Below are 57,671 nucleotides of genomic sequence, written 5' to 3' on the forward strand. Positions count from 1 at the left end.
GATTGTAAATATCCTGTCACTTTTCGTTTCTTTAATCGAAAAATTCATCATTAAATTTCACCACTTTCTCTTTTTCTTTACCATAGGTTTTCTTGTCCAACTTTTTTCGCTATTTTATTTACTGTAATAATCATAATAAACCCGATTACTGCTTTGAATAATCCGATTGCAGCCGCGTACGAGTAATTTGGTACCGCTGATACGAGACCCACTTTATATACATAAGTATCTATAACTTCAGATGCTCGTAAGTTTAAAGGATTTTGCAACAATAACACTTTCTCAAACCCTACATTCAAAATACTTCCCATGTCTAATATGAATAAAATAATCATAATTGGTAAAATTCCTGGAATATCAATATGCCAAATTCTTTGGAGTTTCGTTGCACCATCTACAACTGCAGCTTCATGAAGGCTTTGATTAACACCAGATAATGCTGCCAAATAAATAATGCAGCCAAATCCAATGTTTTGCCAAATTCCTGACCATACATAGATGGATTTAAAATTATCTGGATTTCCCATGAAGTTAATAGATTCAAATCCTAGAAGATTTAATAAACTATTAATTGGACCTCTCGGTTCTAAAAACACTAGAAGAATACCTACCATTACTACGACTGAAATAAAATGCGGAGCATAAGAAACCATTTGAACCGTCTTTTTGAAATGCTTTTTATTAACGTAATTAATGGCTAATGCCAAAATAATTGGAAATGGAAAGCCTGCAAGTAATTGATAAAAACTCAAGACTAATGTATTTAGTAATACCCGCTTAAACTCATATGATTGAAAAAAACGAACAAAATGATCAAAACCAATCCATGGGCTTCCTAAGATGCCTTGTACGGGATTAAAATTTTTAAAAGCAATCGTGACACCGTACATAGGTATGTAATGGAATACGATAATGTATACGAGTGGTAAAAAGAAAATCACATACAATTGCCAGCTGTTTTTTATTTGTTTTAGTATCGCATTTTTTGTCTTAGGCCCCTCCTTAACTAAAACTTCAGTTTTTTTATTTAAAACCTTAATACTTTCCATCATTAAATCCCTCCTTAATTGTTTAAATGGCGCGTCTTTTGTTTTAAACGCTTACAATAAAAATGAAATTCTAACCGTTGACATATTTTATGATACCGATAACATTAAAATAACATCAATGAAATATACTGTCAATTCAAATTTTTATAATAGTTTTTAATTGAGAATGGAAGATCTAATGTGACCATTTAAGGGATTGTCAGGTTGGCACAAATAAAATAGAAAAGCGTAAGTGGCAGCCACTTACGCTTTATCCTTTAATATTAAATAGGGAGGATGCTCTTATATGGAGTTCTGCAGGTAAAACAATCTTTCTCGGTTTCTCTGGAACTGATTCTTCAATTCGTTCAATGAGCATTTGAGTTCCCATATAGCCAAAATTATAGGATGGCTGTTCGGCAGCTGTCAGAAATAGTTCATTCTCAGTATAATTGGGTACTCCATCATAACAAACAACAGCAATATCTTCAGGAATTCTTATATTGAATTTTTTAAGTGCTTTTACTGTATTTAACCCTAAAAAGTTACTTGTGGCAAAAATTGCTGTCGGCCGCTCATTGATAGGCAAATCTATGAGCATTTTAATCTTACCTGAAACATCACTATCCTGAAGGAATGGACTTTGATGAATCCACTTATGATTAATCGGCAGCCCATGTAAGTTAAGAGTATCACAATACGCTTGATGACGTTCCCTTGAAGTGGCAACATCTAGTGGACCATTGATGATAGCAATTCTTTCATGTCCTTGCTGAATTAGATGTTCGATTAACTTTCGAGTGGTTGTTTCATTATCACTCAGAACTTGATCACAGCTTAGATCATTGATAAATCGATCGATTAATACAAAGGGAATATTTTGTTTTGCCAGCTGTCGGATGTTTTTTTTCGAAGAGTCACTTGCAGGAGCAATCAGAACACCGTCGGACCCTGTTGAAATAAGCATGTCTATATATTTAGATTCTTTTTCGATATTTTCATCGCTATTGCAAAGTAACAGTTGATAACCCATTTGCAGGGCTTTGTCTTCTGCACCACGAGCGACACTTGTAAAAAACGGGTTAGAAATATCTGTAATCATTAACGTTAGAATTTTCGTCTTTTTGGAAACTAAGCTTCTCGCTGAACTGTTGGGTATATAATTCAATTCTTTAATAACTGCCTCAACTTTTTTCCTTGTTTCTTCGCTGATTTTATCTGAATTATTAATTACTCTTGAGACGGTCATCGCAGAGACATTGGCTTTTTTTGCTATATCATAAATTGTTACCAATCGTAATCCCCCTAGTAAATGGTGCCTTCTTTTTTATTGTAATAACCTGTATAAATTTTAGTAAGATTTTAATGTTAACGATAACATTGGTTTGATAATTATAAACTATTTGACAATTGATTTCAATGTTGTTATGTTAATGTTATCGATAACATAAGGTTGTTTGCAACTTATTTTGCTGAGAGCAGAAAACTTACAAAGAGGTGTATAAATTGGAAAAGGTTAAACTTGCATTTCCTACAGAAAACCAAATAGCTTGGCAGAATTTAGACTAGGGTGTTTTTTGCCACTTTGGCCTCTGGAGTATATCAAAACGATAGCAATGATTGAGTCTGTACGAAGACTGAAGGTGAATAGCAATCAATCGTCGTTCGACTCGATATGAGGGGAATTTCTTTGAAGTGATTTATTTATGAATTCATTTTGACTACTAATTTTAATTACATATATATTGAGAGGAGCAGTAGATTTGGCTAATAATAATCGTTTAGAGGAGCGTCTCGATGTCTCATTTGGCGGTCTATTTTCTACTGAATTTGGCTATACGAATCCGACTGGTGAAGTGATGGATGGTGATCTCACGCGCCAGACGGGCAAAGAAACAATTATGCAAGGATTATTAGTTTTAACAGGCGGCGAGGATGCGGTCACATTTAACCCGCGTACGTTTTTAAAAGCGTCAAATACAATCAAGGATTCAGTCATTATTGAAACACAATTTAGACCAATAGAAACACCTGAAGCTTACGATACGATTCTGTCTGTTGGTGGAAATCTCTATGTCCGCTATAAAACAAAACGTACAATCGAATATGGCTTTGATCTCAATCAAAATGGCCAGTTGGCCTCGGTAACAGAAACGATTGAAGTACCTGAGCAAATACTTGACTACAAACTTGCGATTGTCTATCAGCCAACTGAAACTGGAGCAAAGATGCGCACTTTTATCAATGGGGTGGAGTACACAACGATTGAATCGACGAATGGACGGGTCGTATGGGGAGCGACGGCTCATGAAATCGGCTTCGGCAATGACGTGCATCCCGACCGATCAGACCGTGGCTTAAAAGGGGCGTTTTCAAGAGCGGTCGTCACGACATTTGATGGGGAATTTGATCCGACACTCTTAAAAACGATGAAACTCTCACGAACGACCAAGGAACTCTTTGCCTTAGGACAAGGACAGCTGGAAGGGACGCTTTACCAGCCGACAGATGACGAACAGATCGATGGGAAACTGCACATTCATGGCGGTGCGATCAGTGATTTCGGTCAAATCGACTTGACGGGTGACGGCTCCTATATTGCCTATACACCAACCGAAACAACGCCTGATCAAACGGGAAATTATTTTGCCGAATTGATCATTGATCCTTCAGCGCTCAAGCCTGGGACGACCTTGTTTGATTTCGCTGGATCCATCATTTTACAAGGTTCAAAAGAGTTAAAAGCAGTCGACCTCATCATCAAAGAAGCTGACCCAATCACGATCGATCTTTCCGAACTTGAGATTGAAGATGACGCGCTTCATCTCGCGCTGATCTATCACGAGAACGAGCTAACACTTCAGTCCTGCCAAACGGAACTCGCAACGATCACTCTAGATGAAAAAGGTCATGCCCCACAAGGTCAAGTATTTTATGCTGGGAGCCCACATGCAAGTGGCGTGAGTTTAGCGGGTAAAGTTTATGGTGTCGGATTCACCCGTTATCAAGGGGGATTTACTAATGAGTTGCTCAGTTTATTAGGCGGTCCGATCATCATCAGAACGGATTTGGAACCAGGCTATCAGATTCCAATTAAACCCAACGAATATCCAGCTTCACTGGCTGCCAAAGCATCACTCGTTCGTCCACGCCCAAATCAAGTCCAGTGGCAACAGTATGAACAAACAGCCTTTATTCATTATGGCATCAATACGTATTATGAGGTTGAGTGGGGCGATCTTTGGAAGCACGATGATCCAAAAATGTTTCATCCGACGGATTTAAATACGGATCAATGGGCACGCTCATTAAAGGCTAGTGGCTTCAAAATGGCGGTCTTAACGGTCAAACACCATGATGGATTTGCGCTCTATCCTTCGAGATACACTGATTTTAGCGTCGCAAGCAGTGATTGGCGCGATGGCCAAGGTGATGTTTTACGAGAATTTGTAGATTCGATGAGAAAATACGGGCTAAAAGTAGGGATTTACTTATCCCCAGCCGACCACGGTGCATTCCGGGAGAAAATTTTTGCGAATGAAAGTGAACGAAAAATGCGGAAGATTCCGACCTTGGTCGAAGGGGATGATCGTGAGGGGAATGAGGATCTGCCAACGTTTAATTTACTTGGAACGGATTATGGTGAGATGTTCATGAATCAGCTTTATGAAGTTCTGACGGAGTACGGCAAGGTGGATGAAGTTTGGTTTGATGGTGCGCAGGGGCATATTCCAGGTGATAGGGCAGAGAAATATGATTGGGATAGCATTTACACGTTGATCAATCAGCTGCAACCCGAGGCAGTCATTGCGATAACTGGATCCGATGTGCGCTGGGTCGGGAATGAATCTGGCTGGGCACGTGAGAATGAGTGGAGTGTAATCGCTGCCGAAACGTTACCTGATGGGAAACAAGGATACTATCCTGAATTCAGTGCACCTGACTTAGGGAGCAGGCCCGTCTTAGCTGTGGCCGCTGCGAATGGCATGGACTATTTAACCTGGTGGCCAGCAGAGGTCGATGTCAGCATCCGGCAAGGGTGGTTTTACCATGATCATCAACAACCGAAGAGCCTTGATGAACTAAGGGAGATTTACTATCAATCGGTTGCTCGAAATTCTGTTTTATTATTAAATATTCCACCGAATAAAGCGGGTCGATTCGCGGAGGCCGATGTCAAAAGGCTGATTGAATGGCATGAAAGCATCAAGCGAGATTTTGCCGTGAACTACACCGTCGAAGCAACCGTTGTAGCTGAAAACGGAAAAGAAGGTTCAGATCCGCATCACGTGATTGATGGAATCTATGAGACAGCTTGGGAAGCAGATTCGAGTGAACCAAGCCATTTAACCTTTTCGTTTGATGCGCCAGTTGAAGTTGAGCGAATCATCTTACAAGAAAATATTCACCACGGCCAGCAAGTTGAATCCTTCACAATCGACGCTTGTGATGAAAATGGCGAGTGGGAAGAGATTTACGCAAATGAATCGATCGGCTATAAGCGCATTATCGTCTTACCAGAGCCCGTAAAAGGCACTGAATTCAGGTTGAATATTTTACAGTCACGCGGACCTGTTTATTTATCTGAAGTCGGATTTTACAAAAGACAATAAACGAATTTGAATAACCGGGCAATTCTCATGCCCGGTTATTCTTTTGTCCACGATGGCGTGCAAAATCCGAACAAAGCAGTTAGGAAAATTCATTTATTGACATACTTATATTAGTTTGTTAGATTCGTGTTATCGATAACGCGAATCTTTTATTTTGTAATATATTAAGTAGACTTATACCCTGTTATTTTTGACGGAATGCAGGGCCCACAACATGGTAACTATGCCATGTGTATGAATCTTATGTTAAAATTTAATCAAGATGTGACAGAATACTAAAAAATAATGATTTAGGATTGAATGTAAACGCCCTCAAAGCATGGTCCTGTCAGGGATTCCAATTAAACAGGCGAGGCATCGGCATGTTTCCGATTAATTTTTGCAGGAGGAAAGTGGTTATCATGTTTGATAGACTTGAAAAAATAAAGATTTTTAGAAAGTTTTTATTATCCTATCTAATGATTCTAATCATTCCGCTAGTAGCTAGTTTGGTTATTTATCAAGTCAGTGTTCATAAATTAAAGGACTATGCAAGTGAAAACAGTAAAAACTTGCTCAATCAAACGAAAGACATTATCGATCAAAAAAACGATGAGATTGAGAATTTTGTGTACCAGATGTCCTTGAATCCAGAAATTAATCAATTGATGTATCGAACGTCCAATGCAGATATAAATATCGCTTATGATATCTATAAAGTTCAAAATAGTATTAATCCGTATTGGAATACGAATAAGTTATTTACTAATTTTTATATTTATTATAATCAAATCGACACGATCGTATCTCCTGAATCATCGTACGTACGTACAAAGGACTTTTATGATAACCATACCTATGAAGGTTTAAGTTATCAGGATTGGAAAAAAAACATCAATCAAACGTATCTTTCCCGTTATTATTTACCCTCAGCGGATGTAAAGATGGGGAAAAAGACAGAATCGATTATTACTTATGTACAATCACTCCCGTTTAATAGTAAAACTCCGAAAGCAAATATCGTGGTAATGATTGACGAAAAGGAAATCACATCCTTATTGAATAGAGTTTCCTCACAATACGACGGTTCAACCTTTATTCTAGATGACAAAGGAAATTTAATTGCAGGCGATAACATAGATAAAAACATGATTTCATTAGACAAGTCAACAGGTAAATTTTCCATTAAGGATCAAGAACAGAAATATATGTATATTGAAACGAAGTCTAATAATAATAAGTGGACGTATGTTGCACTCATTTCGAAAGAGAAATTATCTGAGGATGTTAGTTTTATTCAAACGATTAGTTCGGTCCTTGCATTTTTGACCATTCTTATTGGACTATTTACTGCCTTTCTTTTTTCATATAAAAATAGTATTCCTCTAAATCGGCTCCTTGGCGTTATGAAAATTAGTGAAATTGGAAAAGCGGCCAATCCATATGATTTCATCCACAGCAATGTGGAAGATATCATTTTGAATAATGATCGACTAAAGGATAAAATCCAAAATCAATTACCTATTTTGCAAGATTCGGTGATTCGAAAATTAGTTGCCGGGGAGTTTACTTCTTCAAAAGAGGCACAACTGCTACTGAAACAAGCGAACCTGCCGTTAAAAGGTTCTTTTGGTTTTGTTGGTATCGTACAAATTATTCATATGTTGAATGAACTAGATAAAGAGATGCTGGATGAAATGAATGTCGCACAACTATTTATTCAAAATGAATTAACGGATCATTTTAAAGGAGAGGCTCTGCACTGCAATATCAATAAAGATCAAGTCCTTTTCCTATTATCCTATGATAAAAAACTCTCCACTCAAGAAACGAAAAAGTTGGAAGAGTCTCTTCATTTGTTTATTAAACAAGTGGAAAAGAAATTTAGTTTGAATGTGAATATTGGTTTGGGCAGCCAATTTGAACAGTTAACAGATATTCATCAATCCTTTGAGGAGGCAAAGTCGAGCTTACCATTTATTCAATCCATTCAAGGAAAAGGCTCACTTTATAAACATGAACATTCTTATTTAGAGGACACGATTGATTATTATTATCCTATTGAGGTAGAACTTCGCCTCATAAATGCCGTAAAAAACGGAGAAGTAAATGAGGTAAATGAGCTGATTGATAAAATACTTCTTGAAAATGTGGAAAGAAGAGTGTTAACGAACAAAAAAGGAACCCAATTATTGGCCACTTTGAATGGGACCATGATAAGAATTCTTTCAAAAAATACGCAATTGAACAGTGTAAAGGCAGATGAAATACGGGAACGATTAGAAGAACTGTTGTCAAAAAAGATCAGTTTTCATAAAACTATTGAGCAGATAAAAGAAATGATGATGGAAATTGCTCAGAGTATTTATGAAAATAAGACAGCAGGCAGGCAGCAAGTGATTCATAGGATGAAGGAATGGATTAAACACCATTTTAGTGATCCTGATTTAACCTTGTATCAAATTTCTGAAGCTGTTGGTCTTCCTGAAAAAATGGTTCCATCGGTATTTAAAGAACATGTTGGAGTAAACATTTCAGATTATATTGAAGATGTACGGATTAACTTTGCAAAATCAAAATTGGTTCAATCCGATCAGGCGATTGAAGATATTGCTGTTCTTTCCGGTTATAACAGCGCACATTCCTTTCGGCGTGCCTTCAAACGCAATACTGGATCTTCGCCATCAGAATATCGAAAAATGTTGAAAGGTACGGAATAAAGAAGAAATATTCTGTTTTCAAAAAACTGTACCCTATAAATTAAATGTACGGTTCCATATCCAATTCCTGAAAAAACCCTTTATTATCAAGGGTTTTTTTATTGTACGTTATGAAATGAATCGTATCTTTCCCGTTTTTCAAATTTCAATTATGATAGCGGTAACATTTGAAAGATTAAGATTATTTTTGCACAAAGTAAGCGGATTAAAAATGGGGGGGGTAATATGAAAGTAGAAGTATTGGACCAAAAACAAATGAAAAATGTTGGAATTGAAAAAGAGATTGTCTCGAAACATTCGCGGTGGAAAAAAATAAGGAAACACTGGCAATTATATTTCCTAGTTGCGATCCCACTAATTTTTTTGATCACCTTTAAGTATGTTCCGATGGCAGGTATTGTCATTGCGTTTAAAGACTATAGTGTGGTAAAAGGAGTTTTTGGCAGTGAATGGGCGGGAATGAAGTATTTTCAATCGTTTTTTCAGAGTCCTAACTTTTCTCTCTTATTAAAAAACACACTTGGGTTAAGCGTTTACGGTTTAATAGTCGGGTTTATTTGTCCGATAATATTAGCATTGGCTTTAAATGAAGTTCAAAATGCCCGTTTTAAGAAATTGGTGCAAACGATTACCTATGCACCTTACTTTATCTCTACTGTTATCATGGTGTCGATTATTATCTTATTTCTGTCACCAAATGCAGGATTTGTTAATAATATTTTAGGTTTATTCGGAATCGAGCCAATCAACTTTTTAGGGAATCCAACTTATTTTAAATCCATCTATGTTTGGTCCGATGTGTGGCAAAACACCGGATATGCAACAATTATTTACTTAGCTGCTCTTGCAGGAGTAGATACACAATTGTATGAAGCGGCGAAGGTCGACGGAGCGAATCGCTTCCAAAAAATCATGAATGTCGACCTGCCAGGAATATTCCCGATTATTATTGTCTTATTAATTCTTAATGTTGGGAGTATTATGTCGCTGGGATTTGAAAAAATCTATCTATTACAAAATCCAATGAATACCAATTCATCTGAAGTCATTTCTACTTATGTGTATAAAGTTGGATTGCTTGGGGCGAACTTTAGCTTTGCATCAGCGGTAGGTTTATTTAATTCCATTGTTAACTTCATATTAATTTTTACTGCTAACAGTATCTCTAAGCGATTCTCGTCATCAAGCTTATGGTAGGAGGGAAGGATATGAAGAAAACAGAAAGTATAAGGATAAAAGAATCAAAAGTCGATCGCATTTTTATGGGTGCTGTTTATGTATTTCTAGCTCTCGTATTAATTGCTGTATTATATCCGCTTATCTATATTGTGAGTGCTTCATTCAGCAGTGCAGCTGCGGTAACATCAGGGCGTGTATGGCTGTTTCCTGTAGATCCAACTCTATTAGGGTACACAACGGTTTTTAAGAATCCTCAAATTCTACAGGGATTCTCGAATTCGTTGTTCTACACGGTTGTAGGAACCTTTATTAGTGTAAGTATCACGATTATGCTTGCTTATCCTCTTTCAAGAAAATCGTTTTATGGCCGTAAACTTATTATGATCTTACTTGTTTTTACGATGATTTTTGATGGTGGATTAATACCGCTGTATATTGTCGTAAAAAATTTGAATTTAATCGATACAGTCTGGGCTCTTTTACTTCCATCGGCTCTTGCCGTGTTCCAAGTCATCATTGCACGGACATTCTTCCAATCTACGATTCCTGATGAATTAGTAGAAGCGAGTGAAATGGATGGCTGCAGTGATATAGGCTTTATCTTTAAAGTGGTATTGCCGCTTGCGAAGCCGATTATTGCTGTCCTTGTCCTCATGTATGCCGTAATGAAGTGGAATATGTACTTTGATGCATTAATTTATTTAAAATCAGAAGAGCTTTATCCTTTACAGCTCATTTTAAGAAGTCTTCTCATTTTAAATACCGATCCATCAGCTAATATAGAAGATATTTTGAAGATGCAAGGGTTAAAGGAATTAATGAAGTATTCATTAATCGTTATTTCAAGTTTACCAGTTTTAATTCTGTATCCATTTGTTCAAAAGCATTTTGTGAAAGGAATGTTAATTGGATCAGTAAAGGGTTAAAAGCAATTAGAAGTTATTAATTTATTAAATAATGTTATTAAAACAAGGGAGATGTTTAAATGAAAAGACTTTCTGCTATTTTTCTGCTTTTAGTTTCAATGGTTTTACTTGTTGCTGGTTGTGTTCCTAGCAAGAACAGCTCATCAGACAATTCAAGTAAAGGTTCAGATCCAAATGGACCAATCGAAGTATCGATCTTCACACCAACCATTTCATACGATCCAGTATTTGATCGTGAGAAAAACGAATTTACGAAAATGGTTGAAGAAAAGTTTAATATCAAAATTAACTGGCAAGACGCGAATCAAGATGCTGCAAAAGAAAAACGTCAATTGTCGCTGGCTAGTGGTGACTATCCAGATGCTTATTTGCTCGTTGCTTGGTTAGATAATATTTCTAAAGTTGAAGCGCAAAAATATGGGAAAGAAGGCGTTTTCCTACCGTTAAATGATTTAATTAATGAACACGCACCAAATCTTCAAAAATTGATGACAGAGGTTCCTTATTTAGAAAAAGGAATGACTGCACCGGATGGTAATATTTATGCACTGCCTCCAGTAAATGAATGTTTCCATTGCTCTAAGTATGGAAAAATGTGGATTAATACAGATTGGCTAGACAAGCTTAATTTAGAAATGCCAACCACAACTGAAGAATTTAAAACAGTTATGGAAGCATTTAAGAACAATGATCCAAATGGAAATGGTAAAAAAGATGAAATCCCGTTAAGTGGCGAAAGTACAATGCTTGGCGATGACCCAACTATCTTTCTAATGAATGCATTTATACCGAATAATGGTAAAGATTATATTAATGTAAATGATGGAAAATTATTATTAGCTCCAACACAGCCAGAGTGGAAGGAAGGATTGAAATATATTCATTCCTTATATAAAGCAGGATTAATTGATCAAGGTGCATTTACTCAGAATCCAGAGGCTTATAAACAATTGGGTACGCCACAAGGTGATGTTATCCTAGGTGGTGGTGCAGCAAGTCATTTGGCGGTTATCTCAGATATCGCTTTGGAACCTTCAAAAGCATATGATGTTGTTCCACCGTTAAAAGGTCCAGGTGGTGCTCAATTTACACCTTCCGATTATGGTAATGTCAATAATTTCACTTTTGCGATTACCAATAAAGCAAAAGGGAAAAAAGCAGAAGCCTTAATAAAATTAGCTGATTTCTTATATTCTGAAGAAGGCAGCATGATGACTGCAAGAGGTAAAGAAGGTGTTCATTGGAAAAAGGGTGGCCCAGAGGACATTGATTTAAATGGAAAACAAGCAAAATATGCAATTATTCAGGCGGACCCTAACGTGAAAGAAGAAGATAAAGTACATTTTGGTTGGGGAGAAAGAGGTCCTCTAGCGCTGACTAGAACACTGAGAGATTCAATCGCAGCTGAACAAGATGAGTTCTCTGTAAAAGGATATGAGAGAAGATTGTATAACGCAACGCTGAAATACGATGGATTTGAGCCGAAAGAACAATTTAATTTTGAAGCGGCATGGGTTGATCCAAAAGAAGCAGATGAAGTGAATCTATTAAAAATCAATATGAATAAGTACATTGAAGAAAACATGGTTCAATTTGTGACTGGTTCGAAAGATATCGAAAAAGATTGGGATAAGTATATTGACGGCTTTGAAAATTTACAAGTCGACCGCTATTTAGAAATCTATCAAAAAGCATATGATGTAGGAAAATAAAAACGGACATTATAAAAAAGAATACACGAAGTTTTTTACTGACGTGTATTCTTTTTTTATTAAGGTGGGAAAATGAGATGAAAACAAGGGTCATAAATGTAAGGGACTTCGGAGGAGAAACAAACTCAATTATTGATTATTCCCCCATCGTACATAAAATTTTACAAGATATAAAAGAGATAAAAGAAGACATCATTCTATCTTTTCCGAAAGGAATCTATCATTTTTATCCTGATCACGCACCGAAACGAAATTTTCATACATCCAATACGGATACGAGAAGACATCCGATTAAGACGGTTTGCTTTCTAATCGAGGAGCAGGAGAATCTAACGATTGAAGGAAATGGTTCATTCTTTTATTTCCATGGCGATGTCATGGGATTGGGGATTTTTCACTCGAAAAATATCCGTCTACAAAACTTCTCTTGGGATTATGAAGTATCAACCCTATCAGAATTAGTCGTCGAGAGCACTGTTGCCGAAGAGGGACGTTATTATGCTGACTACAAACTAGAGGACCATGTTCCCTATGAAGTTAGTGAAAATCAACCATATTTTTACTGGTTAAGTGAAAAGAGCCCCTATTCCAATGACTATTATTGGAAAGAGGAAGGCTCTAAAAATGATATGGTCATCGTTGGCTTTGATGGTTCGAACGGAGTGAAAAGAAGATTTGGAGTGAATGAAGGGCCATTTGCGGAAAATAAACAGAAAATAGAAGAATTAGAGAAAGGCAAAATTCGTATCCACTATAACGACTCATTGCCAAAGGCAGTGGTTGAACATCGTGTGTTTGAATTTTGTAAAGTAATCGATCGAAATACGGCTGGTGCGATGATTTGGGAAAGTGAACAAATATGTTTGTCTAACATAACCATTCATTACTTGCATGGTTTTGGCTTCCTAGTACAAATGAGTGGTGATATTACGTTCCAGTCAACTGATTTCATCCCAAATAGCACGATGGGTAAGCATGGGTCAAGCTTTGCTGATTCCATTCATGTTTCAGGTGCTAAAGGTGTGATTACGGTAGACGGGTGTACGTTCATGCACCCACATGATGATCCCATTAATATCCATGGAACGTTTACCAGAGTCCAAAAAATAATCAATGAAAATACGGTAGAAGTTATTTATGCACATCGGCAGCAAAGCGGGTTCCCGCAATATCATCTCGGTGACACAGCAGCCTTTTTCAATCGAGCAACAATGGCTGGCGAATTCGTAGAAGAATATGAGGTAACGAAGGTTATTCATCCTGGACAAGATGGAAATGATCTTCAAACGATGCAAGTATCCTTTAACAAAGAGCTGCCTTTTGATACCGTGCAAAATGAGCAGGGTGAATTTTTATACGTCATGGAAAATGTGACTTATACACCAGAAGTAGTGATTAAGAATAATAGATTTGCCCATGTTCCGACAAGAGGAATCCTCTGTACAACACGGAGAAAAGTGGTGATTGAAGGCAATCACTTTCAAAATATCACCATGAGTACAATCTTTATCTCCAATGATTCGAACGATTGGTATGAATCTGGTCCTGTCAGAGATATGACGATTCGAGGGAACATCTTTCATATAAATCCGGTTGAAGATTGGGATTATCGTAAACCTGCTATTTATATTCATCCGATCCCATTAGGTGAGACTCCATCGCCAGTACCGATTCACAAAAATATTACAGTGGAAAATAACACTTTTTATATGCAGCATGAATCTGTGGTTTCTGCAGAAAACGTTGAAAATTTAACGATAAAGGAAAATAAGATTGTAAAGGTAAATCCAAGCAGTGATTACGATGGCATTCACGATGTGTTATTTGAATTTGACAATTGTAAAAATGTGTTACTAGAAGGAAATACCTATGAAGGAGATTTCGCACCATTTGCAAAGGTGAAACAAATGAAAAAAAGTGAATTGAACATTCACAATGAACAGACATGTATGTTTGAAGCGAATAGTCCATTAGAAACGAAGTGAGGGGGAAGTAACGATGTTAAAAGCAAAAGAAAAGTATATCTATACACCACCGAAGAACGGTTATCCGGAATGGAATAACAATCCTGAAATTTTTCAGCTTAATCGTTTGCCTGCACATGCAACAAGTATGCCGTTTTTATCGGTTGAGGATGCTATGAACATGGACAGAATGGAGTCCCCAAACTGTAAATTGTTGAATGGGGAATGGAAGTTTTCCTTTTCAGAGAATCCTGCTGGCAGGAGCAAAGATTTTTTTAAAGAAGATTTTGATGATCGTAAGATGAAAACAATTCAAGTGCCGTCACATTGGCAATTTCAAGGATATGATTATCCGCAATATACGAATGTACGTTATCCATGGGAAGAGCAAGAAAAGCTTAAACCGCCATTTGCACCAACGAAATACAATCCAGTTGGTCAATATATTACCTATTTTGAAGTTCCAAAAGAGTGGGAAAGCCAGCCTGTTTATATTCATTTTGCAGGAGTAGAGTCCGCATTTTACATTTGGGTAAATGGTGATTTAGTTGGCTACGGTGAGGACAGTTTCACTCCGAGTGAGTTTGACCTCTCACCCTATTTAATCGAAGGGAAGAATAAACTTGCTGTTGAGGTCTATCGCTGGAGTGATGCCAGCTGGTTAGAGGATCAGGATTTTTGGCGTTTGAGCGGTATTTTTAGGGATGTGTACGTATATACGACACCGATTCTCCACGTTTCTGATTACTTTGTGCAGACCAATATAGACGAACAGTTTGAGAATGCAGATTTAGTCGTGAACATGAAGATAAGCAATTATGCATGTCTTTCGAAAGAATCGGTGAGCATTGAAGCGCAGTTATATGATCAAAATGGCAAAATCGTCTTTAGCGACACAATCGCAGAAAATTACCAGCAAACAGTAGAAGACGCAGATTTGCAGGTCGTAAAGAAAATTATTTCCCCTTCACTATGGAGTGCAGAGAAACCAACACTTTATACTTTTGTCGTTGCAGTGAAGAGCGGGGACGGCAGGATAATCGAAGCACAAAGCTGTAAAGTGGGCTTTCGAGAAATTGAAATTAAAGATAGCCTGATGTTGATAAATGGAAAAAGAGTCTTATTCAACGGTGTCAATCGCCACGAGTTTTCACATCTAAGAGGCCGCTCTGTTACGAAAGAAGATATGCTGAACGATGTTCTAGTGATGAAAAGGCATAATATTAATGCCGTACGAACTTCTCACTATCCGAACCACCCTTATTTTTATGAATTATGTGATCAATATGGGTTGTATGTGATTGATGAAACAAACCTAGAGACGCATGGTTTATGGACGTATGGTCAGAACCAAGTCGGCGATACGATTCCAGGCGATAAGGAAGAGTGGACGGCTAATGTAATTGATCGCTGTCATTCGATGCTGCATCGTGATAAGAATCATCCTTCCATCGTGATTTGGTCACTTGGTAATGAATCTTTCGGCGGAACGAACTTTATTAAGATGAAAGAACATGTAAAGAAAGAAGATCCGACACGTCTGGTTCACTACGAAGGTGTGGCGCATCATCGCCCTTCCAGTGACGCTTCAGAAATTGAAAGTATGATGTACGAACATCCGTCAAAGTTGGAGGAATATGCCTTACATGCTGAAAGAAGTGACATACCAGCAAAGCCATATATTATATGTGAATATGCTCATGCTATGGGGAATTCGTTAGGAAACCTCTATCAATATACGGATTTATTTAATAAGTATCCGATTTTACAAGGCGGGTTTATCTGGGATTTTAAAGATCAAGCCATTCAAACTACATCCAAAACGGGGGAAACGTACTTGGCCTATGGCGGTGATTTCGGTGAATCACCACATGATGGCAATTTCTGCGGCAATGGATTGTTATTTGCAGATGGATCATTAACACCAAAAATATATGAAGTAAAAAAATGCTATCAGCCAATAGATGTGCGATTTGAGAAGAATCTATTTGCCGTCATCAATAAGCAATTATTTACTGATATTGACGAATATGAAGCAAGATGGACCATGCTGCGAGATGGGGAAGAGATTGCAAGTGATACCATCACCCTATCTTGTGAACCTTTAAAATCAGTAACGCTTGACCTTAATGAATTGGTAACGAAATATGTGAAACGAGACGCAGAATATATCATTACCATTAGCTTTCATTTAGCTAAAAACTGCTTGTGGGCTAAAAAAGGGTATGAAATTGCTTTTGATCAATTTGTCTTATCAGACCGAATCCTTGTCCATTCCACTCCAATCAAGTCTCTTAAAAACATAGAGGAGACAAGTGATCAAGTGAAAATTGAGGGTGAGACTTTTTCCATTGCCGTAAGCAAATTATCCGGGTTTATTACTTCATTGGTGAAAGATGGAGCAGAGGTATTAGCGGAGCCTATCGTACCAAATTTTTGGCGGGCACTTACAGATAATGACCGTGGGAACAAATTGGTTGAGCGTGCAGGAATTTGGGAACATGCTGGCAGGACAGCAATTTTACAACATTTGAGTGTGATGGAAATAGAAAGAGGCGTTCAGATCAAGACTGTACTAGAATTACAAACGTCTCCTGTATCACGGTGCAGGATTGATTATGAAATTACTGGAGATGGGGAAGTTCGGGTTACTTTTGAACTTGCACCAGGTGAAACCTTGCCTGAAATACCGGAAATCGGCCTGATCATTCCGTTAGTCAAATCGTTCGAAGCTATTTCTTGGTATGGAAAAGGTCCTCATGAAAATTATTGGGACCGTGAGAAAGGGGCAAAAATTGACCGATACGAATCGACAGTGGAAAATCAATTTACACCCTATTTAAAACCACAGGAAAATGGCAATAAAATCGATGTTCGCTATTTTGAGATTGAAAATGACCATGGATTGAAACTCCAAGTTACTGGTGATTCATTGGTAGAAATCAATGCAGGTGCCTACTCACCAACAGAATTACAAGAAACAGGACATACCTATCAATTACCGGAACGAACAAAAACATACTTACGTGTAAACCATAAGCAAATGGGGGTTGGCGGTGATGATTCCTGGGCTGCAAAGACACATCCTGAATTCACCTTATTTTCGGATCAAACCTACCAGTATTCATTTGTCATGCAAGTAAAAGAAAAATAATAGAATGGGAGATTGTCAATTGAATCTATTATCTTATAAGCAAGAAGCAAGAGAGTGGACGGAGGCTTTGCCGCTCGGAAATGGAAGAATCGGTGCGATGCACTTCGGAGGAGTGGAGACAGAACGGTTCCAATTAAACGAAGAAACATTGTGGTCAGGGCCGCCAAGGAGGAACCGCGAATACAACGACCAGGAATCCTTGCAAAAAGTAAGGCAATTAATTGAGGAAGAGAACTATGAAGAGGCGGTCGATGAAACGAAGAATATGTTTGGCCCCTATACACAGAGCTATATGCCGCTAGGGAACCTTACGATTCAATACCTTCATGGAGACACAGCAAGAAGGTATAGGAGAACTCTCGATATAGCTGCGGCCATATCGAATGTTACCTATACGGTTGGAGGAGTTGAATACACTCGGGAAGCCTTTATTTCACATCCGCATCAGGTCTTAGCAGTAAGGCTTACTAGTTCCGTTGCCAGTCAATTAAATGTGATTGTTTCATTAGATAGTACGTTAAAATATCAAACTTTCAATTCATCTAATGAATTGGTTTTACAAGGAATTTGCCCTGAAAAGTGTGCGCCAAACTATGTACATGTGGATGAACAGCCGATTGTATACGGTGAGTTTGGTGAAACACAAGCGATTCATTTTGAAGGAAAACTAGGTGTTGTGATCGATGATGGAAAGCTAGAGTCATCAAATGGAAGACTTTCCATCCAAAATGCAACAAATGTTGTTCTCTATTTTTCTGTTTCCACCTCATTTAAGGGCTTTGATCAACTCCCTGGGGTCGGATTTGGAGAATTAACTGGGCAAAATGAGGACATTCTTTCAAAAGCGATGAGCGTTTCTTATGAGCAATTGAAAGAAACACATATTCAAGATTATCAATCTCTTTACAACCGAGTTGAGTTTTCGTTAGGGCATAAGCAAACAGATGAGCTGCTGGATACTGATGAAAGAATCCAGAAATATAGTGCGGATGATTTAGAGATGGTCGAGCTTTTATTCCAATATGGACGTTATTTGCTGATTGCCTCTTCAAGGGAAGGGACACAGCCGGCTAACTTGCAGGGAATATGGAATGACTTGACTCGGGCACCATGGTCATCTAACTATACATTAAACATTAATACCGAAATGAATTATTGGCCAGCTGAGGTAACAAATTTGTCCGAATGTCACCGCCCACTGTTAAAGGCAATCCAAGAACTATCGGTAACCGGGGAGAAAATGGTCAATGAGCGGTATGGCATGAAGGGGTGGACGGCCCATCATAATACTGATTTATGGAGACATGCGGATCCTGTCGGGGGCGAGCGCCACGGAGATCCGAACTGGGCTTTTTGGCCAATGTCAGGGCCATGGCTGTGCAGCCACTTGTGGGAGCATTATCTTTATATCTTGAATAAAGAGTTCCTTCGGGAAGAGGCGTACCCGATTATGAAAGGATGTGCAGAATTTTGTCTTGACTGGCTGGAGGAGGATGAGAATGGCTATTTGATCACTTCACCGTCCACATCACCGGAGCACCACTTCATTGCAGAAAATGGACAAGGTGGTTCGGTAACGAAGGGGTCCACAATGGATCTGCAGCTGATTTGGGATTTGTTCACCAATTGTGTGGAAGCAGCAAGTGTCCTCGGAGTGGACGATGAATGGATTCATCAAGTAGCTGCAGCAAAAGAACGCCTTCATCCTTTACAAATTGGGAAGTATGGACAATTGCAGGAATGGCTCCTTGACTATGAGGATGCCGAACCACATCATCGACATGTCTCTCATTTGTATGGCGTCTATCCAGGGAAGCAAATTATCGATGGTCCACTTTTAGAAGCTGTAAGGCAGACGTTAAATCGACGCGGAGACGCTGGAACGGGCTGGAGTCTTGGCTGGAAGATGTCCCTTTGGGCTCGTTTGAAAGATGGGGAACGAGTAAATGCATTGCTTCATCAATTATTTAACATTTGTACCGCAAAAAGGGAAGTAATGGTTGGGGGCGGATTGTATCCGAATCTGTTAGGTGCCCACCCGCCTTTCCAAATTGATGGAAATTTCAGTTATACAGCCGGGGTTGTTGAGATGATTATTCAATCTCACAAAGGTTATGTTGAGTTATTACCGGCCCTGCCTTCCACATGGCTGCAAGGGTCATTATCAGGAGTGCGGGTTCGAGGCGGGTTTGAGCTCGACGTTTCTTGGGATAAGATGCAGGTCAGACAATTGGACGTTAGCAGCCATACTGAAAACGTATTTATGATTCAAGCAAACCAATCTGTTACGGTCCGTGAAGAAGGAAGAGATGACATCATTGCAGAGCCAGTTGATGGTTTTATTTCGCTTGAAATGTGCAATAACCAAAAATATCAGCTGCTATTTTAATAAATTTTTCGATAGATAAAAAATCATTCGTTCGAGGTGTTCGTTATGGAACAATTAAGAATAGGTGTAATCGGTACAGGTGGAAGAAGTACGATTGTGGAATATTGGCACAATCCAACAGGAAATTCCGTTGTTGTTGGCGCGGCAGATGTGTCTCTGGAAGCACTAGAGAAGTTCAAAAAAGAAATCAATCAAGACGCTTTTGTAACAACCGACTATCGAGAGCTGCTTGCGAGGGAGGATATCGATGCGGTTGCGATTTTAACACCAGATTATCTGCATGAAGAACATGCCATTGCAGCACTCCAAGCGGAAAAACATGTTTATTGTGAAAAGCCTTTAGCCATTACTCCAGAGGCTTGCGATAGAATTCTGGATGAAGCAAAAAAATCAGGAACGCAGTTTATGATTGGTTTTAATATGCGTTATATGAGCATGTACCAAACGATGAAGGAAATTATCGATTCAGGTGTGATTGGCGATATTAAAGCCGTATGGGTCAGGCATTTTGTCGGGTTTGGCGGATATTTTTATTACCATGATTGGCATGGTACAGCTGCAAATACGACATCCTTACTGCTGCAGAAGGCTTCCCATGATATCGATGTCATTCACTGGCTGACAGGCAGTTATGCTTCGAAAGTTTCTGCCTTTGGCAGTCTGGATTATTATGGGGGAGACAAACCGAATGATTTACATTGTCCGGATTGTGAACTGAAGAATACATGTCCAGATGCCAGCTTAGAAAGGTTAACACAATGTGCCTTTAGAGAAGAAATCGATGTGGAAGATAATAGTATGCTGATTATGGAACTAGAAGGCGGTATTAAGGCGTCTTATATGCAGTGTCATTTTACACCAGATTATTCTCGAAACTATACCATTATTGGTACAAAGGGACGCATCGAAAACGACGATGTGAATGATAAAGTGTATGTGAAAACAAGAAAATCTGGATCCTGGCATGAAATGAGTGATATCACCTATGAAATGAAGAAAATGCCTGGAACCCATGGCGGTGCAGATCCGCGTATTTGTGAGGACTTTGTGAATTTAGCTTTATATAATAAGCAGCCATTAACAACCCCATTTGCCGGCCGAATGAGTGTGGCAGTTGGATGTGCAGCAACAGAATCGATCCGTACAGGCGGGAAGGTTGTCCTTATCGATCAGGGTAGACACAAACTAACTAAATCTATGGAAGAAGATATTGTGTGTCAGCCTTAACGTTATTAAGCTATAATAGTTAGAATTGGTAGAATATTTTTAGTCTTCTATGTTTGGGGGTGGTGGAGATTTTTAGTTTAGATAGCCGCTTGTATCAAATATGCTTGTGGATGTATAACTTCATGTATTTAAATATCCTATTTATTCTAAGCTGCATTCCGATTATTACGATTTTCCCTGCCATCGCTGCACTTTTTGGGGTGGTAAGAAAGTGGAGAATTACAAAAGAAGTAGCTGTATTTTCTCAGTATAAGGAAATGTTTATAGAAAATTGGAAGCAAAGTTATTTAGTCGGAATTGTTTACACGGTAATCGGAGTATTATTAATCTGTGATTTACTATTTTTACAACAAATGAATATACCTTACAAAAAGGTCATTAATGTTGCGGTCCTTTTTGTTAGTTTTTTAGTTGGTTTATCCTTTTTAAGTATTTATCCACTGATGGTTAATATGATCACAACCTTTAAACAATTGTGTATGAACAGTCTTAAAGTAGGTATTTACAAAATTCATTTATCGATTTTTTGTATGGTCATTCTTAGCGCATGGACCATTTTATCATTACGTTTTACCTTTTTCTTTTTCTTTTTCTTTTTCAGTGTTTCTGCTTATTTGATTTACTGGATTGCGGATCTTAAATTTAAACATTTAATACCAAAGAATGATTCGGCGAATCAATTAAATAATAAGTCTGCATAGAAAGAAACAGATGGGATCCATCTGTTTTCTCTATGTATCTCTATCTAATTGCTAAATATATTGACAATTTGCAAATGATTTGTTAATTTAATGTTACCGGTAACATTAAATTAACACACAAGGAGGGGTCGGTATTAAAATCATTGATTCTCACCAACATTTTTGGAAGCTGGAGCGAGGAGATTACGATTGGTTGTCTGAAGATATGGGCATCCTTTATCGAAACTATTTTCCAGAGGATTTAAAGCCAACGTTAGAAGAATTTTCTGTCTCTGGAACGATCCTTGTGCAAGCGGCACCTACATATGAGGAGACGCTGTATCTCTTATCGTTGTATGAAAAGTATGAGTGGATTTATGGTGTAGTGGGCTGGTTAGATTTATCATCATCTACCTTTCCAGAACAATTAGACTTTTTAATGCAAAAGCAAGGAATTGTTGGCTTACGCCCAATGTTACAGGATATCGAAAGAGACGATTGGATTTTACAGGAGCAAGTGATAGAGAATTTGAGGCTGCTAATTTCAAATGATCTGCCCCTTGATTTATTAATTACCGAAAGACATATACCTTATATTGTGGCTTTACTTGAGAGGCTTCCAGAATTACGTGTTGTCATTGATCATATTGCGAAACCGGAAATTTCGAAAGATGGTTTTGAAAAGTGGCAAGCAGATATGACCAAGCTGGCAAAATTCCCTGCTGCTTACTGTAAATTATCTGGTTTTCTGACGCTTGCAGATTCTTGTGAAGCTGGTGAGTTTAAGCCCTATATTCACCATGTAGTTCAAGCTTTTGGTTCTTCCAGAGTAATGTTCGGCAGTGATTGGCCGGTCAGTTTATCGGGAGGAAGTTATCAGGAGGCAATACAGATTGTTACCGATAACTTACCAAGTACGATAAGCGATACAGAAAAAGAGCTATTTTTTTCAATAAATGCAAAATCATTTTATTTGCTGAAGGAAAGGTGTGAAAAAATATGAAACTTGCAAATGAACAAGATTTGACCAGTATTGTTATGTCCGAGTCTGATAATGTAGCAACACTTTTAAAAGAAATAGAGGCAGGAGAAAGCTTACAATATATGATTAACGATAAAAAGGAAGCGTTAACAGCCAAACAGGCTATTCCGTTTGGGCATAAAATTGCCATCAAACACATTCAGCCTTCTGAACATGTCGTAAAGTATGGGCAAGTGATTGGGGCAGCTTCTGTACAAATTTCCCCTGGTGAACATGTACATGTCCATAATATCGAGGGTATTCGAGGCAGAGGAGATAAAAGGAAAGGGGATCACCATTCATGAACATGATTAAAGGGTATCGGCGGGCAAACGGGAAAATGGGGATCCGCAATCATTTATTAATTATTCCTACTGTCGTTTGTGCGAACCATGTAGCGAATCGAATCCAGCAGTCAGTGCCAGATTCAGTAGCGATTCCACATCAGCATGGATGCAGTCAGATTGGCGAGGACAAGGAGCGTACATTCAACATTCTCGCAGGAACAGGGAAAAATCCCAATGTGGGAGCTGTTCTTTTAGTTAGTTTAGGCTGTGAAGTAATCAATGCAAGAGAGTTGCAAGAAGAAATTAGAAAAACAGGCAAGCAGGTAGAATGGATTGATATTCAAGATACCGGCGGCACGGTTAAAGCAATTCAACAAGGTATTGAAATAGCGAAGCAATTATCTGCCGAGATTCAAAAGATTCCGCAGGTTGATGTACCGCTGTCTGAATTAATTCTTGGGGTAAAATGCGGCGGTTCTGACGCTACTTCTGGATTATGCAGCAACCCTGCATTAGGAAAGACATCAGACGCCCTTTTAAGTCAGGGCGGCACCATTGTAATGGGGGAAACAACGGAGATTATCGGCGCAGAACATATTGTCGCACAAAGTGCAATCAATGAAGAAGTGGCCAATAAGCTGTATGCCTGTGTTGATCAGTTTGAAAAAGAAGTAGAACGGATTGGAGCAGATATGCGCGGGGGAAATCCTAGTCCAGGTAATATCGAAGGCGGTTTGTCCACAATCGAGGAAAAATCGCTTGGTTGTATAAGTAAAGCAGGTTCAGCTCCATTAAAAGATGTCTTATCATTTGCTGAAGAGATTCCTGGGAACGGTTATTACTTCATGGATTCTCCAGGTAATGATATTGAGTGTGTATCAGGTATGGCTGCAGCCGGTGTACATATGGTTTGCTTTACAACGGGACGAGGGACCCCAACAGGAAATCCGATTATTCCCGTTATCAAAATTACCGGGAATGAACATACGGCAGTCAAAATGAACGATAACATTGATATTGATACAAGCGCCGTGATGAAAGGAAAAGAAACAATCGAGGAAGCGGGCGATCGCATTCTAGAAACAGTTATTAAAGCAGCACAGGGTGAACTGGTAAAAGCTGAGATTTTAGGTCATCAAGAGTTTAGTATCAGCAGAATCAGTATCAGCCTCTAAACATTGATAAGGGAGGTTTATTAATATGGGGAAATTTAGTAATCGGACTGCGCTGGTCACAGGCGGAAGCCGGGGAATTGGAGCAGCGATTGTTATGAGGCTGGCTGAAGAAGGCGCAAATGTGGCAATCAACTATACGTCACCTCGTTCATTAGAAAAAGCAACTGCGTTAAAAGAAAAAGTAGAAGAACAGTTTTCTATAAAAGCAATGGTTGTGAAAGCAAATGTTGGGATTAAGGATGAAGTTGACCAAATGATCGACGAAGTAGAAAAAGAGTTAGGACCAGTGGAGATCCTAGTGAATAATGCTGGGATTGCTCCATTCGAACCTTTTTTAAGTGTTTCAGAAAAAACATGGGATGAAACATATCAGACAAATGTAAAATCAATATTTTTAACTTCTCAAAGAGTTGCACCTAATATGATCAAAAATAGATATGGAAAAATCATTAATATAACATCAACTGCGAGTGTTCTTGTGACAAGCCCAGTGATTCCGCATTATATATCATCAAAGGCAGCGGCTAGTCATTTAACAAAAGCATTGGCAATTGAACTAGGAAAATACAATATCAATGTAAACGCAGTTGGACCGAGCACCGTTGCAACAGATATGTGCGAAGAATATCTTGAAGATCCGCAAATTCTAGCAAAAGAAATTGAAGCCAATCCAATGAAACGACTAGGTACTGAAAAGCAAATTGGGGATGCGGTTGTATTTTTATCTTCCGAAGAAGCAATGCAAATTAATGGTCATCTTTTAATGGTAGATGGCGGCTTAACGGTTAAAGCAGCACAGCCTGAGGATCATATGGATCATGATATGGAGGTAACAGTATGAGACTGCTTGATAAAATAGCCGTTATCACTGGCGGAGGAAGCGGAATTGGCAAGGCAACAGCTGAACTTTTCGCAAAAGAGGGAGCTTTCGTCATCATTACAGATATTCATCAAGAAAATGGACAAGGAACTGTTTCTGAAATTGAACAACAGGGCGGAAAGGCAGCATTTTATCTGGTAGATGTAGCAAACCCTGAAGGTGTTGAATCTGCTATCGGGCAAATAATAGAAACATATAAAAAAATAGATATTTTATTTAACAATGCAGGGATCAGCAATGTGGGAAGAGTGGATGAAGTAGAACCAGATGTTTGGGATCGAATCATGAGCGTGAACGTAAAGGGCGTTTATTTGCCTTCTAAATATACACTTCCTTATATGATGGAGCAAAATTCTGGAGTCGTTATTAATATGTCATCATGCGCTGCGGAAATGGGATTGGCGAAGCGGGCAGCTTACTCAGCGACGAAAGGGGCAGTACTTGCTTTAACAAAAGCCATGCAAGTGGATTATGCTCCATATAACATTCGGGTTAATGCCCTGCTGCCGGGCACAATTTTATCCCCATTTGTGGAAAATTATTTAAAAACTTCTTACGATGACCCTGAAGTAGCAATCGCAGGGATTAAGAAAAGACAATTAAGCGGAGAATTAGGAAGACCTGCGGATGTGGCCAGAGCCGCACTATTTCTTGCTTCCGATGAGTCTTCTTTCATGATGGGCTCCCCTCTCTATATTGATGGCGGCGTTGTTTTTGGAAAAAATGCATAAAAGGAGAATGGAAAATGAAATTAGCTACTTTTATAAAGAATGAGAGTGAAAGATTAGCAGTGAAATTAGACAATCAATTAATTGATATCGAAGAAACGGCAAAGAATGCACAGTGGGATGAAGTAATCTCAGATGTCATGCAGATCATTCAGTTTCAACAATCGCAATTACAGGATTTTGAGAAAAAGGTGAAAGAGGCAGTTGCAAATGGCAATGCCGTTGTAATCGATGAAGAGGATCTTGAATGGGGTCCTTGTGTAACACGCCCGCACAAAATCATTTGCGTCGGTTTAAACTACCGCAAACATGCCGATGAAACAAATGCACCATATCCTGAAGTTCCAATTCTGTTTAATAAGTTTGATAATACTTTAACTGGGCATCAAAGTGAAATTGTTGTCCCGTCTGTAACGAGTGAATTAGACTATGAGGTGGAATTAGGAATCGTCATCGGGAAAAAGACAAAAAACGTTTCCCAAGAAGATGCACTTGCTCATGTATTTGGATATTGCACGGTCAATGATTTATCAGCCAGAGATCTGCAAATGAGAACCCATCAATGGCTGCTTGGCAAAACATGTGATGATTTTAGTCCAGTAGGCCCATACCTAGTGACAGCAGATGAGGTTGGGGATCCAAATAATCTTAGTTTGAAAACATATGTGAATGATGAATTAAGACAAGATTCCAACACATCAGACATGATCTTTTCCTGTGCAGAGATTGTCAGTTACATTTCACAGCATATGACGCTTGTACCAGGAGATCTTATATTAACAGGTACACCAGAGGGGGTAGTATTTGGTCTGCCTGCTGACCAACGTGTTTATATTCAGCCAGGAGATGTGATTACGGTTGAAATTGAAAAGTTAGGAAAGCTTACGAATAAATTCGTGGAAGAGAAGGCATTGGTCCATGCTTAAAGGAATTCCACCCATTATCTCACCAGAATTGATGAAGGTTTTGATGGAGATGGGGCATGGGGATGAAATTGTTCTTGCAGACGGGAATTTTCCGGCTGCAAGTCATTCCAGCATTTTACTTAATGGTCACGGGCATGGCGTTGCAGCGTTCCTTACCGCCATACTAGAATTGTTTCCGCTCGATACATACGTTACCTATCCAGTCATGCTGATGGAGCCGGTCGAAGGGGATGAACAGGAACCTGAAATCTGGAAGGAGTACGAAGCGATTATAAATAATAGCAGCGACTTGCCTGTACAGATTGAAAAAGTGGAAAGAATGGCTTTCTACGAACGAAGTAAAGCGGCCTATGCCATCATTGCTACGAGTGAACGAGCCCAGTATGCGAATATTATTTTGAAAAAAGGCGTGCTTTAAAAAAGTTTAATAGAAGTATCGCGATAAATCCTTGTGTCCGAGGGGAATAAGGGGGACCCAATCCATTTACTATGGGTTGGGTTTTTTTAAATCTAGACTGTGTTAAATAATGATGTTGATTTGTGATCCAGTTAACAAGCGAAAGTAAAATAAGCGGAGACTTTCCGGTTAAATACAGAATGGAGCCTATTTAGGGGTAAATAAGCGGAGGTTTTCCGGTTAAGACGTTCAAAATCCTCCTATTTTACGTATTTCGGTTCAATAGGCGGAATCTCTCCGTCTATTTAAGCCTTTTTTATTAAGAATTTCTAATTAAGCGGAATTTCTCCGTCTATTAAGATTCTTAAATTGAATAAAATCAATTATATAGCCACACGAAATTGGATTTGGAATAAAGGAGCGGGGAAAATGAAGGTAACCCTTTTTGCTACTTGTTTAGTAGATATGTTTCAAGGTGATGTTGGCAAGGTAACAGTGGAAGTACTAGAAAGACTCGGATGTGAAATTGATTTTCCAGAATCACAAATTTGCTGCGGACAGCCTGCCTATAACAGCGGGTACGTAAAAGAATCAAAAGAAGCAATGAAAAGTATGATTACTGCCTTTGAACATGCAGAGTATGTCGTTTCTCCAGCTGGTTCTTGTGCCTATATGTTTAAAGAATACCCTCACATCTTTAAGGGTGACCCTGTTTGGGAGCCTAAAGCCAAAGCGCTGGCAGATAAAACCTATGAATTTACTGAATTTATCGTCGATGTATTAAAAGTGGAAGATGTAGGGGCAAGATTAGAAGGAAAAGCAACGTACCATACTTCTTGTCATATGACTCGATTACTTGGGGTAAAGCAAGCGCCGATGAAATTATTGCATCATGTAGAGGGTTTAGAATTTACAGAACTGCCAGGTAAAGAGAGATGCTGCGGATTCGGAGGGACCTTCTCCGTTAAAATGGGGAATATTTCAGAGCAAATGGTCGAAGAAAAGGTTTGTTCCGTGGAAGAAACCGTTGCGGATATTTTAATTGGTGCAGATGCTGGGTGCTTAATGAATATTGGCGGACGAATAAATCGAAAAGGCCTGCCTGTTAAGGTTATGCATATTGCAGAAGTCCTGAACTGCCGATAAAAATAAATGAAACGAAAGGGGGATAACCAATGTCGATGAAAATAGGTGAAGAGAAGTTTACTGACCGCGTGGATAAAGGACTGCACGATACCTTCATGCGTGGAGCTGTTTCGAGTGCTCAAGGGCGATTTCAAACACGTCGTTTGGGGGCAGCCGAAGAGTTAGGGAACTGGGAGGAATGGCGCTCACATGGGGAAGAAATCCGCCAGCATGTACTAGAAAACCTAGACTATTATTTATATCAGCTAAGTGAGAATGTTGCGAAACGTGGAGGTCATGTTTTCTTTGCGCAAACTGCCCAAGAGGCAACAGAGTATATTAAGACTGTAGCTGAAAATAAAAACGCTAAAAAGATCGTAAAATCCAAATCGATGGTGACGGAAGAAATCCATTTAAACGCTGGTCTTGAGCAATTAGGCTGCGAGGTGATTGAAACAGACCTAGGGGAATATATTTTGCAAGTGGATGACCATGAGCCTCCTTCTCACATTGTTGTTCCTGCGCTGCACAAAAATAAGGAGCAAATCCGCGATGTTTTTAAAGAAAAGCATGGTTATCAACTGACAGAAAAACCAGAAGAGCTCGCATTACATGCGCGTGAAAAACTGCGACAAGAATATTTGACCGCAGATATCGGAATCACAGGATGTAATTTTGCCATTGCTGAAACCGGCTCGATTACCCTCGTAACAAATGAAGGAAATGCCGACCTGGTATGTGCCTTGCCAAAAACACAAATCACCGTCATGGGAATGGAAAGACTTGTTCCAACCTTTGAAGAAATGGAAGTCCTTGTTAGTTTACTAACGAGAAGTGCAGTAGGGCAAAAACTGACAAGCTATATCACCACATTAACAGGACCAAAAGAGGAAGGAGACGTCGATGGACCAGAGGAATTTCACCTCGTCATTGTCGATAACGGCAGGTCTGATATTCTCGGCGGAGAATTCCAATCCATTCTGCAATGCATTCGCTGTGCAGCTTGTGTAAATGTCTGTCCTGTTTACCGGCATGTTGGCGGACATTCGTATGGTTCCATCTATTCTGGTCCCGTCGGAGCTGTTCTTTCCCCATTACTAGGCGGATATGATGATTATAAAGAGTTACCATATGCCTCGACATTATGCGGTGCATGTACAGAGGCATGCCCAGTGAAGATTCCGCTTCATCAGCTTCTTCATAAACATCGCCAAGTGATTGTGGAAAAAGAAGGAAGAGCACCGATAGCTGAAAAGCTCTTAATGAAGGCATTCGGTTTTGGTGCCGCCTCCCCTGCATTATATAAATTCGGTTCAAAATTGGCGGCACCAGTTATGTCACCCTTTACACAGGATGATAAAATCTCGAAAGGTCCGGGTCCATTAAAAGCATGGACAGAATCAAGGGATTTCCCAGCTCCGAATAAAGAGAGATTTCGTGATTGGTTTAAAAATCGCCCGCAAGGAGGGAAAGAATCATGAGCGGTATGATACAGAATCGCGATGCTTTCTTAGATAAAATCGCCACTCGTTTAGGAAGAGAACAAAAAAGGGCATTAGAAAAACCTAAATGGCGTTATCAACCACAAGATGAGGTGTTAAAAAGCGCCACACAAGATGAGTTAGTAGAAGTGTTAAAAGAACAATGCAACAATATTCATACTGATTTTGTAGTAACCTCTACTGAAAAGCTCTCTGATTCCTTAAAAGAAATTGTTCATCAATATGGCGGGGGTTCAATTGTAACATGGAAAGACGAGCGCTTTTTACAATATGGTCTCACAAAGCTAATGGAAGAAGAATGGCTGAAAGAAGGAATCGATCTTCATGTTTGGGGCCATACAAAAGGTGAGGAAAATATCGCAAAGGCCGAGGCTGCGAATATCGGAATTACGATTAGTGATGTCACACTTGCGGAATCGGGGACTGCGGTTCTTTTTAGCAGCAAGGATAGGGGGAGAAGTGTCAGCTTTTTACCGGCAGCATCGATCATTATTATTCCAAAAAGCAGCATTGTTCCCCGTATGACCCAAGCGGCCCGTATCATTAACAAAAAAGTGAAAAATGGCGAAAAAATTCCCTCATGCATTAACTTCGTCACAGGACCAAGCAACTCAGCAGACATCGAAATGATTCTAGTTGTCGGGGTTCATGGACCGATAAAAGCTGCTTATCTAGTGGTGGAAGATATTTAAGCTTTTAATATACATGGGAAAATCAAAAAGAGAGTTTACCGCGATTAAAGGAGGTCGCTGAAAAGGTCCTCCTATTTAATTTTAAAATTTCGCCATTGTATCTACGCTAAATACAAAAATAATACTTAGACAGACTAAATTTCATATTACCGAAATATTTTTTGAACTTTTCCAATATGATGTAAGCATCGGTATTTTTTTCAAAGGGGGAAAATCATGTCTGTCTTTAAAAAATTAAGCTCCTTCTATTTGCCTTATAGGAAGGATTTCTTCTGGTCAACGTTTTTCTTGATGATCATGGCTGGAATCACCGTAATCTATCCGGTTATTTTGCAGATGACGATTGATGAAGTCGTACTTGGCGGAAAATATAGCTGGGTGCCTTGGATCTCCTTAGGATTTATCGCGGTGATGGCAGTCAAAGGATTGTCGGCCTTCATTCAGCATTATTTAGCGGATATGTTTGGCATAAAATCCGTGTACAGTTTGAGAAACGCCCTGTATGAGAAATTACAGCGACTGTCATTTAGCTACTATGATAATGCAAAGACAGGAGACTTAATGTCACGCTTAACTGCGGATGTTGAAGGCTTTCGTTTTTTTGTCTCATTCGGATTTGCGGAGGTTCTGCGTTTTGTCATTGTAGTCGGAGCCAGTTTATGTGTCATGTTTTACTATTCTGTGTCCCTCACGTTGGTTACCATTATGGCTTTACCGTTTATTAGCATTGCAGTGTACAAATTCGACAAAGCGGTCCATCCCGCTTTTCGTGGAATCCGCGAATCGTTTGGGCGCTTAAATACGAAAGTACAAGAAAATATCAGCGGCATACATACCGTTAAAGCTTTATCCAAAGAACAGGTGGAGATTGAACGGTTTAATCAGTCCAATCAAGACTACAGGAGCAAACAGCTTTATACGGCTTCCATTTGGGCTAAATACTTCCCGCTGATGGAGTTGATTGGAAATATTTCAGTTGTACTATTGCTAGGTTTCGGTGGCTATCAAGTCATCAATGGCAGCTTAAAACCAGGTGAACTAGTCGCATTTTACAGCCTGATTTGGTATATTTTATGGCCGATTATGCATCTCGGTTTCACTATTAATATGTTTTCTCAGGCAAAGGCTTCCGGTGAGAGGCTCTTAGAAATTTTAGAAGCCGAGGAAACCATTTTTGATGAAGAAGATGTAACGAGCTCCGAAAAAATTGATGGTGATGTTGCATTTCAAAATGTAACCTTTCGGTATCAAAATGAGGATACACATGCTCTCTGTCAGATCAGTTTCAATGCACCTTCTGGTTCAACCATAGGTTTAATTGGGGCCACTGGTGCTGGAAAAACCAGTATTATCCAGCTTCTGTCACGCTTTTACGAACCGACAAGCGGGGATATTCTAATCGATGGCCGTCCAATTAAGGAATATGGGTTAAAAACCTTAAGATCTCAGATTGGAGTAGTATTGCAGGAGACCTTTCTCTTTTCATCAACGGTTAAAGCTAATATTGCATATGGGAATCCGGAGGCATCAATAGAAGAAATTATTGACGCTGCTAAACGTGCCGACGCTCATGGATTTATTATGGAGCTCCCAGATGGATATAACACGATGCTAGGGGAGAGGGGAATGGGTCTTTCCGGAGGGCAAAAGCAGCGGATTGCCATTGCCCGGGCCATCTGTACGAATCCAAGCATTCTCATCTTAGATGATGCAACAAGCGCTGTAGACATGCAAACAGAATTTCACATTCAACAAGCACTTCAAGAAGTCATGAAGGGGAGAACAACCTTTATTATTGCCCACCGTATTTCTTCGCTGCAGCATGCAGATGAAATCTTGGTCTTGGATAACGGAAGCATTGTTGAACGAGGAACACATGAGCAGCTTCTAGCCAGTAATGGAGCATATCGAAGAATTTATGATATTCAGTATCGAGACCAAAAGACTATTATGGAAAAGGCAGCAAGGTAGGTGAAAATATGAGAGAGATTCAGAGGAATAAACAGATATTGGAGCGGTTTCACTACTCGCAGGATCAGGTGATTGATAAATCATTTAACTGGAAACAAATGTGGCGGTTATTACAATATATAAAACCATATGCAAAGAATTTACTGCCGCTCTCGTTCATGACTGTAATCATTTCAGCAGCGATCCGCCTGCTTATTCCTATTTTGATTGGGGTGTATACTCTTGACCGTGCCCTTATTGAAAAAGATACAACTCTATTAATTCAGCTTGTATCTATCATTACCGGGTTATATGTATTGTCCTATAGCGTCAATGCATTAAGGATCCGCTGGATGAACCAGCTGGGGCAAAATGTCATTTATGATTTGCGTAAACACTTATTTACACATGTACAGTCCCTTTCCCACCGATTCTTTGACCAGCGCTCAGCCGGGTCTATTCTTGTGAGGATTATGAATGACATTAACTCCCTGCAGGAGTTGTTTACAAACGGGGTTATTAATCTATTAACAGATATTCTCTTATTGGTTGCAACTATTTTTATTTTGTTTTCAATCAATGCGAAACTTACGATTGCTATCATGGTCATCCTGCCGATCATGTTTTTCATCTCTACAAACCTGCGTAAAAAAATCCGCTTGTCTTGGCAACAGGTGCGTTTAATCCAGTCAAAGATAAACTCACATTTAAATGAAAGTATTCAAGGCATTCGCGTTACGCAGACATTTACTCAAGAATCAGAAAACAACCAATTCTTTAAGGAAATGAATAAAGATAACTTCGTAACTTGGCAGCAAGCGGTCCGGAAAAATGCCATGTTTGGCCCATTTGTTGAAATAACAAATGCTATCGGTACAGCTATACTCATCTGGTATGGGGCGGTTCTTATCATGAACGGGGAATGTACCATTGGCGAATTTGTCTCCTTTGCCTTTTATTTAGGAATGTTCTGGGAGCCAATATCCAGAATGGGCCAGTTGTATAACCAGCTTTTGATTGGAATGGCGTCATCTGAGCGGATATTTGAGTTTTTAGATGAACGACCGATTGTGGCAGAGGCTGCTAAGCCGTTGGTACTTCCCTCCATCGAGGGAAATATTGATTTTGAGGATGTAGAATTCTCCTATAACGCAGAACGAAAAGCGTTAAACGGCATTTCTTTTTCTATCAAAGCGGGTCAGACAGTAGCTCTTGTTGGACATATGGGCTCTGGAAAAACGACCATTGCGAATTTAGTCAGCCGATTTTATGACGCGACTGCAGGTGTGGTCAAGATTGATAACCATCCGATTCAAGAACTGTCTATTGCAAATCTTCGTTCACAAATTAGCGTGGTCCTGCAGGATACATTTATCTTTTCAGGGACTATTATGGAAAACATTCGGTTTGGGAACTCGCGGGCGAGTGATGAAGAAGTAATTGCCGCAGCAAAAGCAGTAGGGGCGGATACATTCATAACTAAGCTTTCCAATGGCTATCAAACAGAGGTTGAAGAGCGGGGGAATATTCTGTCTGTTGGTCAACGCCAGCTGCTCTCCTTCGCGAGGGCACTCCTAGCGTATCCGAAAATCCTTATCCTTGATGAAGCAACTGCCAGTATTGATACGGAGACGGAAGTAAAGATACAAAATGCCCTAAGGACTTTATTAAAAGGAAGAACAGCGATTATGATTGCGCATAGGCTCTCAACTATTAGAGAAGCTGATAAGATCATTGTCCTAGACCACGGGAAAATCCTGGAGCAGGGAAATCATGAGCAATTAATGGAGAAGCAAGGGGTTTACTATGAATTGGTAAGGGCGCAATATAAGATGTAAATCCGTTTCTTTCTGTTCGTTTTTTTGTCATCAAGTAATTGGCATGATTGGTGGATGTTCACACAAAACTCCAGTATTTAGAGGAGTAGAAATGAAGTCAAAGCAAAAAGACGATTCGGTCTTCCTCGAATCGTCTTTTTTGTTCTTTCAACTAAAATCTTGAGCATATCTGTGAACTTGGTACTAATCTTAGATGCCGCAAGAGTGTTAGTCCATAGTCCGGGGTCTTGAGGACAAAACCCTCGAGCTGCAAGAAAGATTTGTCCTCAATCCAGGGTCTTGAGGACAAAACCCTCGTACTGCAAGAAGGATTTGTCCTCAATCCAGTGTCTTGAGGACAAAACCCTCGTACTGCAAGAAGGATTTGTCCTCAATCCAGTGTCTTGAGGACAAAACCCTCGAGCTGCGAGAAGGATTTGTCCTCAATCCGGGGTCTTGAGGACAAAACCCTTAAGCTGCGAGAAAGATTTGTCCTCAATCGAGGGTCTTGAGGACAAAACCCTCGTACTGCAAGAAAGATTTGTCCTCAATCCAGGGTCTTGAGGACAAAACCCTCGTACTGCGAGAAAGATTTGTCCTCAATCCGGGGTCTTGAGGACAAGACCCTCGTACTGCGAGAAAGATTTGTCCTCAATCCAGGGTCTTGAGGACAAAACCCTCGTACTGCAAGAAAGAATTGTCCTCAATCCAGTGTCTTGAGGACAAAACCCTCGAGCTGCGAGAAAGATTTGTCCTCAATCCAGAGTCATGAGGTCAAAACTCCCTAAGCCGCCAGAAGGATTCGTCACGTGTTTTATCACTCTTAGCTCGAAGGTTCTTTTTATCTCTATCTTACCTCTAAAAGTTGTTGGGACACTGTAAATGCAGCTTCAGTTTTTTGTTTCACTTCCTCGACTGTTATGCCACTAGCTGTTTCAATGAGCACCATTCCATTTGGTGTAAAATCAAAGACGGCAAGATCGGTAATGAGACGGTGTACCACTTGTTTACCAGTCAATGGAAGAGTGCATTCTTTCTTAATTTTCGATTCACCATGTTTGTTAACATGTTCCATAATTACCACGACCCGTTTAGCGCCATTCACAAGGTCCATCGCCCCGCCCATTCCTTTGACCATCTTTCCTGGAATCATCCAGTTTGCAAGATCACCATTTTCGGACACTTCCATGCCGCCAAGGATGGCAAGATCGATATGACCGCCGCGAATCATCGCAAAGGATTCAGCACTGTCGAAAAAGGAAGAACCAGGTACGGTTGTAATCGTTTCTTTTCCTGCATTAATCAAATCAGGATCTTCCTGACCATCAACCGGGTAGGGACCGATACCGAGCAGTCCGTTTTCCGACTGTAATAATACGTTGAAATCCTGTGGAATCTCATTCGCAACAAGTGTCGGCATTCCGATTCCAAGGTTCACATTCATTCCATCTTTAATTTCCTGAACCGCTCTTTTTACAATGGTTAAACGAGTATCTCTCATTTTCATCCGCTCCTTTTTATCGAATTATGCCTGAACAACTGTCCGACGTTCAATCCGCTTTTGATAGTTGGTACCAAGTAAAATACGCTGTACATAAATACCTGGTGTATGGATTTCATCTGGATCTAACTCGCCCGCTTCGACGATTTCTTCGACCTCAGCAATCGTAATTTTACCTGCCATCGCTGCGAGTGGATTGAAATTGCGTGATGTTTTCCGGTAAACGAGGTTACCTAGGGTATCTGCTTTCCAGGCTTTCACAAGAGCGAAGTCCCCAACAATTCCGCGTTCAAGCAGATAGGTTCTTCCATCAAATTCCTTCACTTCTTTCCCTTCAGCAATCGGGGTTCCAATACCTGTTGCTGTATAGAAACCTGGGATCCCTGCACCGCCAGCTCGTATACGCTCAGCTAAGGTGCCTTGTGGAGTCAATTCCACTTCAAGTTCACCACTTAAAAATTGCTTTTCAAAAATTTTGTTTTCGCCAACATACGATGACACCATTTTCTTAATTTGCTTGTTTGCAAGGAGGAGCCCTAAACCCCAGTCATCGACTCCACAATTGTTACTGACTACTGTTAAATCCTTTGTTCCTTTTTCAACCAAAGCATGAATAGCATGCTCTGGAATGCCACATAAACCAAAGCCGCCGACAATTAACGTAGCACCATCCTGAATATCTGAAACCGCTTCCGAAAAAGAAGAAAACAATTTACCTTTTTTCACAACTATCGCCTCCACTTATTCTGAATATTCTATTACCTAAAAGTTTACAGGTTGTTTATTTATAAGTAAAATACATAAAAAGAATAAATAGTATGAATATCTGGAATAAATGGAGGGTTTACCTTGGAACTACGTGACTTGAAGTCTTTTATTGAAGTAGTCATTCATCAAAGCTTTACAAAAGCGGCAGCTCATTCCTATCTATCACAGCCTTCTTTCAGTAAGGCGGTGAAAAAGCTAGAAGAAGAATTAGAGGTAGAATTGTTCGACCGTTCAACTCGCCATTTACGGTTAACCGATGCTGGACAAATTGTATTTGAGCAAGCACAAAAAGCATTGGAGTCTCTGAATGAGATCACCATCCTGCTTGACGACTTAAAGAATGTCGTATCAGGTGAAATCAAAATAGGGATTCCACCGCTAATTGGTACATTGTTTTTTCCAAATATAGCGAGACAGATTCAGGAAATGTACCCTAACGTTTCCCTGCATTTAGTGGAACGTGGTGCAAAATTAATCGGTCAGCTCGTTGAAAACGGACAGGTTGACCTCGGAATTGTCGTTCTTCCAGCCGACACATCAAAGTTTAATGTGCATCCGTTTATCACAGATGAATTTGTCCTCTATGTACATAAAAAGCACCCGCTGGCAAAAAGAAGCATCCTTGGGATTAGCGAGTTAAAAGACGAGAAGTTTATTCTTTTTTCAGATGAATTTACATTGCATGACTATATTAAAAATGTTTGTTTAGAGGCAGGGTTTATACCTAAAGTTTCCTATCAAAGTTCGCAGTGGGATTTAATCGTCGAACTTGTTTCCTCAGAGTTTGGCATTACACTGCTGCCAAAGTCTATTTACTCGAAACAAAATAACCCCAATGTTCAAATCGTTCCATTAGCAGAGCCAACATTACACTGGAGACTGGGCATCATTACGAAAAAGGAGGCATATCACTCTTATGCCTTGAAGGAAGTTTTAAAGATGTTCTAGAATGGAGCGGCTATACTTTTTTGCAAAAAAAATTGTAAAAGGCGATTTCAGTTTACTGAATCGCCTTTTTTATTTAGCATGTCACCCTTTAGGTAAAATTTCCCTCAACTTCAAAACAATTTTACTAAAATCCTCTTCATAATTTCTATATATATTACCTTGCCATAAAAATATATGACTTGAGGTTAGGATTTCTATAAAACAAGCTTTATTACCAGAATTCCAAGGGATTAACTGAGAATTCAATACATAGGAAAGTATAATTTTACCATTATATAAAAATTAATAATTACAAATATACCAAAATATTTTTAGTAAAATAACATATGAAAGCATTTACTTTTAGTAAAACTGCTATTATAATAACCCTATAAACTACTAGGAGGGATAGAATGAAGGTTCAAAAGAAAATGAAATTGTTTTTCCTTTTTACTATTATAGCCACACTGCTTTTATCAGCTTGCAGTTCATCATCTGATACGAACGGAGAGAAAGCTGAAGATGGAAAGGTTAAGTTAAGGTTTGCGACTTGGGATGTTGGAGATGACGTAGATCTGCAGCAAAAATTAATTGATCAATTTAATGCGGAAAATAGCGATATTGAGGTAGTTTTAGAAGCTTACGGCGGTGATTATGATACAAAAATTACTGCAGGTATTGGTGCGAAGGACGCCCCAGACATCATGTATATGTGGAATTATCCTCAATATAAAGATGCACTTGAACCGCTTGATTCTTATATAGAAGATAAAGGTGAAGAGTACAAAGGAAATTTCTATGAAGCGTTATGGAACTATAATGCTGTTGATGGTGATGTTTACGGACTCCCTGTAGGTTATACAACACATGTTGTTTACTACAATAAGGATTTATTTGATGAAAAAGGTATTGAGTATCCAAAGGCTGGCTGGACATGGAAAGACCTTCAGGAAACAGCTAAGAAGCTGACAGATAAGGATAAGAAGATTACTGGTTTTGCATTCCCAGGAAAACCGGATCCATATGATTTTGAAATGTATTTATGGGGCAATGGTGCTTCTTATGTCGATAGTAAAGGTAATTTAGACGGCAACATAAATTCTAAAAAAGCAATTGAAACTTTTACTATGTTCCAAAACATGTTGAAAGATGAAATTGCTATCACCACAGAAGGCTGGGGTGATACAGAATTCAAGACCAACCGAGTAGGTATGTTTATTAATGGTGCATGGTATCTTGAAGCGTTTAAAGAGGCTGGAATTAACTATGGTGTTGTTGAAATCCCATCGTTTGGTGATAAACCGAGTGCAAGTATTGTCAGCTCCTCTGGTATTGCAATGTCAAAGGATTCTAAGCACAAAGAAGCTGCATTTAAATTTATGGAGTTTTGGACAGGGGAACAAGCAAATAAAGAAAGACTTTCTTTCGAACTTCCGGTATTAAAAAGTGTTGTTGAATCAGAAAAACTCCAAGAGGATCCGATCAAAAGTGTCTTTTATTCTATGCTTGAACAAAGTGAAGGCTATAACCCTACATCATTTGTAACGGATGACTGGAGTAAGTTGTCTGATGATCTAAGCTTAGTCTTTGAAGAAATCTTTAATCCAAGTACACGTGTCGACCCTAAAGAAGCTTTAAATAGTGTAATTAAGTAAAAATATAATTTGGAGTATATCAGGTGAACAACCTGATATACTCTCATTTAAATCTGATTTCAATAGGTCAAAACCATTTAAGAGGGAAATATGTTTACTAAAAAAAACAAACAAAAGAAATTTACATTAGTTCGTAAAAGAGTGCCCTTTCTATTTATACTACCGTGGATTATTGGCTTTATCGTTTTTACATTAGGACCTTTAGTTTTTTCATTGATTATGAGTTTGTTTGATTGGCCCATTGCGGGTGAAGCCAAATTTATTGGCTTCGATAACTTCAGTACTATGTTTACTGCTGATCCCCAGTTCTATGATTCTCTTTGGATTACCTTGAAATTTGCACTCATCTTTGTTCCATTAAACCTCTTGGTTGCTTTAGTGCTAGCGCTGCTAATCACTCAGCCTATCAAAGGGATTAAGGTATTCAGGACCATCTTCTATTTACCGGCTGTAGTATCCGGTGTAGCTGTTTCGATTATATGGGGTTGGATGTTTAACTCAGAATATGGAGTTTTAAATTATATATTGTCTTTACTAGGTATCGAAGGACCAAACTGGCTGATTGATCCAAAGTGGGCGATCGTAACCATTGTGATTGCAAGTGCTTGGGGTGTTGGTTCGATGATGTTAATCTTCTACACAGATATTAAAGGAATTCCTCATGAAATGTATGAGGCTGCTTCAATCGATGGGGCAGGTCCAATTAGGCAATTCATTAGTATTACGATTCCTACTATTACACCAACGATTCTTTTTAATGTCATCACTTCTGTTATTGCGGCATTACAGCAATTAACATTGGTACTCCTTTTAACGGGCGGGGGACCATTAAAATCTACTTATTTCTATGGATTATTTGTCTATAATAATGCCTTTAAACATCATGAACTCGGCTATGCGAGTGCAAACGCTTGGTTTATGTTTATTATCATTCTTCTATTGACGATGTTAATCTTTAAGTCTTCGTCTGCATGGGTATTCTATGAAGCTGAAGTGAAAAAGGAAAAAAAGGGAGGTAAAGGAAAATGAAGCTGACGCGAAAATATAAATTCATCATGTATAGCATTCTTGTTCTGTTTTCCCTTTATTTCCTATTTCCTTTTATCTGGGCATTGATTACTGCGCTTAAAACAGAAGGGGAAGTATTTAGCTTTCCACCAAAGTTTATCCCTGATGTACCACTACTTAGTAACTTTATGGATGCTTGGAATAGCCAGCCGTTTGGAATTTATTTTAAGAACTCCATGATTGTTACGGTGTTAACGACCATTGGGCAGCTTATATCCTGTTCATTAGTGGCATATGGCTTTGCCAGGTACGATTTTAAATACAAGAACTTTCTGTTTATTTTGCTTTTGTCCACGATGATGATTCCGTGGGATGTAACGATGATTCCACTTTATATGGAATTTAATTTATTTGGCTGGATCAATACATTGAAGCCATTAATTATCCCGGCATTTTTTGGGTCTGCCTATAATATCTTTTTGCTCAGGCAGTTCTTAATGAACATTCCGAAAGATTTAGAAAATGCAGCGAGAATTGACGGAGCAAACGAATTTCAAATTTTTTATAAAATTTTCCTGCCTATCATGAAGGCACCTTTAACGTTAATCGCTGTATTAAATATCATTTTGGTTTGGAATGACTACTTAGGTCCGCTCATTTATTTAAATGACCAATCTAAATATACAATGGCACTTGGTTTAGCATCATTCCAAGGTGTTCATGAGCTTCAAATTATCCCTATTATGGCGATGACACTTGTGATGATTATCCCGCCAGTAATCGTTTTTGCCTTTGCACAGAAATATATTGTTGAGGGTATAAGCGGTTCCATCAAGTAAAAAAGTTCGGAGGAAGATGTAATGCAACGTGAAATGAAAAGATGGGAAAATATCCATCTTACGGCACTAAATAGGCTTCCGGCACATACTGATTTTTACAGATATCGTGAGCTTACTGAAGCAATCCAATTAAATAAAGAACAGAGTAAAGGATATATGTCACTAGATGGGAATTGGAAGTTTCTATTCCTAGAGGCACCTGAATTTTCACCAGAACACTTTGAAGCGGAGAACTTCGAAATCAATCAGCTAGATGATATCGAAGTACCGTCCTGCTGGCAGTTAAAGGGTTATGGAAATATGCATTATACTGATGTGTTATATCCGTTTCCAATTAATCCGCCATTTGTACCGCAGGAAAATCCAACAGGAATCTATTTCAAGGATATAACTTTGGAAGATATAAAGGTAGACGAAAAAATCATCGTGAAATTTAATGGTGTTGATTCTGCCTTTGATCTCTATGCGAACGGTCATCATGTTGGCTTTAGTAAGGGTTCACGGATGCCGTCAGAATTTGACTTAACCCCATATCTTCGAGAGGGATCGAATCGATTGACCGTTAGAGTGTACCAGTTTTCTGATGGAACCTATCTAGAAGATCAGGATATGTGGTGGCTTTCTGGTATTTTTAGAAGTGTAGAATTATATCGACTGAATCAAAACACGCTGCAGGATGTCTATATTGAAACCTTGCCTGATGAGGATTTCAAAGATTTTACATTCAAATTAACGGGCAGGTTTTTAACGGCAGATGTTACTAGCTTGAACGTGAAGCTGCTGCAACAAGATACAGAGATTGATTGTTTCCCTGTTGAAATTGTGAATGGTGAATTTCAGGCAGTAAGGGAAATGATTGACCCGTTATTATGGAATGCCGAAGAACCGAATCTATACATGGCTGTCCTCGAGTATCGGTTACCAAGTGGCGAAGTAGAGTTTATTCCACTAAGATTTGGAGTCAGATCGATTGATATTACGAATAATGAAATTAGACTAAACGGAAAAAGGATTTTCTTTAATGGCGTCAATCGTCATGACTTTAATCCAAGGATGGGCAGGACGGTTACCTACGAGGATATGCTTCAGGATGTACTCTTAATGAAGAAGCATAATATCAATGCAGTCAGAACGGCTCATTATCCAAACAATGATATTTTCTATGACCTTTGTGATGAATATGGACTCTATGTAATTGATGAAACTGATTTAGAGTGCCATGGCTTTGAAAACACGGGGAATTATAATTGGATTAGTGACAATGAATTATGGGAGAAGCAGTACGTGGACCGGGCAGTCCGAATGGTAAAAAGGGACCGAAACCACCCGAGTGTAATTATTTGGTCCTTAGGAAATGAATCTGGTCAAGGTAGAAATTTCACTGCTATGTATCAAGCAATCAAGGAAATTGACGCTACTAGATTGGTACATTATGAGGGAGATCGTCATGCAGCCTACAGTGACATGTATACGACGATGTACACTAGATTAAAGGCTCTTGAAGAAATCGGGCAGGATGCTGAAGGGAAAAAACCGCATATCTTATGTGAATATGGTCACGCAATGGGTAATGGACCTGGAGGCCTGACAGAATACCAAGAAGTCATGAGAAAATACCCGCGCTTACAGGGTGGATTTGTATGGGAATGGTATGACCATGGAATTGAAAGTGTGGATGAAGATGGAAATATCTATTATCTCTATGGTGGAAATTACGGAGATTTTCCTACGAACGGAAACTTCTGCATCGATGGACTGGTATTCCCCGACCGGACACCATCCCCGGGTCTAATTGAATACAAAAAGGTGATCGAACCGATTGTTACGGAAGCAGTAAACCTTAATCAGCTTAAGATTCGGTTGAAAAACAGATTTGATTTTAGAAATCTGGAAGGTATCAAGCTGCATATTAAGGTAGAATCATTTGATCAATTAATAGATGAAAAGAATATGATACTTCCAAATATTCCTGCACAAGAAGAGATGGAAATGGTGCTGCCATTAAATCTTGAGGAAGCCTTAAAATATGATGATGTCCGGATAAAATTAAGTTATTTAGAACCAGAGAATACTTTATTTGCAAATGAAGGTCATCTCATCACTAGTGAAAGTTTTTTACTCGAAGCGACAAAGGTGAAAAAAATGGTGGTAAGTAAGCGTGAGGGTGGAACAACGATTTCGATTGAGGAAAATTTTGGACAGCTGCGATTAGAAAATGAGCATTTTAAAACTGTTTTTTCAAAGATTCATGGCGTCCTCGTATCCCATAGATTAAATGGCGAAGAAATTATCGAAAAAGGACCTGAACTTACACTTTGGCGAGCGGTTATTGATAATGATATGTATAAGAAGGATGCTTGGATCAATAAATACTTTCTAAAAAATGCAAAGGAACAATTGGTTTCCTTTAATTATCAGCTGACGGAAGAATATGCAGATATTGAAATTAGTAAATACCTATCCAGTGTCAATCAAGCATGGGGCTTTCATTTGACGTATCATTATCGGATTACCCAAGCGGGTGCGTTAAACATCCAATTGAAAGGCTCTAAGATTATTAGAGGGAAAGAGATTCCTGAATTACTTCCTAGAATCGGAATTACGATGCATGTTAACAAAGAGTATAATAATGTTACATGGTATGGCAGAGGAGATTCAGAAAGTTACCAGGATAGCAAGAGAAGTCAAAGCATTGGCCTTTATCAAAAGCATGTGGAGGAAATGCATACCGATTATGTCTATCCGCAGGAGAATGGTTCAAGATGTGATACCTCTTTCTTAGCCCTAACGAAAGGAAATCAGTCTATTCTTTTTAATTTCAAAGAAATGAGAGATTTTACGATTCATGATTATGAAACAAGTGCATTAGAAGAAGCGACACACCGTGGGAAAATAAAAAAGTCTCCGTTCAACGTGTTGACGATTGATTATCGACAGAGTGGACTTGGCAGTAACAGCTGTGGTGAGGAGCAGCTTCCAGCTTATCGGGTTGGTGTTGAAGACTTTGAAATCCAGCTGGAAATCAGAAGTGTTCATCGAGACAATTTAGTGGAAGAGAGTAAATATTTTAGAGCTCGATAAAATATCTCTTAATTTTTCTAAAAAGTAACAAAGTTTGAGAAAAGATCCATTTCAAAAAGCAGGGAAACCACCCTGCTTATTTGGAATTATAGCTATTTATGAGGTGAAATGGGATGAAATTAGATATTACAGAAATACCATTCTCCAGATTTGGATCCTATTTTTGCATCTCTCAAGAAAAGGATTCCGGGAATGTTTATATACGAGATGTTCACGGCGGTGATGATGCCCCGTCCCAACTTTTTCAAGTTGATATCGTAGTAGATGGAGTTGAAAAAGAATACGAAGTTCGTGCTTCGGAGACTTCCTTGTCCTTCTATTTAAAAGGGACTTCTAAACGTGTTGCAGAAATCATTCTTCCTGAAGAAGATGAACTCCATATTGAAGTGCAGGATGTAGAACTTCGGTTGAGAGCTACAAAGGGAAAATATGATACATTAATGGAATTGGAAGATGGGATGTACGAATACCACATCTACCCAAAGGAATTAAAATTAATGATTTTGAACCTGAATGGCAGGATGTCTGTCGAGGCACCTTGGAATATCATCGGAAACGATTTTATTGATATGCGATTAAGAAATGGGCAATTCGTCATCGAAAGCTATCGAACGGTTTATCAAAAAAAGAATCATCTTCCTTTTAATATAGGAAGAGACCAGGTTGAGCGGCTCTATCAGGAATGGTTTAACAAGATGAAAAAAGGATATGAAGAAACGCACTATCTGCCTTCGGTGGAAAGGGCTTCCTATATTACATGGTCGAGCGTCGTTCATCCGGATGGACTGCTGAAGGATTATGCCATGTATATGTCTAAGCTGTGGATGTATAATATTTGGTCGTGGGACAACTGCTTTAACGCATTAAATTTAGGGGAACATTACCCTGAATTAGCCTTTGCCCAATTGAAGATATTCATGGACACCCAAGATCAATCTGGTGCTTACCCAGATTTTGTCAATGATAAATTTATCTCTTATAATTGTATTAAGCCGCCGATTTTTGCTTATGTCTATGAGCAGTTAATGGAAAGAAATGATTATTTTAAAGAAGCACACCGTCTGAGAGCGGTTTACGAGTCTACTAAAAAAGTAATGAGCTATTTTGATACTTACCGGACCTATTCAGAAAGGCTGCCACACTATAAACATGGAAATGATTCCGGCTGGGATAATGCCTCTTTATTTCATGTGGGAATGCCTGTGGAAGCACCGGACCTTGCTAGTTTTTTAATTCGAACCTATGATATTCTCTCCTCTTTCGCGGAAGTTTTAGGTGAAAAAGCGGAAGCAGAAAGATTTAAAGAAAAAGCAGATTCTTTGTTTACTCTTTTACTGGAGAGACTGTATGATGAAGACGGCTTTTATGGGCGTGTTGGTAAACATGCTGAGAAAATCATGATTCGAACAAGTTTAATCCTCAGGCTGCCGGTTATCATTGGCTATCGTTTGGATAAAGAGATAATGGATCGGTTAGTGCTAGACCTTGAAGAGAACTTTGAGACTAGATATGGCTTGGCTACTGAAAGTATCACGAGTAACTATTACAAAGAAAATGGATATTGGCTTGGACCAATTTGGGCGCCAGTTACGTATCTGTTTATAGATTCTATGAAACGTTATGGATACGAACAGGCTGCCAATCGTCTAAGGGATAAATTTCTTGAACTCACTCTTGTAGGCGGAATGGCTGAAAACTTTGATCCACTTACTGGAAAAGGGCTTGTGGATACATCCTTCACTTGGACTTCGAGCGTATTTTTATTGTTATTGGAAGATAATCTTAGGGGTGATTAAATGCAAAAATATATGGGAGAACTAGCCCTTACGATTACAGCGATTATATGGGGAAGTGGATTTGTTGCCAGTGCGATTGCCTTGGAACATTTTACTCCCTATCAAATTTTGGCAATAAGATTTTTAATTGGGGCCGTCATTTTAAGTGTTATTTTTCATAAAAGACTGAAAAATATACGTAAAGCCACTATTATCCAAGGTGCTATTATTGGTATCTTTTTGTATGTGGCCTTTGCGCTTCAAACGGTGGGACTTCAATATACGACACCATCCAAAAATGCCTTCTTAACGGCTGTGAATGTCGTGATCGTTCCGTTTATAGCATTTGTGATGTATAAGCGAAAAATCGATATGTATGAACTAACTGGCGCTGTTTTAGCGATGATAGGTGTAGGGATATTGTCACTTAAGCTTTCTGCTGAGGTCAATATTGGAGATTTGCTGACACTTGGCTGTGCTTTTGGTTTTGCTTTTCATATCTTCTATACGGCAAAATATGTAAAAGATTCAGATCCTGTCTTATTAACACTGATTCAAATGATAACCGCTGCGGTTATCGGTATAATGGTTGTTCTTTTCAAGGGAGAAACCTCTTTTGCTATCCAAAAAGAAGGTGTATTCTCACTTTTATATCTCGGTGTCTTTTCAACTACGATTGCGTATTTATTACAAACTGTTGCTCAGAAAATGATAACAGAAACAAAAGCCGCCATTATTCTCTCAACAGAATCATTCTGGGGTATGGTATTTTCTGTGGCGATTTTAGATGAAGCGATGACGATAAAAATGGTGCTGGGTGCTATCCTTATTCTGATTGCGATCATCATATCAGAAACCAAATTACCTTTTTTAAAAAAGAATAAATTAAAAGAAATTACTTAAATAACAAGTAGGTAGGGAGAAATAATGGCCACGATAAAAGATATAGCCAATTTAGCTAATGTTTCAATCACTACTGTTTCAAGAGTATTAAATTATGATGAAACATTAAATGTTTCGCCGGAAACTAGAAAGCGGGTTTTTGAAGCGGCGGAGGAGTTAGCCTATGTGGTGGCTCCGAAGAAAAAGCCAAAGAGTAAATGGAAAATAGGACTATACGATTCCTTCTCTCTTGAGGAGGAGTTAGTAGATACTTATTACTTGTCGATAAGGGTTGCTTTAGAAAAAAAGCTAAAAAGTAAAAGCATCGATTTTTTCAGAATTGACAAGGAAGGAAATGAATCAAATCTCAATAAAATTGATGGAATTCTATGTCTTGGAACCTTCAAAAGCAAGGACATTGAAAAAATTAGAGGTTTTAATAAACCTTGTGTCTTTGTTGACTCGAATCCGGACGAATATTATTTTGATTCCGTGGTGATCGACTTTAACTCTGCCACCAGAAATGCTCTTAACTACTTAACTGAGCTAGGTCATGAGAATATTGGTTTTATCGGCGGAGTAGAAACGGATATGTACGGAAATCGATTTAAAGATTTAAGACAGGACGTTTTTGAGAATTATTTAAAAGGAAAAAATATTTTTAAAGAGGAATTGGTAAGAATCGGCGGATACGATCCAAAGGATGGTTATATCAATTTAAGAGAAATGTTACAAGCGGATTCTAAACCAACAGCCGTATTTGTTGCGAATGATACCATTGCAGTCGGTTGTTATAAAGCTGCGTATGAACTAGGGGTTAAAATACCCGAGGAACTAAGCATTGTTGGGTTTAATGATGTAGCTACAGCAAAATATATGGTTCCTCCTCTTACGACGGTCAAACTCTACACGGAAATCATGGGGGAAACGGCTGTAGACTTACTAATCGAACGGCTTTCCTCGAAAAGAGAAGTTAGTAAAAAAATCACGATTAATACGAAATTAATTATAAGAGATAGTGCTTCTGTACCTCAGAAGAAATAAAGTTTTATTGGGGTGCTGTGCACTCCTCTTTTTTTCTTTAACCCATTTTGTTTCACAAGGTGGAGAAAATTATTGAAGAATTTTACAAAAAAAATTAAAAACTATTCATTTCGAAGCATTCGTACAAAAATGGTCCTTTTTTTCCTCATAGTAGCCCTGTTTCCATTACTATTATTCGGTTTGTTATCCTATGGAAAGTCCTCTGAGATCGTGAATAAACAATTTAATGATTATGAGCAATTTGCTGTTTCTCAACTAAACGAACAGATTGAAAATATTTTCGAGCAAATGTATGTTGTTTCGAAAGATATAAATCAGTATTTATCAGATCCCACCTTAGTCATATTACAGGAGGAAATCCCTAGAACATATACTGGGTTTATTGAAATCAAAAACTTTGAAAGATATTTAGAAGCACATAAAACCTATGACACAAAGGGAATCTATTTGATTACGAATACAGGTTATTATTATGGAAATAGTCGATTGGATATACATAAACTCTTCAAAAAGCCATTTTGGAAAGAGATTAATAGCTTAAAAGATGGTGATCTCTGGATAGGGTTTTATAATACTGATCATTATTTCACTGGTAAAAAGGATGAAAAGATTATCGGGCTTGTTTTTCCCATTGAAAGTGATTTTGGGGTATTGAAAGGAAGTAAACTTTTAGTTGAAACAAATGCGGAGGAGCTGTTCTCTTACATTGGTTTTCTGGAAAATGATCTTCACGCTTCTATCACGCTTAAAAATGGTAAGAATCAAGTTGTCTACAAGACAAAAAATACTCAGAAGGAATTGACTACAGACATTATCTGGAATAACCACTTTGAAGCCTATGGATGGGATATCCATATTCGTATCCCTAAAGAATATTATTATCAATCATCAACCGTGATTTTACGTTATACGATAGCGGCCATTTTATTTTCCATCATCCTGGTATCCGTGCTTGCCGTCGTTTTCTCAGTTCCGCTGACGAGAGGAATTAAAAGTCTAAATTCCTCGATGAAGCGGGTCAGTGAGGGCAATTTAGATACACAGATACCTATAAGATTTAATGATGAATTAGGAATTTTATCTCAAAACTTTAATGTTATGGTCAATCAAATCAAGGAATTAATCGAGAAAATCAGCATGACAGAACGTCTAAAAAGGCAGGCAGAATTAAAGGCTTTTCATTATCAAATTAACCCTCATTTATTATTTAACACCTTAAACTCAATCCAATGGAAGGCAAGGCTATCAGGAGCGAAGGAAGTTCAGGGGATGATCTACCATTTAACAGAGGTTTTACATGAAAATTTAAATTTTGCAGATGAATTAATTCCATTAAAAAAAGAACTCAAGACCATCCAACATTACTTGAAGGTCCAAGAGATACGATATGGTCAAACATTTGAATATATAGAGACGATTCATCCCGAATGTCTGGACTATTTAATCCCTAGGATGTCACTCCAGCCGCTGTTTGAAAATATCTTTTTCCATGCTTTTGAAGATGGCCGAGGTAGAATTGAACTAGAGGTCACCGCACAACCTGGGTATCTAGAACTTACCTTAACCGATAACGGCAAAGGAATGAATAAAGAAACCATGGATAAGCTTCTCGATCCGAACCATCAGGGTGTAAATGGGAGAGGAATCGGTGTTTATAATGTCGATCAACGGATAAGGCTACACTTTGGAAATGAGTATGGACTATCAATTGAATCAGTTGCGGGTATGAAATCAAGCTTTCGCATTAAATGGCCGAAAAGGAGTTAATGTTGATGATAAAGGTATTAATTGCAGATGATGAACTCATAGTTCGAAAGGGATTAATCGCAACGGTTGACTGGAAAAAATTCGGTATGGAAGTAATTGCAGAAGCGCCTAACGGCCAAAAAGCCTGGGAGCTCTTTCAGCAGTATTCCCCTGAACTCGTCATAACAGATATTGTCATGCCTGTTATGACTGGAATTGAACTTGCCAGAAACATAAAACAATATTCCCCCACTACTAAAATATTATTATTAAGCTGCCATCGAGACTTCTCTTTTGCACAAGAGGGGATAAATATTGGTGCTTCAGGCTATATCCTGAAAACAGCCTTTAGTGACCAACAATTTGAAGAATACCTTGGACGCATTGGGAATGAAATTAATCATACCAATATTCAGAATTCCTATGATTCATCCTATCTAGCAAAGGAATTCTATGAATGGTTATGTGATTTTGATAATTCCTTTCCCAAGCTAGTGGAGGAACTGTTTTCAAACGAGTGGAAATGGATGGTGAATCCTTATTATATTTATTTAATAAACGGACTAAATAGCATCGAGACGATTCAAAAGAAAATGTATCGTGGAGAAAAACCATTTACTATAATACCTTGCGGGCATGAACAAGCCTTTATTTTTATTTTGGAAAAGTCAAAAGCAGATTTTGAACATCTTTTAGTTGAAGCTAGAAGTAAAGATCCCTCCACGCGCTGGATGGTTCATGGCCCAAATCGAGGAATGAAGGAATGGATGGATGGAGTGACAAATCTTTTTCATAGGTTTAAATTTGAAAAACAATTTAAGGTTTCAATGGAGGATTGGCCGCTTCCCATTCAAAAGGCTGTTCAAATCATGATTCAAGAGTTAGATCAATCTTTTTCATCAAGCTATATTGCAAGGGAAGTGGGCTTAAGTCGGAGTCATTTTAGCACTATGTTTAAAAAAACAGTTGGAGAAAGTTTTATTACCTTTATAGAAAAGCTGAAAGTCAAAGCTGCGTGTGAACTTCTTAAAAATACTTCACTTCCTTTACAAGATATTGGTGAAAAAATAGGTATTCAGGATGGAAAGTATTTTAGCAAATGGTTTAAAAAATGTATGGGTAGAACACCTTCGGATTACCGACAGAACAAAAAGGAGAATGTAAGATAACAAAATTCCATATTATCCTTTATTTCGAGAAAATTCAAACAATAGTACAAAAAGAAGAAGATGATAGTAAGTTCTAGGCCGCTTTCATTCAAGTTATAATGAAAGCGGTTTCTGATATCTGAAGGAAAAAGAGGAACTAGTGATGAGTAAATTCAGGATAACTGTTCTGGCACTGATTTTAGTTGTTATGGCTGCCTGTTCAGACCAACAATCTAACAGCAGGGCTGAACAAATTAGGAAGGAAACCAATGAAATAATCGTTCTTCGTTTTGCAACTTGGGATTCAGGAGAGGCACTAGAAATTCAAGAGGCCATTGCTAAAAAATTTGAAGAAAAACATCCATTTATCAAGGTTCAGCTGGAGGCATATGGTGATGAGTTTGATCAAAAACTGGCTGCGGCATTCGGTGCAAAAAATCCTCCGGATGTTATGTATATGTGGAACTTTCCAGCCTATTTTCAATCACTTGAACCACTTGAAAATTTTATCAGAAGAGACCCCACTATTGACTTGAATGATTTTTATCAGGGACTCTTTAACTATTCTACTATGTATCGAGAACTGTATGGGATGCCAGCCGGTTTTACCACAAGGGTAATCTATTATAACAAGGATTTATTCGATGCAGCAGGTATTCCATATCCAAAGGACGGATGGACATGGGATGACTTTAGGAGTGTGGCAAAGAAATTAACGAATCCTGCTACCCAGCAGTTTGGATTTGGGGTAAGACCAGAACCCGATACATTTGATCTTCAAGGGATTGTTTGGAGTAATGGTTCAAGCTTCATTAGTGAGGATGGAAAGAAAATCGACAGCTACATGAACAGCCCAGAAACCATTGAATCTATCAAAATGTTTGCAGACATGGTAAAGGAAAAAAGTGCTGTACTTGTTGGAGGTAAAAATCAACAAAGTGGTGAAGAGTTTTTTAAAAAAAGCAAGATTGCCATGTGGGAAAGCGGCATTTGGCCATTGGAAGAGTTTAAAAAAGCAAAGGTAAACTTTGGAACAGTTGAAATGCCTGCATTTAGTGGAAAACCAGTAAGAGGTATTATTTCTTCTTCAGCGATTTCGATTGCAAAGGACTCAAAAAATAAAGATGTAGCATGGGAATTTGTGAAGTTTTTCTCCTCTCCAGAAGCAATAAAAATGAGAACAGCAGATTTACCTGTCCGTATCAGCATGGTGAAAGAGCTGCAAACAGATCAGGATCCATTAATGGGACCATTCTATAAAATGCTAGAAAGAGCGAATGCTACACCAGCATATCTTCTGACTAAGAATTGGGATGAAATCAATCGAAATTTATCCTCCGCAATAAATGCCATCATGCTAGAACAGGATGCGGAAGAATTATTAAACAATGCTGTCATAGATTCAGAGAAATATATAGGGCAGTAAAAAAGGGTTTAAAGATTTTCTACTATAGATTAAATCAATTTTTACCAGGAGGTATTAAAATGATAACTCAAGATTATTTCGGTTTAGAGGACAAGGTGTGTGTTGTAACTGGTGGAGCCTCAGGGATTGGATTAGCTGCTGCAACACTTTTAGCTGAAGTGGGTGCTAAGGTGATTATGGTAGATATTCATCAAGAAAACGGTCAAAAGGCCGCAGCTGAATTACAGAGGAAAGATTATCGGGTGGAATTTTTGCAATGTGATGTAAGCAATGGAAACGATTGTATTGCCGTAAGAGACCATATCGAAACCAAATACGGTACCATCGATGTCCTTTTTAACAATGCAGGTGTTATCAGAAGAAAAACAGTTGTTGATTTAGAAGAGCCGGATTGGGATTTGGTCATTGATGTCTCCTTAAAAGGAATTTATCTCCTTTCTAAATATTTAATTCCTCTTATGGCTAGAGGAGGCGGTGGAAGTATCATTAATACCGGCTCTGGCTGGGGAATAAAAGGTGGAGACCAGGCAGCGGCCTATTGTGCTGCAAAAGCTGGAGTCGTGAATTTAACAAAGGCGATGGCAATTGATCATGGTCCGCAAAATATTCGTGTGAACTGTATATGTCCAGGCGATACCGATACGCCGTTACTGCGGGATGAAGCGAAGCAATTACAGGTGAAAGAGGATGATTTTTTAGTATCCTCTGCAAAAGGCCGGCCGTTAGAAAGACTAGGAACACCAAGGGATATCGCCAAGGGAGTTTTATTTCTTGCAAGTGACTTATCAGAGTGGGTAACGGGAACAGATTTAATTGTTGATGGCGGCGGTTTAGCTTGATTTTTTGTAAAATTTAGAATTTAAAACTTACTATTTGACCTACAAGGAGGCAATTTTTATGTCACAAAAGGTACACCCTTATATTCCAAATATGGTGCCAGAAGTAAGAGATGAGATGCTAAAGGTGATTGGCGCTGAATCGGTCATGGAACTCTATTCAGGCATCCCGGAAGAGCTGCAGCTTAAGGAAGACTTAAAGCTGCCGCCAGCTTTAACGGAGTATGAGCTCAGACGCCATATTGAAGGAATTCTAAATAAAAATACAAGTACAAAGGAATATTTGAATTTTCTAGGAGCTGGCTGTTGGCAGCACTTTGTTCCCGCTGTTTGTGATGAAATTAATCAACGTTCAGAGTTTTTAACGGCCTATGCGGGAGAACCATATGAGGACCATGGTCGTTTTCAGGCGCTGTTTGAGTATCAAAGTTTACTAGCTGAATTAGTAGATATGGATGTGGTGAACGTTCCAACCTTTGATTGGGGGCAGGCAGCGGCTACTTCAATTAGAATGGCAGCCCGAATCACCGGGAGAAAAAAAGTCTTATTAGCAAAGACTGTTGCACCTGAGCGAAGCAAAATTATCATCAACTATGGAACACCTGAATTAGAATTTGAGTTTGTACAATTTGATATGAAATCGGGGGCAATGGTTTTAGAAGACTTACAAGAAAAATTAACACAAGAGGTTGCTGCTCTATACTTTGAAAATCCATCCCACCTTGGATTTATTGAGGCGCAGGGAACAGAGATCTCGAATCTATTAAAGGCAAACGGAACACTGATGGTAGTAGGGGTCGATCCAATCTCTCTTGGAGTTCTGGCACCACCAAGTCATTATGGAGCTGATATCGTTTGTGGTGACCTTCAGCCGCTTGGCATGCATATGAATTACAGCGGCGGTCAAGCTGGCTTCATTGCATCACATAATGATGTGAAAGTTGTCAGTGAATATCCATCCCGATTGTTTGGTATTGTCCCTACGGTGAAAGAAGGTGAATACGGCTTTGGAGATGTAGCCTATGAACGGACCTCATTTGCTCAAAGGGAAAATGGAAAAGAATCCGTTGGAACACAGACAGCACTATGGGGCATTACAGCCGGAGTCTATTTAGCTTTACTTGGACCAAATGGTATGCAGGAAGTAGGCAAAACCATTATGCAAAATAGCCAATATGCAGCTCAAGAATTGAATCAAATCGCCGGTGTAACAGGCTCACGTTTAAATGCAGCCTACTTCAAAGAATTTATCGTCGATTTTAATCAAACCGGCCTTTCAGTTGAACAAATTAATCAAAGATTGTTAGAAAAGAAGATTTTTGGTGGAAAGGACCTCTCACTAGAGTTTCCTGAGTTTGGTCAATCAGCATTATTTTGTGTAACCGAGGTTCATACAAAAGAGGATATCGACTATTTGGCTCAAGCCATTAAAGAAATTTTAGCGTAATGATTAAAAGAAGAGAGGAGCGTTTGAGATGAAAAAAATACAACGTACAAGTAAAACCCGAGATTTTCACCAAGCAAAATGGAATGAACCGATTATTTTTGAACTTCATCAACCTGGGGAAAAGGGCGTGGAGCTGCCACCGGTAAACGAGGATATTGCATTAGCAGTAGGAGATGGAACATCTTCCATTCCAGCAGCGATGCAGAGGCAGAGTAAGCCTAATCTCCCTGAAATTGGTCAGGCTCGGGTGTTAAGACATTATTTAAGACTATCTCAAGAAACCCTCGGTTCGGATTTTAATGTAGAAATTGGTCAAGGAACCTGCACGATGAAGTACATTCCAAAAATTAACGAATTATTAATTCGTGACCCGAAAATGATGGAGCTTCATCCCTTACAGAATGAAGAAACCGTTCAAGGAATCCTTGAGATTTATTATAAGCTGGACTTATGTATGAGAGAAATTTCAGGAATGGATTATTTCACCTTCCAGCCAAGCAGTGGAACGCAGGCACTGTTTGCGATGGCTTCCATCGTAAGAAAATATCATGACCAAAAAGGTGAAGGGGATCAGAGGGATGAAATTATTACGACAATTTTCTCTCACCCTTCGCAGGCAGCAACAGCAGCCGTTAAAGGCTATAAAATTATCACTTTGCATCCGGATGAGAATGGTTTTCCTGATATTGAAAAGTTAAAAGCGGCAGTGTCGGAGCGAACAGCAGGATTTGTTGTAGCAAACCCTGAGGATACAGGCATTTTTAATTCAAAAATAAAAGAGTTTACGGATATTGTCCACCAAGCAGGAGGTCTTTGCTTTTACGATCAGGCAAATGCGAATGGCCTTTTAGGAATCACAAGAGCAAAAGAAGCAGGCTTTGATATGTGTTTCTTTAATCTTCACAAAACCTTTGCTGCCCCGCATATGTGCGGCGGACCTGCTACTGGTGCGCTTGGTGTGACGGCAGAATTAAAAGAGTTCTTACCGGCACCAATTGTTCATTATCAGGAGGGTAAATATCTGCTCCAGAACGATTTAGAGCATTCCATTGGAAAGGTTCGCTCTTTCCATGGTGTAGCTCAAACGGTATTGCGTGCCTATGCCTGGATTCGTGCACTTGGAGCTGACGGCATTAAGGAAGTAGCAAAAACGGCTGTGTTAAATAATAACTATATGTATCACAAGGTTTTAGCGATTCGCGGGGCGAGTGCACCGTATGTCAAGGGACATCGACTTGAGCAAGTCCGTTACAGCTGGGAGCAGCTAACAAAAGAAACCGGGGTAACAACAGAAGATATTCAGTTAAGAATGACTGATTTCGGTCTTCATTACTGGACTAGCCACCATCCTTATATCGTGAAACAACCGTTTACCCTTGAGCCAACAGAGTCTTATTCAAAAGAGGATTTAGACGAGTATATCAACGCACTAGAGCAAATCTCAAATGAAGCATATGAAAACCCAGAAATCGTCAAAAGTGCCCCGCATACTAGCACCATTCACAAAATTGACGAGCAAGATTATTTGGATCATCCAGAGAAATGGTGTATCACATGGAGAACTTATTTGAAGAAAACAGAAGCATTTAAACTAGTTAAATAGTCTTTACAAAAAGAGGGGGCAAAAAAATGAAAAAGTACATGTCGATTATGCTGGTAATGATTCTGTTAATACTATCTGCCTGTTCCAATAAAACAGCGGGGAATGATGAAAAAACGGGAGATTCAAAAAATCCTGCAGGGACTATCACTGTATGGGGCTGGGATGTTGCCGCCGCCACTATGGAAGCAGCAGTTAAGGGATTTCAGAAAAAATATCCTGATGTAGTCGTTAAAGTAGAGGATTTTAATAGCTCTGATTTATACGATAAGGTAACTGTAGGTCTGGCAGCGCGAGGTTCAGGATTACCAGATGTGGTGTTAATGGAGGATGAACGAATTCCAGGGTACCTGCACCAATTTCCTGAAGGATTCGTAAATTTAGGCAAGCTTGGATATGACCAATATAAAGATTCATTCAATCCGGCTAAGATTGCAGCTGTTCAGAATAAAGACGGAGAAATTATCGCAGCTCCATGGGACATCGGTCCAGCAGGAATTTTCTACCGAGTAGATTTCTTTGAAAAAGCAAATATAGATCCAAATTCTATCCAAACATGGGATGACTACATTGAAGCAGGGAAGAAGATTAAGGAAGCTACTGGTGCACAGTTATTACCAATTGATATACCGAACTATGATGGTGTCTTTCAAATGATGATGCAGCAGCAAGGACTTTCTTATTTCGATAAGGACGGGAAAATTTCCTTGCAATCAAAGGAAGCAATCCAAGCTATGGAAGTAATCAAAAAGCTTCATGACGAGGATCTAATCCTAAACAATAAAGGATGGGATGGAATTGTAACCGCAACGGTAAACGGAAGTGTTGCCACCGTACCTTATGGTGTCTGGTATGCAGGTACGATCATGGACCAAGCACCTGATCTAAAAGGGAAATGGGATGTATTTTATCTGCCAAGCTTTGAGGAAGGCGGCACTAGATATGCAAACGTAGGAGGATCATCTGTGTTGATCCCTTCATCAAGTAAAAATCAATCTGTAGCCTATGCCTTTGTTGAATTCTTTACAACAGATCCAGAATCCCAATTGTTAGGCTTTGAAAAATATGGGCTTTTTCCTTCCTTAAAGGAAACGTATAGCAATCCAATCTTTACAGCTAATAGCGAGTACTTTAATAACAGTCCTATTTTCAAAAAGTTTGCTGATATTGTTGATCAAGTGCCACAAATTAACGTAAACGAAAACTTTGCAAAAGCAACCAGTCTTACGAGTCATGCACAAGCAGCCATTTTACTTGAAAACAAATCGGTTGAATCTGGATTAAAAGAAGCTCAACAACAATTGGAAAATGAAATAAAATAGTAGATTTTAAAGAGTTATAGAGCTGAGTGTTCCCAATATCCTCAGCTCTCTCTTATTCTAAAATCTAAAAGGCAGGAAGGTGGCTCGGTTGGAGCAAACAGAAAAAGTTGTAAATACGAAACCAAACTTTCGAGTCAAATCGAGAAAAAGTTTATTAACTCCTAAAAATGTTCCATATGTTTTCATCGCACCCGCAGTGCTGTTAATTTTGATATTTACCGTTTATCCCGTGATTTTTTCATTTATCTTAAGCTTTCAAGAGGTACGTGGTGTAGAGAAATCATTTGTGGGTTTTGCCAATTATACTCGATTATTCCAAGACCCAGTTTTCTATAAATCTCTTTTAAATACGTTTCAAATTTTGATTGTCCAGGTTCCCATCATGCTCTTTCTTTCTTTACTGATTGCAGTGGGTCTCCACTCTTCTATGTTAAAAGGGAAGGCGTTTTTTCGGATCTCTTACTTTATGCCCGCCATCACAGCGCTCGTTGCTGCATCGATCGTTTTCATGATTTTATTAGATGAGCATTTTGGTCTTGTTAACTATTTATTGTCTTTTGTCGATATTGAAGCCATACCGTGGTTAACAACTCCA

The 57,671-nt window shown here is 38.9% G+C and carries 43 protein-coding genes (2 of these 43 cut by a window edge); 38 read left to right on the top strand and 5 right to left on the bottom strand.

Annotation, left to right across the window (positions count from 1 at the left end; all coding sequences use genetic code 11):
• From ACN6MT_RS08375 to ACN6MT_RS08385, 3 genes are all read right to left on the bottom strand, one after another.
• A protein-coding gene (locus ACN6MT_RS08375; RefSeq protein ID WP_419955503.1) for a carbohydrate ABC transporter permease crosses the window boundary here: on the bottom strand, nt 1–51 show its 5' portion. It extends 846 nt beyond the left edge of the window; the window shows 51 of its 897 coding nt (coding positions 1–51); its start codon is at nt 49–51; its stop codon lies beyond the left edge, outside the window.
• 26 nt (nt 52–77) lie between these two features.
• The gene (locus ACN6MT_RS08380) at nt 78–1,052 is read right to left on the bottom strand and encodes an ABC transporter permease (protein WP_419955504.1); all 975 of its coding nucleotides are present in this window, start codon (nt 1,050–1,052) and stop codon (nt 78–80) included.
• A 247-nt stretch (nt 1,053–1,299) separates the two neighbouring features.
• Nucleotides 1,300–2,322: a LacI family DNA-binding transcriptional regulator gene (locus ACN6MT_RS08385; protein ID WP_419955505.1), complete on the bottom strand. Its 1,023-nt coding sequence runs from the start codon at nt 2,320–2,322 to the stop codon at nt 1,300–1,302.
• A 469-nt stretch (nt 2,323–2,791) separates the two neighbouring features.
• Here ACN6MT_RS08385 and ACN6MT_RS08390 point away from each other — a divergent pair, with 469 nt between their 5' ends.
• From ACN6MT_RS08390 to ACN6MT_RS08495, 22 genes are all read left to right on the top strand, one after another.
• Entirely contained in the window at nt 2,792–5,641 is a 2,850-nt protein-coding gene (locus tag ACN6MT_RS08390; RefSeq protein ID WP_419955506.1) for an alpha-L-fucosidase, read from the top strand.
• A gap of 401 nt (nt 5,642–6,042) precedes the next feature.
• A complete protein-coding gene (locus tag ACN6MT_RS08395) occupies nt 6,043–8,340 on the top strand; it encodes a helix-turn-helix domain-containing protein (protein ID WP_419955507.1) in 2,298 nt (765 codons plus the stop codon).
• Between the two features lie 225 nt (nt 8,341–8,565).
• A complete protein-coding gene (locus ACN6MT_RS08400) occupies nt 8,566–9,537 on the top strand; it encodes an ABC transporter permease (RefSeq protein WP_419955508.1) in 972 nt (323 codons plus the stop codon).
• Between the two features lie 11 nt (nt 9,538–9,548).
• Nucleotides 9,549–10,445 (top strand): carbohydrate ABC transporter permease, encoded by an 897-nt coding sequence (locus ACN6MT_RS08405; RefSeq protein WP_419955509.1) that lies wholly within the window; start codon nt 9,549–9,551, stop codon nt 10,443–10,445.
• Between the two features lie 59 nt (nt 10,446–10,504).
• Nucleotides 10,505–12,157 (top strand): extracellular solute-binding protein, encoded by a 1,653-nt coding sequence (locus ACN6MT_RS08410; protein WP_419955510.1) that lies wholly within the window; start codon nt 10,505–10,507, stop codon nt 12,155–12,157.
• A 77-nt stretch (nt 12,158–12,234) separates the two neighbouring features.
• Nucleotides 12,235–14,142 carry a right-handed parallel beta-helix repeat-containing protein gene (locus ACN6MT_RS08415; protein ID WP_419955511.1) on the top strand — a complete coding sequence of 636 codons (1,908 nt, stop codon included), beginning with the start codon at nt 12,235–12,237 and terminating at the stop codon, nt 14,140–14,142.
• 13 nt (nt 14,143–14,155) lie between these two features.
• Nucleotides 14,156–17,275: a glycoside hydrolase family 2 TIM barrel-domain containing protein gene (locus ACN6MT_RS08420; protein ID WP_419955512.1), complete on the top strand. Its 3,120-nt coding sequence runs from the start codon at nt 14,156–14,158 to the stop codon at nt 17,273–17,275.
• 19 nt (nt 17,276–17,294) lie between these two features.
• Entirely contained in the window at nt 17,295–19,664 is a 2,370-nt protein-coding gene (locus ACN6MT_RS08425; protein ID WP_419955513.1) for a glycosyl hydrolase family 95 catalytic domain-containing protein, read from the top strand.
• Between the two features lie 45 nt (nt 19,665–19,709).
• Nucleotides 19,710–20,891 (top strand): Gfo/Idh/MocA family protein, encoded by a 1,182-nt coding sequence (locus ACN6MT_RS08430; RefSeq protein WP_419955514.1) that lies wholly within the window; start codon nt 19,710–19,712, stop codon nt 20,889–20,891.
• A 122-nt stretch (nt 20,892–21,013) separates the two neighbouring features.
• The gene (locus tag ACN6MT_RS08435; RefSeq protein ID WP_419955515.1) at nt 21,014–21,592 is read left to right on the top strand and encodes a YesL family protein; all 579 of its coding nucleotides are present in this window, start codon (nt 21,014–21,016) and stop codon (nt 21,590–21,592) included.
• A 193-nt stretch (nt 21,593–21,785) separates the two neighbouring features.
• Nucleotides 21,786–22,574: an amidohydrolase family protein gene (locus tag ACN6MT_RS08440; protein WP_419955516.1), complete on the top strand. Its 789-nt coding sequence runs from the start codon at nt 21,786–21,788 to the stop codon at nt 22,572–22,574.
• Nucleotides 22,571–22,897 (top strand): UxaA family hydrolase, encoded by a 327-nt coding sequence (locus ACN6MT_RS08445; protein WP_419955517.1) that lies wholly within the window; start codon nt 22,571–22,573, stop codon nt 22,895–22,897. Before ACN6MT_RS08440 ends, ACN6MT_RS08445 begins: the two co-directional genes overlap by 4 nt.
• Nucleotides 22,894–24,054: a UxaA family hydrolase gene (locus tag ACN6MT_RS08450; protein WP_419955518.1), complete on the top strand. Its 1,161-nt coding sequence runs from the start codon at nt 22,894–22,896 to the stop codon at nt 24,052–24,054. The genes ACN6MT_RS08445 and ACN6MT_RS08450 overlap by 4 nt, the downstream gene beginning before the upstream one ends.
• Nucleotides 24,055–24,079: 25 nt before the next feature.
• Nucleotides 24,080–24,895: an SDR family NAD(P)-dependent oxidoreductase gene (locus ACN6MT_RS08455; RefSeq protein WP_419955519.1), complete on the top strand. Its 816-nt coding sequence runs from the start codon at nt 24,080–24,082 to the stop codon at nt 24,893–24,895.
• Nucleotides 24,892–25,665: an SDR family NAD(P)-dependent oxidoreductase gene (locus ACN6MT_RS08460; protein WP_419955520.1), complete on the top strand. Its 774-nt coding sequence runs from the start codon at nt 24,892–24,894 to the stop codon at nt 25,663–25,665. Before ACN6MT_RS08455 ends, ACN6MT_RS08460 begins: the two co-directional genes overlap by 4 nt.
• 14 nt (nt 25,666–25,679) lie before the next feature.
• Nucleotides 25,680–26,588: a fumarylacetoacetate hydrolase family protein gene (locus ACN6MT_RS08465; protein WP_419955521.1), complete on the top strand. Its 909-nt coding sequence runs from the start codon at nt 25,680–25,682 to the stop codon at nt 26,586–26,588.
• A complete protein-coding gene (fucU, locus tag ACN6MT_RS08470) occupies nt 26,581–27,006 on the top strand; it encodes an L-fucose mutarotase (RefSeq protein WP_419955522.1) in 426 nt (141 codons plus the stop codon). The genes ACN6MT_RS08465 and fucU overlap by 8 nt, the downstream gene beginning before the upstream one ends.
• A 408-nt stretch (nt 27,007–27,414) precedes the next feature.
• Nucleotides 27,415–28,131 carry a (Fe-S)-binding protein gene (locus tag ACN6MT_RS08475; RefSeq protein WP_419955523.1) on the top strand — a complete coding sequence of 239 codons (717 nt, stop codon included), beginning with the start codon at nt 27,415–27,417 and terminating at the stop codon, nt 28,129–28,131.
• A gap of 29 nt (nt 28,132–28,160) precedes the next feature.
• Entirely contained in the window at nt 28,161–29,591 is a 1,431-nt protein-coding gene (locus ACN6MT_RS08480) for a LutB/LldF family L-lactate oxidation iron-sulfur protein (protein ID WP_419955524.1), read from the top strand.
• Nucleotides 29,588–30,304 (top strand): LutC/YkgG family protein, encoded by a 717-nt coding sequence (locus tag ACN6MT_RS08485; protein ID WP_419955525.1) that lies wholly within the window; start codon nt 29,588–29,590, stop codon nt 30,302–30,304. Before ACN6MT_RS08480 ends, ACN6MT_RS08485 begins: the two co-directional genes overlap by 4 nt.
• Before the next feature lie 216 nt (nt 30,305–30,520).
• The gene (locus ACN6MT_RS08490; RefSeq protein WP_419955526.1) at nt 30,521–32,275 is read left to right on the top strand and encodes an ABC transporter ATP-binding protein; all 1,755 of its coding nucleotides are present in this window, start codon (nt 30,521–30,523) and stop codon (nt 32,273–32,275) included.
• An 8-nt stretch (nt 32,276–32,283) separates the two neighbouring features.
• Complete coding sequence (locus ACN6MT_RS08495; RefSeq protein WP_419955527.1) at nt 32,284–34,092, top strand: ABC transporter ATP-binding protein; 1,809 nt, start codon at nt 32,284–32,286, stop codon at nt 34,090–34,092.
• A gap of 826 nt (nt 34,093–34,918) precedes the next feature.
• Here ACN6MT_RS08495 and ACN6MT_RS08500 read toward each other — a convergent pair.
• A complete protein-coding gene (locus ACN6MT_RS08500; protein WP_419955528.1) occupies nt 34,919–35,572 on the bottom strand; it encodes a CoA transferase subunit B in 654 nt (217 codons plus the stop codon).
• A 24-nt stretch (nt 35,573–35,596) separates the two neighbouring features.
• Complete coding sequence (locus ACN6MT_RS08505; protein ID WP_063251916.1) at nt 35,597–36,298, bottom strand: CoA transferase subunit A; 702 nt, start codon at nt 36,296–36,298, stop codon at nt 35,597–35,599.
• Between the two features lie 123 nt (nt 36,299–36,421).
• Here ACN6MT_RS08505 and ACN6MT_RS08510 point away from each other — a divergent pair, with 123 nt between their 5' ends.
• The 16 genes from ACN6MT_RS08510 to ACN6MT_RS08585 form a co-directional block, all read left to right on the top strand.
• A complete protein-coding gene (locus ACN6MT_RS08510) occupies nt 36,422–37,288 on the top strand; it encodes a LysR family transcriptional regulator (RefSeq protein ID WP_419955529.1) in 867 nt (288 codons plus the stop codon).
• Between the two features lie 392 nt (nt 37,289–37,680).
• A complete protein-coding gene (locus ACN6MT_RS08515; protein ID WP_063251918.1) occupies nt 37,681–38,922 on the top strand; it encodes an ABC transporter substrate-binding protein in 1,242 nt (413 codons plus the stop codon).
• 90 nt (nt 38,923–39,012) lie between these two features.
• Nucleotides 39,013–39,951 (top strand): carbohydrate ABC transporter permease, encoded by a 939-nt coding sequence (locus ACN6MT_RS08520; protein ID WP_063251919.1) that lies wholly within the window; start codon nt 39,013–39,015, stop codon nt 39,949–39,951.
• Nucleotides 39,948–40,769: a carbohydrate ABC transporter permease gene (locus ACN6MT_RS08525; protein ID WP_419955530.1), complete on the top strand. Its 822-nt coding sequence runs from the start codon at nt 39,948–39,950 to the stop codon at nt 40,767–40,769. The genes ACN6MT_RS08520 and ACN6MT_RS08525 overlap by 4 nt, the downstream gene beginning before the upstream one ends.
• 21 nt (nt 40,770–40,790) lie before the next feature.
• Nucleotides 40,791–43,850, top strand: coding sequence for a glycoside hydrolase family 2 TIM barrel-domain containing protein (locus ACN6MT_RS08530; protein ID WP_419955531.1), 3,060 nt, complete (start codon nt 40,791–40,793; stop codon nt 43,848–43,850).
• A 113-nt stretch (nt 43,851–43,963) separates the two neighbouring features.
• A complete protein-coding gene (locus tag ACN6MT_RS08535) occupies nt 43,964–45,646 on the top strand; it encodes an amylo-alpha-1,6-glucosidase (protein WP_419955532.1) in 1,683 nt (560 codons plus the stop codon).
• Nucleotides 45,647–46,528: a DMT family transporter gene (locus tag ACN6MT_RS08540; RefSeq protein ID WP_419955533.1), complete on the top strand. Its 882-nt coding sequence runs from the start codon at nt 45,647–45,649 to the stop codon at nt 46,526–46,528.
• A gap of 24 nt (nt 46,529–46,552) precedes the next feature.
• Nucleotides 46,553–47,551 carry a LacI family DNA-binding transcriptional regulator gene (locus ACN6MT_RS08545; RefSeq protein WP_419955534.1) on the top strand — a complete coding sequence of 333 codons (999 nt, stop codon included), beginning with the start codon at nt 46,553–46,555 and terminating at the stop codon, nt 47,549–47,551.
• Between the two features lie 72 nt (nt 47,552–47,623).
• Nucleotides 47,624–49,318 carry a sensor histidine kinase gene (locus ACN6MT_RS08550; protein ID WP_419955535.1) on the top strand — a complete coding sequence of 565 codons (1,695 nt, stop codon included), beginning with the start codon at nt 47,624–47,626 and terminating at the stop codon, nt 49,316–49,318.
• Between the two features lie 5 nt (nt 49,319–49,323).
• Nucleotides 49,324–50,466, top strand: coding sequence for a response regulator transcription factor (locus ACN6MT_RS08555; RefSeq protein ID WP_419955536.1), 1,143 nt, complete (start codon nt 49,324–49,326; stop codon nt 50,464–50,466).
• A 142-nt stretch (nt 50,467–50,608) separates the two neighbouring features.
• Complete coding sequence (locus ACN6MT_RS08560; protein WP_419955537.1) at nt 50,609–51,871, top strand: ABC transporter substrate-binding protein; 1,263 nt, start codon at nt 50,609–50,611, stop codon at nt 51,869–51,871.
• A gap of 59 nt (nt 51,872–51,930) precedes the next feature.
• Nucleotides 51,931–52,710 carry an SDR family NAD(P)-dependent oxidoreductase gene (locus ACN6MT_RS08565; RefSeq protein ID WP_419955538.1) on the top strand — a complete coding sequence of 260 codons (780 nt, stop codon included), beginning with the start codon at nt 51,931–51,933 and terminating at the stop codon, nt 52,708–52,710.
• A 58-nt stretch (nt 52,711–52,768) separates the two neighbouring features.
• Nucleotides 52,769–54,154: an aminomethyl-transferring glycine dehydrogenase subunit GcvPA gene (gene gcvPA / locus ACN6MT_RS08570; RefSeq protein WP_419955539.1), complete on the top strand. Its 1,386-nt coding sequence runs from the start codon at nt 52,769–52,771 to the stop codon at nt 54,152–54,154.
• A 28-nt stretch (nt 54,155–54,182) separates the two neighbouring features.
• The gene (gene gcvPB / locus ACN6MT_RS08575; protein WP_419955540.1) at nt 54,183–55,757 is read left to right on the top strand and encodes an aminomethyl-transferring glycine dehydrogenase subunit GcvPB; all 1,575 of its coding nucleotides are present in this window, start codon (nt 54,183–54,185) and stop codon (nt 55,755–55,757) included.
• Nucleotides 55,758–55,783: 26 nt separating this feature from the next.
• Entirely contained in the window at nt 55,784–57,076 is a 1,293-nt protein-coding gene (locus ACN6MT_RS08580) for an ABC transporter substrate-binding protein (protein WP_419955541.1), read from the top strand.
• Between the two features lie 88 nt (nt 57,077–57,164).
• Nucleotides 57,165–57,671, top strand: the 5' portion of a protein-coding gene (locus tag ACN6MT_RS08585; protein WP_419955542.1) for a carbohydrate ABC transporter permease. It continues 414 nt past the right edge of the window; only the first 507 of its 921 coding nucleotides appear in the window; its start codon is at nt 57,165–57,167; the stop codon falls past the right edge of the window.

This window comes from Neobacillus niacini, assembly GCF_048572935.1.
In the GTDB taxonomy this organism is placed as follows: Bacteria; Bacillota; Bacilli; order Bacillales; family Cytobacillaceae; genus Neobacillus; species Neobacillus niacini.

Excerpts from the sequence above, each read along its gene's own strand:
- ACN6MT_RS08380 (WP_419955504.1), bottom strand. The coding sequence starts at position 1,052 with ATGATGGAAAGTATTAAGGTTTTAAATAAAAAAACTGAAGTTTTAGTT.
- ACN6MT_RS08395 (WP_419955507.1), top strand. The coding sequence starts at position 6,043 with ATGTTTGATAGACTTGAAAAAATAAAGATTTTTAGAAAGTTTTTATTA.
- ACN6MT_RS08400 (WP_419955508.1), top strand. The coding sequence starts at position 8,566 with ATGAAAGTAGAAGTATTGGACCAAAAACAAATGAAAAATGTTGGAATT.
- ACN6MT_RS08405 (WP_419955509.1), top strand. The coding sequence starts at position 9,549 with ATGAAGAAAACAGAAAGTATAAGGATAAAAGAATCAAAAGTCGATCGC.
- ACN6MT_RS08410 (WP_419955510.1), top strand. The coding sequence starts at position 10,505 with ATGAAAAGACTTTCTGCTATTTTTCTGCTTTTAGTTTCAATGGTTTTA.
- ACN6MT_RS08415 (WP_419955511.1), top strand. The coding sequence starts at position 12,235 with ATGAAAACAAGGGTCATAAATGTAAGGGACTTCGGAGGAGAAACAAAC.
- ACN6MT_RS08420 (WP_419955512.1), top strand. The coding sequence starts at position 14,156 with ATGTTAAAAGCAAAAGAAAAGTATATCTATACACCACCGAAGAACGGT.
- ACN6MT_RS08430 (WP_419955514.1), top strand. The coding sequence starts at position 19,710 with ATGGAACAATTAAGAATAGGTGTAATCGGTACAGGTGGAAGAAGTACG.
- ACN6MT_RS08435 (WP_419955515.1), top strand. The coding sequence starts at position 21,014 with ATGTATTTAAATATCCTATTTATTCTAAGCTGCATTCCGATTATTACG.
- ACN6MT_RS08445 (WP_419955517.1), top strand. The coding sequence starts at position 22,571 with ATGAAACTTGCAAATGAACAAGATTTGACCAGTATTGTTATGTCCGAG.
- ACN6MT_RS08450 (WP_419955518.1), top strand. The coding sequence starts at position 22,894 with ATGAACATGATTAAAGGGTATCGGCGGGCAAACGGGAAAATGGGGATC.
- ACN6MT_RS08455 (WP_419955519.1), top strand. The coding sequence starts at position 24,080 with ATGGGGAAATTTAGTAATCGGACTGCGCTGGTCACAGGCGGAAGCCGG.
- ACN6MT_RS08460 (WP_419955520.1), top strand. The coding sequence starts at position 24,892 with ATGAGACTGCTTGATAAAATAGCCGTTATCACTGGCGGAGGAAGCGGA.
- ACN6MT_RS08465 (WP_419955521.1), top strand. The coding sequence starts at position 25,680 with ATGAAATTAGCTACTTTTATAAAGAATGAGAGTGAAAGATTAGCAGTG.
- fucU (WP_419955522.1), top strand. The coding sequence starts at position 26,581 with ATGCTTAAAGGAATTCCACCCATTATCTCACCAGAATTGATGAAGGTT.
- ACN6MT_RS08475 (WP_419955523.1), top strand. The coding sequence starts at position 27,415 with ATGAAGGTAACCCTTTTTGCTACTTGTTTAGTAGATATGTTTCAAGGT.
- ACN6MT_RS08480 (WP_419955524.1), top strand. The coding sequence starts at position 28,161 with ATGTCGATGAAAATAGGTGAAGAGAAGTTTACTGACCGCGTGGATAAA.
- ACN6MT_RS08485 (WP_419955525.1), top strand. The coding sequence starts at position 29,588 with ATGAGCGGTATGATACAGAATCGCGATGCTTTCTTAGATAAAATCGCC.
- ACN6MT_RS08490 (WP_419955526.1), top strand. The coding sequence starts at position 30,521 with ATGTCTGTCTTTAAAAAATTAAGCTCCTTCTATTTGCCTTATAGGAAG.
- ACN6MT_RS08495 (WP_419955527.1), top strand. The coding sequence starts at position 32,284 with ATGAGAGAGATTCAGAGGAATAAACAGATATTGGAGCGGTTTCACTAC.
- ACN6MT_RS08500 (WP_419955528.1), bottom strand. The coding sequence starts at position 35,572 with ATGAGAGATACTCGTTTAACCATTGTAAAAAGAGCGGTTCAGGAAATT.
- ACN6MT_RS08515 (WP_063251918.1), top strand. The coding sequence starts at position 37,681 with ATGAAGGTTCAAAAGAAAATGAAATTGTTTTTCCTTTTTACTATTATA.
- ACN6MT_RS08520 (WP_063251919.1), top strand. The coding sequence starts at position 39,013 with ATGTTTACTAAAAAAAACAAACAAAAGAAATTTACATTAGTTCGTAAA.
- ACN6MT_RS08525 (WP_419955530.1), top strand. The coding sequence starts at position 39,948 with ATGAAGCTGACGCGAAAATATAAATTCATCATGTATAGCATTCTTGTT.
- ACN6MT_RS08530 (WP_419955531.1), top strand. The coding sequence starts at position 40,791 with ATGCAACGTGAAATGAAAAGATGGGAAAATATCCATCTTACGGCACTA.
- ACN6MT_RS08535 (WP_419955532.1), top strand. The coding sequence starts at position 43,964 with ATGAAATTAGATATTACAGAAATACCATTCTCCAGATTTGGATCCTAT.
- ACN6MT_RS08540 (WP_419955533.1), top strand. The coding sequence starts at position 45,647 with ATGCAAAAATATATGGGAGAACTAGCCCTTACGATTACAGCGATTATA.
- ACN6MT_RS08545 (WP_419955534.1), top strand. The coding sequence starts at position 46,553 with ATGGCCACGATAAAAGATATAGCCAATTTAGCTAATGTTTCAATCACT.
- ACN6MT_RS08555 (WP_419955536.1), top strand. The coding sequence starts at position 49,324 with ATGATAAAGGTATTAATTGCAGATGATGAACTCATAGTTCGAAAGGGA.
- ACN6MT_RS08560 (WP_419955537.1), top strand. The coding sequence starts at position 50,609 with ATGAGTAAATTCAGGATAACTGTTCTGGCACTGATTTTAGTTGTTATG.
- ACN6MT_RS08565 (WP_419955538.1), top strand. The coding sequence starts at position 51,931 with ATGATAACTCAAGATTATTTCGGTTTAGAGGACAAGGTGTGTGTTGTA.
- gcvPA (WP_419955539.1), top strand. The coding sequence starts at position 52,769 with ATGTCACAAAAGGTACACCCTTATATTCCAAATATGGTGCCAGAAGTA.
- gcvPB (WP_419955540.1), top strand. The coding sequence starts at position 54,183 with ATGAAAAAAATACAACGTACAAGTAAAACCCGAGATTTTCACCAAGCA.
- ACN6MT_RS08580 (WP_419955541.1), top strand. The coding sequence starts at position 55,784 with ATGAAAAAGTACATGTCGATTATGCTGGTAATGATTCTGTTAATACTA.